Annotated in this window: 41 protein-coding genes, 1 pseudogene and 1 riboswitch (1 of these 43 running past the window's edge); of the genes and pseudogenes, 25 read left to right on the plus strand and 17 right to left on the minus strand. The window is 74.3% G+C overall.

The annotated features are described in order from the left end of the window. The 3 genes and pseudogenes from ACIO92_RS30445 to ACIO92_RS30455 all read right to left on the minus strand — a co-directional run. Positions 1-212, minus strand: a pseudogene (locus ACIO92_RS30445) (urease subunit alpha); the annotation flags it as partial. Next, entirely contained in the window at positions 209-991 is a 783-nt protein-coding gene (gene ureA / locus ACIO92_RS30450) for an urease subunit gamma (RefSeq protein ID WP_402280775.1), read from the minus strand. The gene ureA and the pseudogene ACIO92_RS30445, both read right to left, overlap by 4 nt. A gap of 563 nt (positions 992-1554) precedes the next feature. After that, a complete protein-coding gene (locus tag ACIO92_RS30455; protein ID WP_401242080.1) occupies positions 1555-2136 on the minus strand; it encodes a TetR/AcrR family transcriptional regulator in 582 nt (193 codons plus the stop codon). Positions 2137-2325: 189 nt separating this feature from the next. Between ACIO92_RS30455 and ACIO92_RS30460 the strand changes: the two genes are divergently transcribed. The 8 genes from ACIO92_RS30460 to ACIO92_RS30495 all read left to right on the plus strand — a co-directional run bounded on the left by ACIO92_RS30460 (position 2326) and on the right by ACIO92_RS30495 (position 10854). Continuing rightward, positions 2326-2967, plus strand: a complete 642-nt coding sequence (locus ACIO92_RS30460; protein ID WP_366444556.1) for a TetR/AcrR family transcriptional regulator — start codon at positions 2326-2328, stop codon at positions 2965-2967. A 299-nt stretch (positions 2968-3266) separates the two neighbouring features. Beyond that, positions 3267-4463: an agmatine deiminase family protein gene (locus ACIO92_RS30465; protein WP_402280773.1), complete on the plus strand. Its 1197-nt coding sequence runs from the start codon at positions 3267-3269 to the stop codon at positions 4461-4463. Positions 4464-4518: 55 nt separating this feature from the next. Further along, positions 4519-5424: a DUF4436 domain-containing protein gene (locus ACIO92_RS30470; protein WP_402280771.1), complete on the plus strand. Its 906-nt coding sequence runs from the start codon at positions 4519-4521 to the stop codon at positions 5422-5424. A gap of 215 nt (positions 5425-5639) precedes the next feature. After that, positions 5640-6524, plus strand: a complete 885-nt coding sequence (locus ACIO92_RS30475; protein WP_402280769.1) for a hypothetical protein — start codon at positions 5640-5642, stop codon at positions 6522-6524. A 211-nt stretch (positions 6525-6735) separates the two neighbouring features. Next, positions 6736-7827, plus strand: a complete 1092-nt coding sequence (locus ACIO92_RS30480; protein WP_366444560.1) for a substrate-binding domain-containing protein — start codon at positions 6736-6738, stop codon at positions 7825-7827. Positions 7828-7937: 110 nt separating this feature from the next. Then, on the plus strand, positions 7938-8714 hold the full coding sequence (locus ACIO92_RS30485; protein WP_366444561.1) for an ATP-binding cassette domain-containing protein: 777 nt from the start codon (positions 7938-7940) through the stop codon (positions 8712-8714). Continuing rightward, complete coding sequence (locus tag ACIO92_RS30490) at positions 8711-10000, plus strand: ABC transporter permease subunit (RefSeq protein WP_366444562.1); 1290 nt, start codon at positions 8711-8713, stop codon at positions 9998-10000. Before ACIO92_RS30485 ends, ACIO92_RS30490 begins: the two co-directional genes overlap by 4 nt. Before the next feature lie 263 nt (positions 10001-10263). After that, positions 10264-10854 (plus strand): GNAT family N-acetyltransferase, encoded by a 591-nt coding sequence (locus tag ACIO92_RS30495; protein ID WP_402060247.1) that lies wholly within the window; start codon positions 10264-10266, stop codon positions 10852-10854. Between the two features lie 67 nt (positions 10855-10921). Here the strand turns inward: ACIO92_RS30495 and ACIO92_RS30500 are convergent, their stop codons facing one another. Further along, positions 10922-11296 carry a VOC family protein gene (locus ACIO92_RS30500; protein WP_351784154.1) on the minus strand — a complete coding sequence of 125 codons (375 nt, stop codon included), beginning with the start codon at positions 11294-11296 and terminating at the stop codon, positions 10922-10924. 267 nt (positions 11297-11563) lie between these two features. Next, positions 11564-12241 (minus strand): hypothetical protein, encoded by a 678-nt coding sequence (locus tag ACIO92_RS30505; protein ID WP_366444564.1) that lies wholly within the window; start codon positions 12239-12241, stop codon positions 11564-11566. A 134-nt stretch (positions 12242-12375) separates the two neighbouring features. Here ACIO92_RS30505 and ACIO92_RS30510 point away from each other — a divergent pair, with 134 nt between their 5' ends. Both ACIO92_RS30510 and ACIO92_RS30515 read left to right on the plus strand, forming a co-directional pair. Next, a complete protein-coding gene (locus tag ACIO92_RS30510; RefSeq protein ID WP_366444565.1) occupies positions 12376-12738 on the plus strand; it encodes a hypothetical protein in 363 nt (120 codons plus the stop codon). A gap of 491 nt (positions 12739-13229) precedes the next feature. Next, the gene (locus ACIO92_RS30515) at positions 13230-13865 is read left to right on the plus strand and encodes a beta-glucanase (RefSeq protein ID WP_366444625.1); all 636 of its coding nucleotides are present in this window, start codon (positions 13230-13232) and stop codon (positions 13863-13865) included. Positions 13866-14239: 374 nt separating this feature from the next. Here the strand turns inward: ACIO92_RS30515 and ACIO92_RS30520 are convergent, their stop codons facing one another. Both ACIO92_RS30520 and ACIO92_RS30525 read right to left on the minus strand, forming a co-directional pair. Further along, positions 14240-15244 carry a MerR family transcriptional regulator gene (locus ACIO92_RS30520; RefSeq protein ID WP_402280765.1) on the minus strand — a complete coding sequence of 335 codons (1005 nt, stop codon included), beginning with the start codon at positions 15242-15244 and terminating at the stop codon, positions 14240-14242. A 3-nt stretch (positions 15245-15247) separates the two neighbouring features. After that, positions 15248-15928: a HEAT repeat domain-containing protein gene (locus ACIO92_RS30525; RefSeq protein ID WP_366444567.1), complete on the minus strand. Its 681-nt coding sequence runs from the start codon at positions 15926-15928 to the stop codon at positions 15248-15250. Positions 15929-16132: 204 nt separating this feature from the next. On the opposite strand from ACIO92_RS30525, the gene ACIO92_RS30530 reads away from it, so the two are divergent. The 5 genes from ACIO92_RS30530 (at position 16133) to ACIO92_RS30550 (ending at position 21388) form a co-directional block, all read left to right on the plus strand. Then, positions 16133-16864, plus strand: coding sequence for a hypothetical protein (locus ACIO92_RS30530; RefSeq protein WP_366444568.1), 732 nt, complete (start codon positions 16133-16135; stop codon positions 16862-16864). Between the two features lie 192 nt (positions 16865-17056). Further along, positions 17057-18097, plus strand: coding sequence for an N-acetyl-gamma-glutamyl-phosphate reductase (gene argC, locus ACIO92_RS30535; protein WP_402280762.1), 1041 nt, complete (start codon positions 17057-17059; stop codon positions 18095-18097). After that, positions 18094-19245 carry a bifunctional glutamate N-acetyltransferase/amino-acid acetyltransferase ArgJ gene (argJ, locus tag ACIO92_RS30540; protein ID WP_402060260.1) on the plus strand — a complete coding sequence of 384 codons (1152 nt, stop codon included), beginning with the start codon at positions 18094-18096 and terminating at the stop codon, positions 19243-19245. The genes argC and argJ overlap by 4 nt, the downstream gene beginning before the upstream one ends. 17 nt (positions 19246-19262) lie before the next feature. Further along, positions 19263-20213 carry an acetylglutamate kinase gene (argB, locus tag ACIO92_RS30545; protein WP_402280760.1) on the plus strand — a complete coding sequence of 317 codons (951 nt, stop codon included), beginning with the start codon at positions 19263-19265 and terminating at the stop codon, positions 20211-20213. A 41-nt stretch (positions 20214-20254) separates the two neighbouring features. After that, on the plus strand, positions 20255-21388 hold the full coding sequence (locus tag ACIO92_RS30550) for an acetylornithine transaminase (RefSeq protein WP_366444626.1): 1134 nt from the start codon (positions 20255-20257) through the stop codon (positions 21386-21388). On the opposite strand, the gene ACIO92_RS30555 is transcribed toward ACIO92_RS30550, so the two are convergent. The 4 genes from ACIO92_RS30555 to ACIO92_RS30570 are packed head-to-tail and all read right to left on the minus strand — an operon-like array spanning position 21337 to position 25256. Further along, positions 21337-22110, minus strand: a complete 774-nt coding sequence (locus ACIO92_RS30555; protein ID WP_366444572.1) for a 4'-phosphopantetheinyl transferase superfamily protein — start codon at positions 22108-22110, stop codon at positions 21337-21339. The two genes, ACIO92_RS30550 and ACIO92_RS30555, sit on opposite strands and share 52 nt — an antisense overlap. Positions 22111-22114: 4 nt before the next feature. Continuing rightward, positions 22115-23077, minus strand: a complete 963-nt coding sequence (locus ACIO92_RS30560) for an ABC transporter ATP-binding protein (protein WP_366444573.1) — start codon at positions 23075-23077, stop codon at positions 22115-22117. Next, positions 23074-24189 carry an iron chelate uptake ABC transporter family permease subunit gene (locus ACIO92_RS30565; RefSeq protein ID WP_366444574.1) on the minus strand — a complete coding sequence of 372 codons (1116 nt, stop codon included), beginning with the start codon at positions 24187-24189 and terminating at the stop codon, positions 23074-23076. Before ACIO92_RS30565 ends, ACIO92_RS30560 begins: the two co-directional genes overlap by 4 nt. Beyond that, positions 24186-25256, minus strand: coding sequence for a FecCD family ABC transporter permease (locus ACIO92_RS30570; protein ID WP_401242089.1), 1071 nt, complete (start codon positions 25254-25256; stop codon positions 24186-24188). The genes ACIO92_RS30565 and ACIO92_RS30570 overlap by 4 nt, the downstream gene beginning before the upstream one ends. Positions 25257-25524: 268 nt before the next feature. Here ACIO92_RS30570 and ACIO92_RS30575 point away from each other — a divergent pair, with 268 nt between their 5' ends. Together ACIO92_RS30575 and ACIO92_RS30580 are read left to right on the plus strand one after the other, a co-directional pair. Further along, positions 25525-27225, plus strand: coding sequence for an ABC transporter ATP-binding protein (locus ACIO92_RS30575; RefSeq protein WP_402280757.1), 1701 nt, complete (start codon positions 25525-25527; stop codon positions 27223-27225). Positions 27226-27482: 257 nt separating this feature from the next. Further along, positions 27483-29279, plus strand: a complete 1797-nt coding sequence (locus ACIO92_RS30580; protein WP_402280787.1) for an ABC transporter ATP-binding protein — start codon at positions 27483-27485, stop codon at positions 29277-29279. Between the two features lie 425 nt (positions 29280-29704). Here the strand turns inward: ACIO92_RS30580 and ACIO92_RS30585 are convergent, their stop codons facing one another. The 4 genes from ACIO92_RS30585 to ACIO92_RS30600 form a co-directional block, all read right to left on the minus strand. Beyond that, positions 29705-29914: an MbtH family protein gene (locus tag ACIO92_RS30585; protein WP_366444577.1), complete on the minus strand. Its 210-nt coding sequence runs from the start codon at positions 29912-29914 to the stop codon at positions 29705-29707. Then, positions 29911-44574 (minus strand): amino acid adenylation domain-containing protein, encoded by a 14664-nt coding sequence (locus ACIO92_RS30590; RefSeq protein ID WP_402596803.1) that lies wholly within the window; start codon positions 44572-44574, stop codon positions 29911-29913. Before ACIO92_RS30590 ends, ACIO92_RS30585 begins: the two co-directional genes overlap by 4 nt. Positions 44575-44699: 125 nt before the next feature. Next, on the minus strand, positions 44700-45761 hold the full coding sequence (locus tag ACIO92_RS30595; protein ID WP_402280753.1) for an iron-siderophore ABC transporter substrate-binding protein: 1062 nt from the start codon (positions 45759-45761) through the stop codon (positions 44700-44702). 117 nt (positions 45762-45878) lie between these two features. Next, positions 45879-47246 (minus strand): lysine N(6)-hydroxylase/L-ornithine N(5)-oxygenase family protein, encoded by a 1368-nt coding sequence (locus ACIO92_RS30600; RefSeq protein WP_402280751.1) that lies wholly within the window; start codon positions 47244-47246, stop codon positions 45879-45881. Between the two features lie 266 nt (positions 47247-47512). Between ACIO92_RS30600 and ACIO92_RS30605 the strand changes: the two genes are divergently transcribed. From ACIO92_RS30605 to ACIO92_RS30625, 5 genes are all read left to right on the plus strand, one after another. Next, complete coding sequence (locus ACIO92_RS30605) at positions 47513-48460, plus strand: methionyl-tRNA formyltransferase (protein WP_401242040.1); 948 nt, start codon at positions 47513-47515, stop codon at positions 48458-48460. Between the two features lie 26 nt (positions 48461-48486). After that, on the plus strand, positions 48487-49314 hold the full coding sequence (locus ACIO92_RS30610) for a winged helix DNA-binding protein (RefSeq protein ID WP_366444582.1): 828 nt from the start codon (positions 48487-48489) through the stop codon (positions 49312-49314). A gap of 184 nt (positions 49315-49498) precedes the next feature. Continuing rightward, on the plus strand, positions 49499-50551 hold the full coding sequence (locus tag ACIO92_RS30615; protein WP_366444583.1) for an iron-siderophore ABC transporter substrate-binding protein: 1053 nt from the start codon (positions 49499-49501) through the stop codon (positions 50549-50551). Positions 50552-50630: 79 nt separating this feature from the next. Next, the gene (locus tag ACIO92_RS30620; protein ID WP_366444628.1) at positions 50631-51599 is read left to right on the plus strand and encodes an iron ABC transporter permease; all 969 of its coding nucleotides are present in this window, start codon (positions 50631-50633) and stop codon (positions 51597-51599) included. Next, positions 51596-52696, plus strand: coding sequence for an iron chelate uptake ABC transporter family permease subunit (locus ACIO92_RS30625; RefSeq protein ID WP_366444584.1), 1101 nt, complete (start codon positions 51596-51598; stop codon positions 52694-52696). Before ACIO92_RS30620 ends, ACIO92_RS30625 begins: the two co-directional genes overlap by 4 nt. Before the next feature lie 61 nt (positions 52697-52757). Here the strand turns inward: ACIO92_RS30625 and ACIO92_RS30630 are convergent, their stop codons facing one another. After that, entirely contained in the window at positions 52758-53330 is a 573-nt protein-coding gene (locus ACIO92_RS30630) for a histidine phosphatase family protein (protein WP_366444585.1), read from the minus strand. A 295-nt stretch (positions 53331-53625) separates the two neighbouring features. After that, positions 53626-53711, plus strand: a riboswitch (cobalamin riboswitch). A gap of 59 nt (positions 53712-53770) precedes the next feature. Between ACIO92_RS30630 and ACIO92_RS30635 the strand changes: the two genes are divergently transcribed. From ACIO92_RS30635 to ACIO92_RS30645, 3 genes are all read left to right on the plus strand, one after another. Beyond that, positions 53771-53995, plus strand: a complete 225-nt coding sequence (locus tag ACIO92_RS30635) for a CbtB-domain containing protein (RefSeq protein ID WP_351784107.1) — start codon at positions 53771-53773, stop codon at positions 53993-53995. A gap of 14 nt (positions 53996-54009) precedes the next feature. Further along, complete coding sequence (locus ACIO92_RS30640; protein ID WP_366444586.1) at positions 54010-54813, plus strand: CbtA family protein; 804 nt, start codon at positions 54010-54012, stop codon at positions 54811-54813. Positions 54814-55260: 447 nt separating this feature from the next. After that, positions 55261-56598: a hypothetical protein gene (locus ACIO92_RS30645; protein WP_402280747.1), complete on the plus strand. Its 1338-nt coding sequence runs from the start codon at positions 55261-55263 to the stop codon at positions 56596-56598. A gap of 8 nt (positions 56599-56606) precedes the next feature. On the opposite strand, the gene ACIO92_RS30650 is transcribed toward ACIO92_RS30645, so the two are convergent. Then, positions 56607-57671, minus strand: partial view of a beta-ketoacyl-[acyl-carrier-protein] synthase family protein gene (locus ACIO92_RS30650; protein ID WP_366444588.1) — the 3' portion only. It continues 177 nt past the right edge of the window; 1065 of the gene's 1242 nt are visible here — the last part of the coding sequence; its start codon lies off the right edge, out of view; its stop codon occupies positions 56607-56609.

Below are 57671 nucleotides of genomic sequence, written 5' to 3' on the forward strand. Positions count from 1 at the left end.
TGCAGCCCGTCCCGGGCGGTCTTCCCGAACCCGGCCAGGAACTCGTCCCCCGGCTTCTGCGCGTCCGACTCCACCCGCACGACGAGCCCGGAGTCACCGAGCCTGACCCGGTCCCCCGCCCGTGGCCCGTGCACGGACGCGTACTCGTGGGGGTCGATGTGCCGGCTGACGCCCGGCGCGCAGTGGTCACCATGTCTCGTGGGCCTGCTCACGCGGGTGCCCCTTTCTGTTCCGTACCTGTCCCGGGGAGCGGTCGCGCGCCCCGGTATCCGCAGGCGACCGCCCGCCGCAGGGCCGCCTCCAGGGCTCCGGGCGCGTCCAGCGGTCCGTCGACCAGGCCCGCGAAGCCGATGACGACCCGGGCACCGCCGATCGGCACGAGGCCCACCTCGACGCTCTGTCCGGGGTCGAAGCGGGTCGACGATCCGGCGGGGGCCGCGAGCCGCATCCCGTAGGCGGCGGCACGGTCGAAGTCGAGGCGCGGGTTGACCTCGAAGAAGTGGAAGTGCGAGGTGACGCTCACCGGCACGGTCGCCGTGTTCCGCACGATGAGGGTCAGTACGGGCTCGGGCACGGCCACCGGTTCCGGACCGGGCAGTACGGCTCCGGGGGCCGCGTCGCCGCCGCCCTGGCCGCCGTCTTCCTGGCGTCGGCCCTGAACGCCGCCCTCCCGGCCGTCACCCTCCCGGCCGCCGAACGGCTCGGAGATGACGGCGAGCCGGGTGCCGTCGTCGAAGACGGCCTCCACCTGGATCTCGGTGACCACGTCGGCGACACCGGGCAGCACGTCGTCGGGGCCGAGGACCGACCGTCCGCGTGCCACGGCGTCGGCGAGGCGCTCACCGTCGCGGGCCGCCTCGCAGACCGTGTCCGCGATGAGCGCGGTGGCCTCGGGGACGTTGAGCCGCAGACCGCGCGCGTGCCGGGCACGGGCGAGTTCGGCGGCGGTGAACAGCAGCAGGCGGTCCCGCTCTGTGGGGGTCAACGGCATGTCGGCCTCGGGTGGGTCGCGTCCATGGAGGGGTTCCTTCCTCCCCTGCGCGGAGGCGGGGAGCGGAGGGGGCGGGCACCGCGCCCCGGCGCTCGGCTCCGTGGAGCGAGCGGGGCGGGCGTGGCCCGGCGTGAACTCACTGTGGCACTGACTGAAAACTCAGTCAAGAGTGGAGCGAGCGTGAACCACGGGGGAAGGAAGGGGTGTTCTCGGGGCGGGCGGGGAACCGTGCGTCGACGCCAGGACACAGTCCGGCCGGGCCGGATCCGGATCGTGACGAGAAGCCGGGCGGCTGCCCTTCACGGCGGAGGGCGACGATCCGGGACGGGCGGCCGATGCGGGCGGGCCGGAAGTCCGGGTGGCTGCGGTCGCACACGGGGACGACGGTCCGGGCCGGAGGGCCGAACAGGCCGGAGGTCCCCCGGGCCGCCATCGCCCCACTGGTCGGGATGCGTCCGCGCAGGGACGACAAAAGGGCGGCCCATGAGGGCACACCCACGCGAACCCGCGGAGGCGGGAACGACACGCCTCCCCCACCTCACCGGCCGGGAGAAGCGTCGGCGTCACACCCCGCGCAGGGCCGCCAACTCCACCTCGACGGCCTCCCTCAGGAGCGTGCGCGCGTGGTCGATCGCGAGGCCGCCGCTCAGCCAGCGCATACTCAGGCCCTCCAGAAGGGCGGTGAGCCGTTCGGCGGCGGAGGCGAGCGCGGCAGCCGGGGCCATCGGGTGCACCTGACCCAGGAGCGCCGCCACCTCCTGCACCCATACGAGGGTCGCCCGCGCCAGGTCCTCGCGCAGGACCGGATCGAAGACGGCGCTCGCCCGCAGTTCGCCCCAGGCCGAACTGTTCTCGCGTACCTCGGGGGCATCCTGGAGTTCCAGGAGGAGGACCTCGTCGAGTTCCTCGCGGGCGGTCAGCGGCTCCGCGTCGGGGTCGCGCGAGGTGGTGTACCGCTCAGCACGGTCGTTGATGAACTCCAGCGTGCTGCGCAGGATCCCGGTGCGGTCCTTGAAGTGGTAGTAGATCAGGCCGGTCGAGACCCCGGCCTCCGCCGCGAGTTCGTCCACACGAAGCCCGCGGACCCCGCGCCGGGCGATGACCCGGGCGGCCGCTTCCAGGATCTGAGTACTGCGAGACGCCATGTCGTGAACCCTATCCGGCCCGTCGGCCCGCGTGATCACGGCCGGGGCGCACCACCGGCACCGCGCGCGGTGCCGCATCCGGTACGGAGTGCGCGACTCGGGTCTCACCCGGCCATGCGATTGACTAAAGTTTCAGTCAACAGTACGGGGTCCGGTGGAAGACCGGGCCCGGAGAAGAAGGAGCAGCCGGTGGCGGGGACGAAGGACCGGAGACGGGCGATCCTGGACGCGGCCGCCCGGCTGATCGCCCGCCGGGGAGTACGGGGGCTCCGGGTCGAGGAGCTGGCCGCCGAGGCGGGGGTCTCCAAGGCCCTCGTCTACTACCACTTCGAGGACCGCGCGGGACTCCTGCGCGGCACGCTCGCGTTCGTCGGAGCCCGCGCCGAGCGGTGCGCGCGGAGCGACCCGCCGGACCGCGAGGGCCCCGGCGCGCCGCTCGCGGAACTGGAGCGGCGACTGCTCAGGGAGATCGAGGACGTGCCGGAGGCGCGGGAGAACAGCGCGGCCCGGGGCGAGCTGCGGGCCGGGGCCGTCTTCGACCCCGAACTGCGCGAGGAGCTGGAGCGGGCGAGCGGGGCGTGGGTCCGCGAGGTGGCGGACCTGCTCGCGGGGGTGGCCCCCGGGCTCCCGGACCGGGAGCTCGTCGCGGCGGCGGAGCGGCTCACCGCCCTCGTCGAGGGGCTGGGCACCCGCTGGCTGATCGGCATCCTGCCGGTGGCCCACGCGCGGACACTGCTGCGGGAGGCGGTCGCGGCGGAGGCCCACCACCTGGGACTGCCGGACCGGCGAAAGACGGCGCACGACGATGTACGCGCGGGACTGACGGGCTGACGACCCGAGGACCGGACGGACGGCGAACGCCCGCAGGCCGCAGGCCGCAGGCCGCAGGCCGCAGGCCGCAGGCCGCAGAACCTACCCACTCTCGACCCAGGCCACCGACCCGCCGGGCCCCCGTCAGCCGCGCCACCCCCTCTGACCTCGCCCAACACCCACCCGTCCCGGTTTGACTGAAAATCCAGTCAGTGCCACAGTGAAGCTCACGGCCACCCGAGACCCAGGCCTTCGAATCCCGCCGCACCGTGCGCGCCATCATGAATCGCCCCGGTTTGGGCGGATAGTCTCGCCAGCCCATGAACGGAGCAGCCTTGTCCCCCTTCTCCCCCTCCCGCCGTACGGCCCTGCGCGCCTTCGCCGGGATCGGCGGCGTCCTCGCCCTGGGTGCCTCCGCCTGCGGACCCGGCGGGTCGGCTCCCGCCGGGTCCGCCGCCTCGTCCCGGCCCGCCACCGGCTCGGCGAGCCCCGCCGCCGCACGCGGCGAGCGCCGCTTCGGTGCCGAGTGGGAGAGCCACACCCGTACCTTCATGTCGTGGCCCGCCCTCACCGAGGTGTGGGAGGAGGACCTGCGGTACGTGCGCCAGGACATCGCCGCCATCGCGCGGGCCGTCGGCGAGTACGAGGCGGTCGTGATGATGGCGCGGCCGGACCAGGTCGCGGCGGCCCAGCGGGCCTGTGGCTCGCAGGTCGAGGTGATCCCGCTGCCGGTGGACGACCTGTGGGCCCGCGACACCGTGCCCGTTTTCGTGGAGGACGGGAAGCAGCTCGTCGGCATCGACTTCAACTTCAACGGCTGGGGCGGCAAGCAGGCCCACGCCGACGACACCCAGGTGGCGAGGCGGCTGCTCCAGAAGTACGGCATCCCCCGCAAGCGGGCGCCACTGGTCTCGGAGGGCGGCTCGTTCGAGACGGACGGCGAGGGCACCCTCCTCATCACGGAGAGCTCGATCGTCAACGACAACCGCAACAAGGGGAAGACCCGCGACGAGATCGAGGACGAGCTGATCGAGACCCTCGGCGTGGAGAAGGTGGTCTGGCTGGCGGGTGTGCGCGGCGAGGACATCACCGACGCGCACGTGGACAGTCTCGTCCGGTTCACCGCCCCGGGCGTGGTCCTTCTGGACCAGGCATTCCCCGGCTCTCCCCCGGACTCGTGGTCGCGGTCGGCGGACCAGGCGCGGTCGGTCCTGGAGAAGGCCACGGACGCGCGGGGCCGCCGGTTCGAGATCGTGGACCTGCCGCAGCCCGATCTCGACCGGATCACCGGGGAGGGCGACGACTTCGTGTCGACGTACGCGAACTTCTACGTGGCGAACGACTCCGTCTTCATGCCCCAGTTCGGCGACCGCAAGGCCGACGACCGGGCGCGGAGCATCCTGCGGGAGCACTTCCCCGGCCGTGATGTCGTGCGGGTGCGGATCGACACCATCGCCTCGGGCGGCGGCGGCATCCACTGCGCGACCCACGACCAGCCCGGCAAGCCCGCCGCCTGACATCCATAAGAGCATCCCCTCCTCCCGTCCCTCCCCCATCCCCGGAGCCGCGGCCGTGCCACCGAGACGACGTCACCTCCCGGCCCCCGGCAGGGCGCTCGGCACGGCCGTCGTGCTGCTGGGCGTCGTGGCGGCCGTGCTCTGCGGGCTGTGGCTGCAGTTCGGCGAGCGCCAGGACCAGGAGACCCGGCACACCGCCGGGACGCGGGCCCCCGACCGGATCGACATCGACGCCTCCGTACAGCGCGTCGACGCGGCCGGGCGAGAACTGGTGCTCCGGCTCCTCGTCACCCCGCGCGGCGCGCTCGCGGAGGCGGGCGGGGTCGCGCCCGCCGAGGAGCTGACGCTCCAGACCTCGTCGTCCGTGCGCGGTGACATCGTCTTCCCCGCGCACCGCCGCATCGGGACGGTCGACGTCCCGGTGACGCTGACGGGCGGCTCGATCACGGACTATCCGTTCGACGCGTACGACGCCCAGATGGAGTTCGGCGCGGTCCAGGGCGGCGCGGGCGTCCCGGTCCGCATGACGCTCGTCAACCGGGACGCCCTGTTCGCCCTCGGGGTGGACGCCTCGGAGGACCGAGGCACCGCGGTCTTCGCGGCGGAGGTGGTCCGGTCGCGGAGCGTCCTCGTCTTCGCCGTCTTCATGATGCTGGCGATGTGGGCGCTCACCGTCGCCGTGCTCCTGGGCGGCAGGCACCTCGTGGTGCGGCGCGCGGGCCTCACCTGGCCCGCGCTCGGCTGGATGGCGGCGACGCTGTTCGCCCTGGCCGCGTTCCGCAACGCCGCGCCGGGCGCGCCGCCGATCGGCAGTCTCCTCGACTACCTGGCCTTCTTCTGGGCGGAGACGCTCATCGCGTTCTGTGTGATCGTGGTGGTGGTCGCCGCCGTACGGGCGGAGGGTCCGCCGCCGCGCGAGCCGGTCGGCCCCGGCGGTGCGGGGGCCCCTTCACACCCATGACCGGGGAGCACGGCGATCCGGTCGCCGTGCTGAACGGAGCCGTTCCGCGATGCCGTCCCGGGCCGCTGGCCACGCGGGCGGGTGCAGCGGGCCTCCCGGCCCGGCGGCGGCCGTCGTGTGACCCGATCTGAGTAGGCGTACTCATGCCGCCCGTCCGGCCCCGGCAGGATCATGGGCGCCACGGTGTGCGCGGGCGCGAGGGGACGGGGAACGGCATGAACAAGATCGTGGCCGGATGTGTGGTCGCGGGGCTCGCGGTCGGCGCGCTGATCCTGGCGTACGCGGTGGGGGCACCGCCCGGGACGGTGCTCGCCGTCGGGGCGGGAGTCCTCGGACTGCTGTGGCTGCTGGTGCTCCTGACGGCCCCCTGGAGCCTGTACTTCCGGGCGCACACGGTGCTCACCGAGATCGGGACCAGCCGGGAGAAGGGCCTCGCCGTCGCCCCGGAGCGGGAGGCCGAGGCCCGGCGGATCGCCCGGGTGATGCTGCGGGTCGCGGTCGCCGGGCACGTGGGGACGGCCGCGGCGGCCCTCGCCGTGGCGGTGGCGACCGGGCGCGCGGCGGGCTACTGGTGCGCCGGGTTCTTCCTCCTCAGCACCTTCTTCCGGCCCGCCGGCGCGTACTTCGGGCAACTGCGGCGCAGGCTCGGCGGGCTGCTCGTGGACGTGACGTTCCCCCGGGACGACGTGGTGGCGCTGACCGGCCGGGTGGCGTCGCTGGAGAGCGGCGGGGCGGTCCTGGAGGCCAAGGCGGAGGAGCAGTACCGGGCCCTGGCCGAGCTGCGCCGTACCGTGGACGCGGTCGGGCTGTCCGCGCAGGCGCGGTCGGACGGGACGGACCGGAAGATCGCCGCACTGGCGCGCGAGTTCGAGTCGACCATCGACCGGCTGACCGACAACGAGGAGATCATCACCGGTCTGAAGGCCTTCCTCCGGGTACTGCGCGCCACCGACGTCACCGGGGGCCCCGGGCCCACCGCTCACGGCAATCCCACCGATCACGGCAGCCTCACCACTCACGGCAGTCCCACCGCTCACGGCAGTCCCACCGCTCATGACGTCCACGACGTCCACGGACCGGTGGGTCCCCCGCGGTCCTGATGCGGGACCGCTCCACGCGCGCGTGGAGCCCGATCCGCCGCCTCCGGCCGTGCCCCCGGCCACGAACCGGCCCGCGCGGGCGGCTGCCGGTGACGTCACCCGCTTGCCGGTCCCGGGCTTGCCGCTAGGGTCGATATGTAGGCCACAGAGGCACGTCCTGGTTCCCGCGCTCACGAGGGGTCGGGGAAGGGGCGTCCGGAAGGAGCCTCCCATGACCCGTACATTGCGGGGCGCGATAGCCCTCGCCGGAGCCACCGCCCTCTGTCTGGGTGCGGTGGCGACCGGCGGAGCGGCCCAGCCCGCCGTGTCGTCGGCCGCGCAGGGCGATGTGAAGATCGGTCTGCTGCTGCCGGAGAGCAAGACCACCCGGTACGAGAAGTTCGACCGGCCCTACATCGAGGCGAAGATCAAGGAACTGGTGCCCGGGGCGCACATCGACTACTACAACGCGGCGGAGAGCGCCACCACGCAGCAACAGCAGGTGAACACCGCGCTGGCGAAGGGCGACAAGGTCCTCATCCTGGACGCGGTGGACGCGAAGTCGATCCAGTCGTCCGTGCAGAAGGCGCACGACGCGGGCGTGAAGGTCGTCGCGTACGACCGTCTCGCGCAGGGACCGGTCGACGCGTATGTCTCGTACGACAACTACAAGGTGGGCCAGCTCCAGGGCAAGGCGCTCCTCTCCGCTCTGGGTGACAAGGCGAAGACCGGCGAGATCGTGATGCAGAACGGTTCGCCGACCGACCCGAACGCGGCCCAGTTCAAGGCGGGCGCGCATTCCGTCCTGGACGGCAAGGTGAAGATCGGCAAGGAGTACGACACGCCGAACTGGGACCCCAACAACGCCAACCAGCAGATGTCCGGCGCCATCAGCGCACTCGGCAAGGACAACATCGTCGGTGTCTACTCGGCCAACGACGGTCTCGCGGCGGGCATCTCCACCGCGCTCCAGGCGGCGGGCATACGCGTGCCGCTGACCGGTCAGGACGCCCAGCTCGACGCGGTCCAGCGGATCCTGGCCGGCACCCAGACGATCACCATCGAGAAGCCGTACAAGGCGGAGGCGGACATCGCGGCGACGATGGCGGTCGACCTCGCCCAGGGCAAGCCGATGCCCTCGGACCTGACGCCCACCACCGCCACCAGCGGCAGCGGCCAGAAGGTCCCGGCCACCCTGCTCACCCCGGTCGTGGTCGACAAGGGCAACATCAAGGACACCGTCGTGAAGGACGGCATGTACACGGTCAACGAGATCTGCACCCCGGCCTACGCCGCGGCCTGCAAGGCGGCCGGTCTCCAGTAGCCGCGAGGCGTTCCGGCGGCCCGAAGGCGGGTCCCGTCCCGGCGCCCGGCCCACCCCTCCGGGGAACGGGCCGGGGCCGTACGGGCGGGCGAGCGGAGGAGGCGGTTCCCTTGCCGGAGTCACCCGTGCTCAGTCTCCGGGGGGTCTCCAAACGGTTCGGCGCGGTCCAGGCGCTGCGGGACGTCGACCTGGACGTGAGCGCCGGTGAGGTGGTCGCGCTCGTCGGCGACAACGGCGCCGGGAAGTCCACGGTGGTGAAGGCGGTCGCCGGGGTCGGTCCGCCCGACGAGGGTGTCATCGCGTGGGAGGGGCGGCCGGTCTCGATCGGCCGCCCGCACGACGCGCAGGGCCTGGGCATCGCCACCGTCTACCAGGACCTGGCGCTCTGCGACAACCTCGACGTGGTCGCCAATCTGTTCCTGGGGCGGGAGCTGCGCCGTTTCGGCGTGCTCGACGAGGTCCGGATGGACCAGCGGGCGCGGGAACTGCTCGACACGCTGTCGATCCGCATCCCGAGCGTCCGCATCCCCGTCGCCTCGCTGTCGGGCGGCCAGCGCCAGACGGTGGCGATCGCGCGTTCGCTGCTCGGCTCGCCGAAGGTGGTGATCCTGGACGAGCCCACCGCCGCCCTCGGCGTGGAGCAGACCGCGGAGGTCCTCGACCTGGTGGAACGCCTCCGTGAGCGGGGCCTGGGGACGATCCTGATCAGTCACAGCATGGTGGACGTGATGGCGGTCGCCGACCGGATCGCGGTGCTGCGCCTGGGCCGGAACAACGGTTTCTTCGACCGGCGGTCCACCACCTCGGAGGAGATCGTCTCGGCCATCACCGGGGCCACCGAGAGCGCCGTCACCCGCCGTGAGGCCCGCAGGCGGGAGGAGCGATGAGAGGGGACCGGGGCCGTGGGGCAGACGGCCCCGGCGGGGCGGGCCAGGAACCGGCGCCCGGCGCGGTGCCCGCCGTCGACACCCGGCTCCTCGTCCGCGAGGAGGGGATCAGGGGGTACGCGCGGGAGTTCCGGCGCAAGCTGCGGAGCGGGGAACTGGGCTCGCTGCCGGTGATCCTGGCCGTCGTCGTCATCTGGACGGTGTTCGGCAGTCTCGACGACGCCTTCCTGTCGGCGCAGAACCTGTCCGACCTCAGCCAGCAGATCGTCGGCACCGGCATGATCGCGGTCGGCGTCGTCTTCGTCCTGCTGCTCGGCGAGATCGACCTGTCCGTCGGTTCGGTCAGCGGCCTGTGCGCGGCGATCTTCGCCGTGCTCAACGTCCTGAACGGGATGAACCAGTGGCTGGCGCTGCTCGTCGCCGTCGCGGGCGGTGCCGTCGTCGGCCTGATCCACGGCTTCTTCTTCGCCGAGGTCGGCGTCCCGGCCTTCGTCGTCACCCTGGCCGGGAACCTGGCCTGGAACGGTCTGATGCTCCAGGTGCTCGGCAGCAGCGGCACCGTGAACATCCCCGAGGACAGCATCGTCTCCCGGCTGTACTCGACGATGTACGGCAGTCCGGTCGCCGCCTACACGACGGCCGCCGTGGGGGTGGGGCTCTTCCTGGCCTCCTCGCTGCTGGACGCGGGGCGGCGCGCGGCGGCCGGGGTGCCGTCCCGGCCGGTCACCGAGATCGTGCTGCGCACCCTGGCGCTCGCCGTGCCCGCCTTCGCCGCCGCGTACGTCCTGAACCGCTACCAGGGGCTTCCGCTGGCCCTGCTGATCTTCCTGGTCGTGCTGGTGCTTCTGGACTTCGTGCTGCGGCGGACCGTGTACGGGCGCCGGATCTTCGCGGTCGGCGGCAGCATCGAGGGCGCGCGCCGGGCGGGCATCAGCGTGCCGTTCATCCGGATGAGCGTCTTCTCGATCGCGGGGACGATGGCTGCGGTCGGCGGCGTCTTCCTCGCGGGGCAGATCCAGTCGGCGAGCCAGACGTCCGGCGGCGGCAATCTGCTGATGAACGTGATCGCCGCCGCCGTCATCGGTGGTACGAGCCTGTTCGGCGGCCGTGGTTCCGTGTGGTCCGCGCTGCTCGGCGCGCTGGTGATCGGGTCGATCCAGTCGGGCATGAACATCATGGGTGTGAGCAATGCCGTGCAGTTCATGATCACGGGTTCGGTGCTGCTGGCCGCCGTGGTCGTCGACTCCGTCTCCCGCCGGAGCCAGAAGGCCGCCGGACGCGCCTGAGCGGCCCGGCGGGCCGCGCCCGGCGGGCCGCGCCCGGCGCCGGGAGCCCGTCCCCCGGCGCCGTTCCGCTCAGCACGCGCGCGTGGGGGCCTCCAACGGTCGTGGACCGTCGGTGTGCGAAGAATCCCGGCTTGTCGGCGTGCCGCAGCGGGACCTGGTGGTGCACGGGGTGTCGTGGTGGCCCGGGACGGCGAGTTCCCCCGCTGAAGGTTCCCCCGGGCGGCAGGACTCCGCCCCGGCGCCAGCCGGTTAGGCTGCTGGTCATGAACACGGCCATGATCGGCGGCGGAGCCGACGAGCCCGTCCTCCTCGGGCCGGAGGAGCTGGCGTCCGACCCGGACCGCTGGGCCCGGTTCACCGAATCGGCCCACCGCGTCCTGGCGGACCTGGTCCGTGGAGGCGCCGCGCTCGGCTGGGTCGAACCGCCCTCCCCCGACGAGGTGGCGGACCTCCTCGGTCGTGCCCTCCGCGCGGCGCGGGCCGGTGACGGGGCCCTGCGCGCCGCGTACGTCGGCGGGCGGCCGGTCGGGCTCGGGTACTGGCTCCGCCACACCCGGCCGACCCATCGTCCGCACGCCGATCTGCAGAAGATCGCGGTGGACTCCGCCGCCCAGGGTCTCGGCGTGGGCCGGGCGCTCACCGCCGCCCTGATCGCCGACGCCAGAAGGGCGGGGATCGAGGTCCTCACCCTGGACGCCCGTGGTGACAACGTCCACGCCCTGCGTCTCTACCGGTCGTTGGGCTTCAGCGAGTACGGCCGGCTGCCCGCGTTCGTCGCCGTCGGGGAGCGCCGCTACGACAAGGTCTTCTGCATGGTGGACCTGCGCCCGGCGGGGCCCCGCCACCCGGGGTGACGGGGCCGCCACCGGCCGGTTCGCCGCCGTCCTCACTCCGGGGGCGGGACGGACCGGCGGAACCGCCCTACAGGTAGGGCCGGGTGATCAGCTCGAAGGCATGGCCCGCGGGGTCCTTGAAGTAGACGCCCCTGCCGCCGTGTTCGGTGTTGGTCTCACCGGGGCGCCGCATCTGCGGGTCGGCCCAGTGCTCGACGCCCTGTTCGCGGAGGCGCGCGTAGGCCCGCTCGAACAGTTCGTCGTCGACGAGGAACGCGTAGTGCTGCATCTGGATCTCGACCGGCGGCTCGGCGAACTGGATGAGCACGCCGTCGGAGAGCTGGACGTTGAGGAAGGGGCCCCAGGACGGCGCTTCCGGGAGTTCGAGCAACTCCCGGAAGAACCGGGCGGATTCCTCGCGGTCCACTGCCGCGATGATGGTGTGGTTGAAGGTTGCTGCCATGGGAACGACCTCGCTGTGGTCTCGGTGGGACGGAACTCGCGGTGCTCGTGCACCGGGGAGGTCCGCGCCCCGAACCACGGGGGTGCCGGAGAGGCACCCGCCGAGCGGTCAGTCGTCCACCGGATGGCCCGTCTGGGAGTGGCGTCGCTGCGCCGGTCCGGTGTTCACGGCGAGGACGCTACTTGATCGCCCTCGCCCGGGGCAAGGGCCTTCCGGGGCCGGTGGGTTCCGGCGCCGCCGTCCGGACCTTCGTCCGCCGCGTCCGGGTCAGCCCACGAACTCCCGGTCGCCGTAACGGATTTCCGCCTGCTTCCAGTCTGCGCCCAGGGACACCGTGAAATCCCGTGCCAGCGGCAGGTCGGCGAGCCGTGCGACGAGCACGAGGTGTCCGTCGAGGGTGACCGAGCCGCCTCCGAGCCTCTCGCGGGCCTTCGGGTCCGCGAGCAGGCCCGCGCGCAGGTCGGCGGCCCGGACGCCGGGCACCTCGATCTCGACGGCGTCGGTCTCCGGGGACGTACGGGGCAGGCAGCGGAAGGTGAGCACGGCCTCCTGGTGGTACCGCTTGGCGATGATGGCCGCGATGTGGCGCAGGGAGTCGGGACCTGCCCGGTTCACGTCGAACTCGCGCGAGCGCTCGTAGGTCGTGCGCTTCAGCTCCTCGGACCAGAACACGCCGTCGAGGAGGGTCGACCCGCCGGGCCGCGCGCCGTGGGCGCGGATGATCCCGCGCACCTCGTGCTCGAAGTGGCGCAGCCGGGTCGTGAGCCGGGGGTCGTCCGGGTCGGTGATGATCGCGGTGTTGTCGGTGGCGAAGATCTCTCCGGCGGGGCAGCCGGGCAGGACGGGGCTCGCGTAGGTGCTCTGCGCGCCGGTGATGCCGAGGAGGAGGGCCGCCAGGGAGGTCGCCAGGAGGCGGAAGCGGCGGCGGGGGGCGAGGTTCTTCATGGCGGGGTCAACGAGCCGGGGCGGGGATCGTCGCGCCCGGCGTCCGGGATGAGTACCCGTGCTCATTCCCCGGCGACCGCGCCCGCTCCTACCGTGGTGCCACGGCACGACGACGCGGAACGGGGAGAGGAACCATGAGTCATCACGGACGGGGGGCTCCGGGGCGGGTCCGGAGCAGGTGGCCGACGGCCTATCTGGTGACGGTCGCGGGGCTGACCGGGTGCGGGGTGCTGCTCGGCACGATGGTCACCTACGTCTCGATCTTCGCGACGGACAGCTGCGGGACGGGTACCGGCCCTTCGGCCGTCTGTACCACGGCCGGTCTCCTCACCCTGTGGGCGCTGCCGTGGCTGGGGCTCGGGGTCGCGGCGGCGGCCTCGGCGGTGCTCGGGGTGGTGGCGTGGCGGCGGGAGCGGGCGCCGTGGCCGTGGCTGGGGGCCGGTGTCGTGCTGTACCTGGGGTCGCTCGCCGGGGCCTGGGCGGTCATGGTCGCGTGACGGGGCGGGGTCGGGATGGACGGGGGCACGCACTCGCCAAGGCGCGTCCGTGGTCACGGTCACGGTCACGGTCACGGTCACGCGGAAAGGTCACCGCCCGTCCGCCCGGCACACCTCTCGTACGAGCGCTCGCGGGCTTTCGGGGGGTACGTCCACGGCGCGGCACCCGAGGTCGAGCGCCTCGGTCGGTTCGGCCCTTCCGGGCCGGGGCCACGGGGCCGGAGGGCTCCTCCCGTGCCCCTCGGCACAGCGCACGTCCCGTGCCCCCGAGCAGGGAATGTGACGACTTGTCGCCAACCGGACACGCTCCGCGCATACACGGGACACGCTGGGGCAGATCGCCCATGGGCCTGTGACTGCCCGCGCGAAAGGAGTGTGCCGTGCTGTCCGACCTCCTCGACCGGTTGTTGAGACGCGGTGCCGTTCCCCCCGGCGGCGGGCGCGAAGGCACCGGCGGCCCCGGACGTCCCTCGCCACCGGGGCAGCTCGTCCTGGACGCCGACTTCTCCTCCACCGAGCAGTGGACGGCCGGCCGGTCGTGGGCGTATCCAGGCGGAGGCCCGACCAATCCGGGGGACAACAAGCTGGACCACCTCGTGGAGGACCCCGCGTACAGCCGGACGGGGCTCTTCCGCGCCACCCGGCGGTCCGACGGCTACTGGGACACCGGGCTGCTCACCACCGAGGGCAGCACGGAGGGCTTCCAGGTGCGGACGGGCGACACCCTGGAGGCGCGGGTGCGGCTGCCGGAGGAGACCGGGGCCTGGCCCGCGATCTGGACCTGGCTCGACGGCGGGCAGGAGGTCGACGTCTTCGAGTACCACCCGGACAACCCGGACCTGCTCGAACTGTCGAACCGGATCAAGGGCCGCTACCAGTACTTCCGCACCCCCGAGGTCCGCCCCGGGGCGTGGATCGACCTGCGGATCGACTTCGGCTCGCGGAACGTCGTGTGGTGGGTGAACGGTGTGCGGGCCTTCGACGACCGGCGCGGAGTGGGCCGCTCGTGGCGGGCCTACCTCATCGTGAACCTCTCGGTCTGCGCGGGCCGCTACCACCCGGCCCCCGACGCCGGGACGACGGAGATGTCGTACGAGGTGGCGATGTTACGCGTGTACCGGGACTGAGCACGGCGGAGCGGTCCTCCCCGGCGGTCCCCCACGGGCGTCCCCGTCACGGGCCCAGGCCGGTGACGGGCCGGTGACGGGCCGGTCTCCCGGCCGCTTCGTACGGGACCGGTGGCCCTCCGCGTTCCCCGGCGCCCGGAGAAGACCCGCCTCTCCCGTATGCCCGGCCGTCCGTGGAGATGTCCGGCCGCTGTCGTCCTCCGGGCCGTACGCGTGCCGCCCCCACCGGTGCCGTACGAGCCCACCCCCTCCCCCTGGCCAGGCGGCCCCGTGATCCGGGTCGCCTCCCCGCCGGAACCGGTCTCCCCCAGCCGGTTCCGGCCCCCCCGGTCGCGTCCGGTCCTCCCCCGGTCCGGGCGCGGTCCGGGGGTCCCTCAGCCCTCCTGCCGCAGCGTCAGGACGTACCGCGCGGTGAGCGCGACACCGGGGTCCTCGTCGGCGGACAGGTCCCGGAGCGCCCGGTCGGCCGGGTCCCCCGGGATGCCCGCGAGCGCCTGGGCCAGCCGCCGTCGCACGGCCGCCGCGGCCGGGCCGGGGGCGAGCCGTTCCACGAGCAGTCCCGTGATGCGCTCCGCGAGGGCCGGGCGGGACGCGAGCGCGCTCAGCGCGTCGGCGGCCTCCACGTCGTTGACCGCCTCCGCGACCATGTCGACCAGGGTCGGGACCGCCCCGGTGACCCCGCGCGCCGCGAGTGCCGGTGCCGCGCGTCGGCGGACCACCGGGTCGGAGTGGGAGAGGGCGTCCCGCAGGCGGACCGTCGCCTCCTCCGTGGGCAGTTCGGCGAGGGCGAGGACGGCCCGCTCGCGCACCTCCGCCTCGGGGGCGTCGCACGCCTCGGCCAGCAGGGCGGTGGCGTCCTGGCCCGCGCGGGCCAGGGCCCAGCGCAGGGCCCCGGCCACATTCGCGTCCGCTTCGCCCAGGACCGCCTCGACCAGCGCCTTCACCGGCACCGGGGCCTCCTCCGCGACGGAGAGGGCGGCGCGCTGACGTCTGCCCGCGCTCTCCGCGCCGAGCTCCTGGAGGAGGGCGACGATCTGGAGGACGTCCTCCCAGTCGGCCGGTTCCGCCGCGCCGATCCGGCCGAGCCGGGTGAGCAGCGCGGTCTCCGCCGCGATGCGTTCCCTGGTCCGGCGGACCAGGTCGTCGACGAGTCCGGCGGGGGTGAAGCCGGGGTCGTCCAGGGCCGAGCCGACCTCCCGCAGCGAGAGCCCGAGCGAGCGCAGGCTCTCGATGTGGAAGACGCGCCGGATGTCCTCGGTGGAGTACTCCCGGTAGCCCGCGCCGGTGCGGCCGGTGGGCCGGACCAGGCCGAGGGACTCGTAGTGCCGGAGCATTCGGGCGCTGACCCCGGACCGCCTGGCGACCTCGCCGATGAGCACCCGCTACCCCTCCCCCGGGCCCTCGCCGCCGAGTGCGACGACGCGTCTGGCCTGTTCCACGGCGAACTCGAAGCCCTCGTCGGGGTCGCGCAGCAGCCGTCCCGTGGCGACGGCGTGGGCGCGCACCGCGGGGTCGGGGCGGGCGGCGGCCCCGTCGAGGACGGGCACGATCACCTCGCCGAGGGCGATCAGCGCCCGGCTGAGACTGAGCCGGGTCTCCCGCCCGCCGCGTCCGAGCTGGGCGGCGAGGGTCTCGGCGAGCCGCCGTTCCTCCCCCTCGGGGACGAGTACGACGGCGGCGCGCCAGGCGCTCCGGGCGACCTCGTCGTCGGGGTCGGCGAGGAGTTCCGGGGTGATCGCGGGCCAGGCGCGGGGGTCCCCGACCTTGGACAGGGTGTGCAGGGCCTGGCTCCGTGCCTGGGGGAGCTCCGAGCGGACCTCGTCGATCAGCGGCGGGACGGTCGTACCGGCCGGAAGGCGGGTGAGTGCCCAGGTGAGCATCTCGCGGACGGAGAACTCGGGCTCGACGGCGCACCGTTCGACGAGGGTGCCGACGTGTCCCGGGTCGGGGTGGGTGCCGATCTCCAGGGCCGCCCTCAGCCGTACGGACGGCCGGTCGTCCGTCAGCGCGCGCAGGGCCCGGAGGGCCCGCTCCGTCCCCGTGTCCTGATTCTGCGTGGTCATGTCCGAACCACCTCCTCGGCCTCAGTGAAGACCTTGTCATCGTGTCAAGGTCAAGCGGCGGCGTGCCACCGGGGGACGGGCGGGTGGTGTCCTGCGGTCGACTCGCTGAACGGCGGGGGATGGGGGTCCCCCGGCCGGGGGCGTTGCGTAGGCTCGAACGGAGCGTTCCGCGCCCGCGCCGCCCGTACGACGAGGAGGACCCCCATGAACACCGCCGACGAGGGACGGCCGCAGCTCGACGAGGCCAGTGTCCTCAACGCGAAGCGGACGCTGCTCCAACTGCTGGCCCGTGCGGGGGTCTACACCGGGGACGCGGAGGAGCTCATCGGGCTCGTCGAGGCGGGGGCCCTGGCGCTCGCGCACGCGGAGACCGAGGCGGCCGGGCGGCGGGTGCCCGGCGATCGGGGCGAGGAGTACGCGGCCGGGTGGTCGGGGGGTGCCCGGAGCGTGTCGGAGGTGCTCGGCGGGATCGCCGAGAAGGCGCTCCTGAGGGCCGTCACCGCCGGTCCCGAGGAGGACCCGGCCGGGGCGCGCTCTCCGGTGCGGCGGGCGGAGATGGAGCGGGCGAAGGTGGCGGTGACGCCGTTGTACCTCTCGTTCAGCGAGGTCTCCGAGCTGGATCCGGAGGTCACGGAGCAGGTGCTGGGCGCGGTCCTGCGGACGATGGACCCCCGGCGGCGGGCCGGATATCCGGGGGTGGTCGGGGAGTTCGCGTCGGCCCACCGGGCGCGGCTGGAGCGGCTGTACGCGCGGTACGGGCCCGGGGCTCCGATCGCGGTCCACGGGCGTTACTCCCTGGTCCACTCCCCCACCGGTGTCGCCGTGCTCGAACGGCTGGCGGCGGCTCCGTCGGCGCTGCGGGAGGAGTGGGACGCCGCCGAGCTGCCGCCCGTGTGGCTGGACGGGCTGAGGTCGGCGTGGGAGTCCCTCGGCTGACCGCAAGCCCTTTCCCCGGTGTGCTCCTCCGGCCACCGGACGAGGTCCGTTCGTCCCCCGCGGCGAACGGTCTCGGGCCGACCCCTCGTCATGGTCACTTAGGTTAGGCTAAGTTAAGTTCTCGTGCGCCGGTCCGGGACATCCTCGCCCGGCGTTCGTCACGTCCCCACGTACCAGGAGAGACGGAAGAACATGACCTTACGGGTCGCGGTGGCCGGAGCCAGTGGATACGCCGGCGGGGAGATCATCCGCCTGCTCGCCTCCCACCCCGAAGTCGACATCGGCACGCTCACCGGGCACAGCAGCGCCGGGCTCCCCCTCGGCCGGGTCCAGCCCCAGTTGTCCGCACTCTCCGACCGGACACTCGTGGAGACCTCCGCAGACACCCTCCACGGCCACGACGTCGTCCTCCTCGCCCTGCCGCACGGCCAGTCGGCCGCGCTCGCCGGGCAGTTGGGGGACGACACGCTCGTCGTGGACTGCGGGGCGGACTTCCGGCTCCGCGACCCGGCGGCCTGGACCCGCTTCTACGGCACCGCGCACGCCGGGACCTGGCCGTACGGCCTGCCCGAATTCCCCGGCGCCCGCGACGAGTTGAAGGGAGCGACGCGCATCGCCGTACCGGGGTGCTACCCCACCGCCGTCACCCTGGCGCTCCTGCCCGCCCACACCGCCCGTCTCGTCGAACCGGAGGTCGTCGTGGTGGCGGCCAGCGGGACCTCGGGGGCCGGGCGGGCGGCCAAGCCGCAGCTGCTCGGCGCCGAGGTGATGGGGTCCATGACCCCGTACGGCGTCGGCGGCGGCCACCGGCACACCCCCGAACTCGTCCAGAACCTGTCCCTGGCGGCGGGCGAGCACGTCACGGTGTCCTTCACCCCGACGCTCGCCCCCATGCCCCGGGGCATCCTCGCCACCTGTTCCGCCCGCCTCAGGCCGCACGTGGCCCTGGACGGCGGACTCGACGAGGTGCGCGAGGCGTTCGAGGCCGCCTATGCGGACGAACCGTTCGTCCGGCTGCTGCCCCGGGGACAGTGGCCGTCCACGGCTGCGGTGCTCGGGTCCAACACCGTGCACGTGCAGGTCGCCGTCGATCCGGCCGCCCGCCGCCTCATCTGTGTGAGCGCGCTCGACAACCTGACGAAGGGCACCGCCGGTGGAGCGGTGCAGAGCATGAACATCGCCCTCGGCCTGCCCGAAGGGCTCGGCCTGCCCGTGAATGGAGTGGCTCCGTGACCGTGACCGCCGCCCGAGGATTCCTCGCCAGCGGAACCGCCGCAGGCATCAAGGCCTCCGGCGCGCCCGACCTCGCCCTGGTGGTCAACCAGGGCCCGGGGACGGCCGCCGCCGGGGTCTTCACCTCCAACCGGGTGCAGGCGGCGCCCGTCCGCTGGTCCCGCCTGGCCCTCGCCGACGGAAGACTCACCGCCGTCGTCCTCAACTCCGGTGGCGCCAACGCCTGTACGGGCCCCGCCGGGGCCGAGGACGCGCGGACCATGGCCGAGCGCACGGCGGCCGCCGTCGGCGCGGACCCGGGGGACGTGGCCGTCTGCTCGACCGGGCTCATCGGCGTCCCCCTCCCCATGGACCGGGTCACGCCCGGGATCGACCTCGCGGCGCAGCGCCTCCACGCCGACGGGGGCCCGGACGCCGCACGGGCGATCATGACGACCGACTCGGTGCCCAAGACCGCCGTGGCCACCGGGGACGGCTGGACCGTCGGCGGCATGGCGAAGGGCGCGGGGATGCTCGCCCCCGGTCTGGCCACCATGCTCGTCGTCCTCACCACCGACGCCGACGTCGACGCGGCGCTGCTCGACGCGGCCCTCCGCGCGGGCGTCCGCACCACCTTCGACCGGGTCGACTCCGACGGCTGCATGTCCACCAACGACACCGTCCTCCTGCTCGCCTCCGGCGCGTCCGGAACGACCCCGGCGGAAGGGGAGTTCACCGACGCGGTGCACGCCGTCTGCCGGGACCTGGCACGCCAGTTGATCGCCGACGCCGAAGGGGCGTCGAAGGAGATCGAGGTGACCGTCGTCGGCGCCGCGTCCGAGGAGGACGCCGTCACCGTGGGCCGGTCGATCGCCCGCAACAACCTCCTCAAGTGCGCCCTGCACGGCGAGGACCCCAACTGGGGCCGGGTGCTCTCCGCCATCGGCACCACCGACGCCGTCTTCGACCCCGACCGCATCGACGTGTCCGTCAACGACGTCCGGGTCTGCCGGAACGGCGCCGCCGGAGAACCGCGCGAGAAGGTCGATCTGACGGGCCGGCACATCGGCATCACGGTCGATCTGCGCGCGGGCGACGCGTCGGCGCAGATCTGGACCAACGACCTGACGGCCGCGTACGTGCACGAGAACAGCGCCTACAGCTCATGAACGGGAGGACGGCAACGATGGCAAGCACGACGGGCACCCCGGAGAGCCTGACGGCGGCCGGGTCACGACCCCCCGGCGCACGGAGCTCCACGACGCTCCCCGCCGGGGACGTGCCCTGGTCCGAGGAGCTGAAGGGCCGCACGGTCGTCGTCAAGTGCGGCGGCGCGACCCTGGTCGACCCGGCCCTGACGCGCTCGTTCGCCCAGGACGTCGTCGAGCTGTGGCACGCCGGACTCCACCCGGTCGTGGTGCACGGCGGCGGCCCGCAGATCAGCGCGATGCTCGACCGGCTCGACCTGGAGGTCCGCTTCGAGGCGGGTATGCGGGTGACCACCCCCGAGGCCATGGACGTGGTCCGCATGGTGCTGACCGGACAGGTCCAGCGCGACCTGGTCGGCGCCATCAACGCCCACGGCCCCTTCGCCGTCGGCATGTCGGGCGAGGACGCGCACACCCTGACCGCCGTCCGGCGCCCGGCCCTGGTGGACGGCAGGCCCGTGGACATCGGGCTCGTCGGCGACATCGTGGCCGTGGCCCCCGACACCGTGCGCGACCTGCTGTCCGGCGGGCGGATACCCGTGGTCTCCCCGGTGGCGCGCGGCGCCGACGGGCACGTCTACAACGTGAACGCGGACCTGGCGGCCTCCGCCCTCGCCGTCGCCCTCGGCGCCGACCGGCTCGTGATGCTGACGGACGTCCCCGGGCTCTGCGCGGACTGGCCGCACAGCACCGAGGTGGTCCCCCGGCTCACCGCCCGGGAGCTCGACGCGCTGCTCCCGCGCCTCGCCGGGGGGATGCTGCCCAAGATGGAGGGCTGCCTGCGGGCCGTCCGCTCCGGGGTGGGCCGGGTCCACGTCCTCGACGGACGGACCCCGCACGCCGTCCTGCGGGGCGTCCTCACCGAGGAGAACGAGGGCACCACCGTGCTGCCGGACACCGCGCCCGACGCCGAGGAGGCCCCCGCGTGAGCACCGCCACGACCCCGCTGACCGCTCGCTGGCGGTCCGTCATGACCGACACCTACGGCACGCCCCCGCTGGCCCTCGCGCACGGGGAGGGCTGCACGGTCCACGACGAGTCCGGGCGGCCGTACACCGACTTCACCGGTGGCATCGCCGTCAACACCCTCGGCCACGCCCACCCCGCCGTCGTCGCGGCCGTCTCCGCCCAGATCGGGCGGCTCGGCCATGTCTCCAACCTGTTCGCGGCGGAACCGCCGGTCGCCCTGGCGGAACGGCTGCTGCGGCTGTTCGGGCGGCCGGGCCGGGTGTTCTTCTGCAACTCCGGCGCGGAGGCGGCCGAAGCCGCCTTCAAGACGGCCCGCCTCACCGGGCGCACCCACGTCGTGGCGATGGAGGGCGGTTTCCACGGGCGCACCATGGGCGCCCTGGCGCTGACCGGGCAGCCCGCGAAGCGCGAGCCGTTCCTGCCGCTGCCCGGGGAGGTGACCCACGTGCCCTTCGGGGACGTGGCCGCGCTGCGCGCCGCCGTGACGCGGGAGACGGCGGCGGTCTTCGTGGAGCCCGTGCAGGGCGAGGCGGGCGTGGTGCCCGCGCCCGCGGGGTATCTGCGGGCCGCCCGCGAACTGACCCGGGCCACCGGCAGCCTCCTCGTCCTGGACGAGGTGCAGACCGGGATCGGCCGGACGGGCCACTGGTTCGCGCACCAGGCCGAACCGGGGGTGGACCCGGACGTGGTCACCCTCGCCAAGGGCCTCGGCGGCGGGCTGCCGATCGGCGCGGCCGTGGCGTTCGGCGAGGCCGCCGAACTGCTCGGGCCGGGGCAGCACGGCTCGACCTTCGGCGGCAATCCGGTGGCCTGCGCGGCGGGCCTCGCCGTCCTGGACACCATCGCATCGGAGGGGCTGCTCGCCCACACCGTCCGGGTGGGCGAGCTGCTGCGGCGCGGTGTGGAGAAGTGCGGGCACCCGCTGGTCGCCGAGGTGCGGGGCGCGGGGCTGCTGCTCGGTGTCGTCCTCACCGAGCCGGTCGCCGAGCGGGTCCGGGAGGTGGCGCAGGAGGCCGGGTTCCTGGTGAACGCGGTCGGCCCCGCGACCGTACGACTGGCCCCGCCACTGACAGTGACGGAACGTCAGGTCGACGCGCTGGTCGAGGCGTTGCCGGGAATCCTCGACGGCGTCTGAGGGTGGGCGGCCGGCGGTCCGGGGGTCCGGACCGCGCAGGCCGCCGCGTACCCCGGGAGGACGGGGACGTCGGTGAGGGTCCAGCCGGGGACGGCGCCCGGTGCGGGGCCCGTGCCCACGTAGGTGCGGGCCGGGTCCTCGCCGAGGCCGATGCCGACGCCCTTGAGGTACGACTCCTTGCGGGTCCAGCAGCGGGCGACCGCGCCCGGCCGGTCCCCCGGGGGCAGGGCGGCGAGTTCGGCGCGCTCGGCCGGGTGCAGCACGGCCGTGATGTCCTCGGTGGCGTCGGTGTCGGGTTCGGTCTCGACGTCCACGCCGACCGGGACGTCCGCGAAGCCGAGGAGGACGGCGCCGCCGGAGTGCGAGAGCGAGAAGTGGAGCGGGCCGTCCGCCACGGCGGGACGTCCGTGCGGGCCGCCGCAGCCGGGGCACGGTTCACGGACCAGCCGGACGGCGGCCGGGTCGCTGTCCAGGTACGCGCCGAGCAGTTCGCGCAGGACGACATGGCCGACCCGGTAGCGGTCGCGGTCGACGGGCCGCACGAAGCCGTGGCAGCGGGCCCGTTCGGCCGGATCGAGGAGGTCCTCCCGCAGACGGGCCCGCTCGGTGTGCTCGGCCACCCGCAGGGTCCACAGGCGTGGCCCGCCGCCGTACCGCCAGGGCGCGGGGAGCGGGCCGGTGGCGGCCCCCGGGACCCGGGGCCCGGACGTCGGGGCGGTCACGGGATCAGGGGGCGTTCGTGGCCGGGACCGGGGCCCGGTCGGCGGGGGCGTACCAGCGGGGGGCCGCGGGCACCATCAGGGGTGTCCCGGTCTCGGGGTCGGGGATGATCCGGCAGGGCAGTCCGAAGACGTCCTCGACGAGTTCCGCCGTCATGACCGTCCGCGGGTCGCCCTCGGCCGCGATGGTGCCGCCCGGCCGCATCACGATGAGGTGGGTGGCGTACCGGCAGGCCTGGTTGAGGTCGTGGAGGACGGCGACGACCGTGTGCCCCTCGCGGGAGTTCAGTCCCGCGCACAGGTCGAGGACCTCGACCTGGTGGGCGATGTCGAGGTACGTGGTGGGTTCGTCGAGGAGCAGGATCGGGGTCTGCTGGGCGAGGACCATGGCCAGCCAGACGCGCTGGCGCTGTCCGCCGGAGAGGTCGTCGACGGGCCGGTCGGCGAGTTCGAGGACGCCGGTACGGCGCATGGCGGCGACGACGGCCTCCTCGTCCTCGGCCGACCACTGCCTCAGGATGCCCTGGTGGGGGAAGCGGCCCCGGGCCACGAGGTCGCCGACGGTGATGCCGCCGGGGGCGTTCGAGGTCTGCGGGAGGAGTCCGAGCCTGCGCGCGACCTCGCGGGAGCGGTACGAGGAGATGGCCGCGCCGTCCAGATGGACCTGGCCGGTGCGGGGCTTCAGCATCCGGGCGAGCGCGGTGAGCAGGGTGGACTTGCCGCAGGCGTTGGGGCCGATGATGACGGTGAAGGAGCGGTCGGGGATCTCGACGTCGAGGCCGGACACCACCGTCCGCCGGTCGTAGGAGAGGGTGAGGCCCTCGCCGCGCAGCCGGGCCGCCGGGCGGGCGGGCTCCGCCTGAGCGGCGGGCGCGGCGGGCGCGTCCGGAGCCGGGGTGGTGTCCGGGGTGCCGGGCGCCACCGGGGCGTCGGGGGCGGGGCGGTGGACGGGAGGGTTCGTGGTCGTCATGCGCGGCTCTTTCGTGACTCGGAGACCAGCAGCCAGATGAGGTAGAGCCCGCCGATGGTGCCGGTCGCGGTTCCCACCGGGAGGAGTGCGGGGGCGAAGAGCCGCTGGGCCAGCACATCGCTGACGGTCAGCAGCAGCGCCCCCATGAGGGCGGTCGGCAGCAGCGCGGGCCCCGGGGAGCGGGTCGCCTTCCTGGCGAGCTGGGGTGCGGCGAGGGCGATGAACCAGATGGGGCCGGTGACCGCGGTGGCGAAGGCGGCCAGGGCGACGCTGACGACGAGCAGGGCGGTGCGGGTGCGGGCCACCCCGACGCCGAGGGCGTTCGCGGTGACGTCGCCCATCTCCACCATGGCCAGGCGGCGGGAGAGGCCGAAGGCCAGGGGCAGCAGGACGAGGACGGCGATCCCGATGGCGTTCGCGTGCTGCCAGCCCCGGTTGCCGAGGCTGCCGATCAGCCAGGTCTGCGCTTCGAGGGCTTCCTGCCAGGTCGCCCGGGTGATCAGGTACGAGTTGACGGAGAGGAGCAGGGCGCTGACGCCGATGCCGGTGACGACGAGACGGAAGCCGTGCAGTCCCCGGCCGACCATGAGCAGATGGACCGCGAGCGCGGTGAGGAGTCCGCCGATCAGCGCGCCGACCGCGATCTCCGTCATGCTGCCGTGCCACAGGATGATGACGAGGAGCGCGCCGACGGCCGAGCCGTTGGTGAAGCCGACGACGTCGGGGCTGCCGAGGGAGTTGCCGGTGAGGCTCTGGAGGAGGGCGCCGCTCACGGCGAGCGCGGCGCCCACGCAGAGGGCGGTGACCAGGCGGGGCAGCCGCAGGGTGGTCACGATGAAGTCGGCGGCGCCCGAGCCGTTGCCCAGGAGCGCCCGGACGACCTCTCCTACGGTGAGCTCGAAGTCGCCGGTGGTGAGGGTGATTCCGGCGACGACCACGAGGGCGGCGAAGAGTACGGCGGTGACGGCCAGGGTGCGGCGCCGCAGCCGGACCGAGTGGCCGCGCCGGGTGCGCAGGACGATGCCGGTGACGACGCGCGGCGGGGGCTCGGGGGCGTCGCGCGGCCCGGCGTCGCGCTCCGCGGCGGTGGGTGACTTCCGTACGGGGCTCACAGCATGACCAGCTTCCGGCGGCGGCAGAGCGCGAGGAACAGCGGGGCGCCGAGGAACGCGGTGACGATCCCGACCTGGATCTCGCCGGGGGCGCCGATCACCCGGCCGAGGACGTCCGAGCCGACGAGCAGGACCGGGGCGATGAGCGTCGAGTAGGCGAGGACCCAGCGCTGGTCGGGTCCGACCAGGAAGCGGGCGACGTGCGGGACGGCGAGTCCGACGAAGCCGATGGGGCCCGCGGCTGCGGTGGCGGCGCCGCAGAGCAGGACGACCGCGGCGGCGCCGAGCGCCCGGGTGCGGCCGACGTCGACGCCCAGGGCGCGGCCCGTGCGGTCCCCGAGCGCCAGGGCGTTGAGGGAGGGCGTGAGGGCGAGGGCGACGACCAGGCCGACGGCGACGAAGGGCAGGACGATCTGCAGGACGTCGTAGTAGCGCCCGGCGAGGGAGCCCACGGTCCAGAAGCGGAACTCGTCGAAGGCCCTCGGGTCCAGCAGCAGGACGGCGGAGTTGAAGGCGTAGAGGACGGCGGTGACGGCCGCTCCGGCGACGACCAGCCGGTCGGGCGTGGCGACCTTCCGGCCGGAGGCGCCGAGGAGGTACACGACGACGGAGGCGACGGCCGCTCCGGCGAAGGCGAACCACAGCTGGCCGAGCAGGGAGCCGATGCCGAGGAAGGAGATGGCGGCGACGACTCCGGCGGACGAGCCGAGGCCGATGCCGAGGAGTCCGGGGTCGGCGAGCGGATTGCGGGTGAGGGCCTGCATCAGGGCGCCGGACAGACCGAGGGCGGCGCCGATGACGGCGCCGAGGAGGGTCCGGGGGACGCGGTAGTCGTGGATGATCACCGAGGTCTCGGAACCGTCGGGATTCCACAGGGCGTTCCAGGTGGCGGTGAAGGGGATGCCCCTGGTGCCGACCCAGACGCTGAGGAGTCCGACCAGGACGAGGAGCAGCAGGATCAGGAGCAGCCCGGCTCCCCGCCCGGCGGCGCCCGCTCGGGTCGCTCGGGGTAAGGCGGCGGGGCCGACGGGCGGGCCGTCGGGGTGCTTCCCCCGCTGTACCGGCACCGCCCGGGATTCGACGGACAAGGACAACTCCCCCTGGCGGCAGTTCAGATGTGCGGTGGCACCCGTCGGCGCGCTCCGGGCGGAGACGTCGACGGGAACCAGACTTAGGTGAGGCTAACCGAACTGTCACGGAGGGTCAACGCATCGACGGGGGCCACCCTCCGTCGATGCCGGGACCGTCCCCCTTCGACGCCGGGACCATCCTCACCCGACCCAGACTCAGAGTAGGCTTACCTAACTTGTCATTCCGCCTCCGTGAAGGAGTCCCATGCCAACCGGCGGACCTGCGGGGGGACTTGTCCTCCGCCAGACGATCAGGGAACAGCGCCGCCGGGTGATCGCGGCCTCCCTGCTCGGCATGACCCACCAGGGCTGCGAGGCCCTCGTCCCCGTGGTCATCGGCGCCATCATCGACAGCGCCGTGGCGACCGGCTCCTCCTCGGCGCTGCTGCGCCTCCTGATGGTCCTCGCCGTTCTCTTCCTGGTCCTGTCGACCTGCTACCGGACCAGCGCCCGCATCACCGAGGGCACCGGCGAGATCGCCGCGCACCGGCTCAGGCTGCGGCTGGGCGCGCGCGTGCTCGACCCCCGGGGCGGAGCCGACGCCGACCGGCTCCCCGGCGCCCTCACCAGCATCGCCACCAACGACGCGCGGCGCGTGGGCTCGGTGGTCACGGTGATCCCGTACGGCGTCGCCGCGCTCGCCGCGCTCGTCATCAGCGCCGTCGCCCTGCTCCGGATCTCCGTACCGCTCGGCCTGCTCGTCCTCCTCGGCATCCCGCCGCTGCTCTGGCTCGGCCACCGCATCAGCCGCCCGCTCGAACGGCGCAGCGAGACCGAGCAGGAACGGGCCGCGCACGCCTCGGGCGTCGCCGCCGACCTCGTCTCGGGACTGCGCGTCCTCAAGGGCATGGGCGCCGAGTCGGCGGCCGTCGCCCGCTACCGCACCACCAGCAGGGACTCCCTCTCCGCCGCGCTGCGGGCCGCCCGCAGCCGGGCCGGACACGAGGGGGCCGTCCTCGCGCTGACCGGTGTCTTCATCGCCCTCATCGCGATCGTCGGCGCCTACCTCGCCGTCGACGGCAGCATCAGCGTCGGCGACCTGGTGGCCGCCGTGGGCCTCGCCCAGTTCCTCCTCGGCCCGTTCCAGCTGCTGACCTACGTCAACGCCGAACTCGCCCAGGGCCGCGCCTCCGCCCGGCGGATCGCCGAGGTCCTCGACTCCCCCGCCGCCGTCGCCGAGGGCCACGACGTGCCCGCCGACGACACCCCCGGACATCTGGCCCTGCGCGGGGTGTCGTTCGGCACCCTGCGGGGCGTGGACCTCGACCTGCCGCCCGGCAGCCTCACCGGGGTCGTCACCCGCGACCCGGCCCTCGCCGACGACCTCCTCGTCTGTCTGGCCCGCGAGGCCGACCCGGAGGCGGGGTCCGTCGTGCTCGACGGCACGCCCCTGACCTCCCTCGACCCCGACGGACTGCGGCGGGCCGTGCTCGTCGCCCGCCACGACGCCGACCTCTTCGAGAGCACCCTCCTCGACAACGTCCGCGCCGGGGCCCACCAGGACGACCCTGCCGCCGTCGAACGCGCCCTCGGCGCCTCCGCCGCCGACGAGGTCGCCCGCCTCCTGCCCGAGGGCACCGGCACCCTGCTCGCCGAACGCGGCCGGTCCCTCTCCGGCGGGCAGCGCCAGCGCGTGGCACTCGCCCGCGCGCTCGCCGCCGACCGGCCCGTGCTGGTGCTCCACGACCCGACGACGGCCGTGGACACCGTCACCGAGTCCAGGATCGCCGCCCGGCTCCGGGAGGTCCGCGGGGACCGCACCACGCTCCTCGTCACCACCAGCCCCGCGCTGCTCGCCGTGACGGACCGGGTGGTGGTCCTGGAGGACGGTGTCGTACGGGCCTGTGGCCCCCACACCGAACTCCTCACCACCGACGCCTCCTACCGGGCGGCGGTGCTGGCATGACGGCCGTCGGGGAACACCGCCCGGACGGCACGGCCGGACCGGACACCGAGGACCGCCGGGCCGGAGCCGGACCGGGGACCGGTCCCGGCACCGCTGCCGGACCCGCGGGCCTCGCCCCCACCGGGACCGGCGGGACGCCGGACACCGGCCCGGCCGACGGCTCCCGCCCGGACGGCCACGACCGGACCGGCCGCCGGACCGACGACCGCCCCGGCCCCGGCACACCGCCGGAGCCCACCGAGAAGACGGAAGCGACCATGAGCGGAACCGGACCGGACCGCGCCCTCCTGCCGACCGCCGGCGCCGCCGAGTCCCGCGCCGCCCTGCGCGAACTGCTGCGCGGCCACCGGCTCCTGACCGCCACGGCGTTCGGCGTCCTGGTCGCCGGGACCGCCGTCGGCCTGCTCACCGCCCCCCTCCTCGGCCACGTCGTGGACCTGGTGGTGGACCGGAAGGGGGCCGCCGCCCTCACCCTCCCGCTCGTCCTCCTGGTGGTCGTCGCACTCGCCCGGGGCGGGGCCGCCGCCGTCGGCGGCGCCCTCGTCGCACGGCTCGGCGAGACCGTCCTGGCCGCCCTGCGCGAACAGTTCGTCGAGCGGGCGCTGCGGCTGCCCCTGGACCGTGTGGAGGCGGCCGGCTCCGGCGACCTGGTCTCCCGCGTCACCAGCGACGTGTCCGTGATCGGGAAGTCGGTGCGCCAGGCACTGCCCGAGTTCAGCCGCTCGGCCCTGACCATCGTGCTCACCTTCGGCGGACTGGCCCTGCTCGACTGGCGCTTCCTGATCGCCGCGCTCCTCGCCGCGCCGATCCAGGTGGTCTCCGTGCGCTGGTACCTGCGCCGCTCGGCTCCCGTGTACGCCGAACACCGGATCGCCACCGGCGCGTTGCAGCACCAGCTGCTCGACAGCGTCGGCGGGGTCAGGACCGTCCGCGCCTTCCGGCTGGGCCGGACCCACGCGGACCTCCTGGAGCGCCGTTCCGAGGCGGCCCGCGATCTGGGCCTGCGGGGCGTGCACATCGTCACCGGGTTCTTCTCGCGGCTCAACCTGGCCGAGTTCATCGGTCTCTCCGCGATGCTCGGCACCGGATTCCTCCTGGTCGACCGGGACGCGGTCAGCATCGGTACGGCCACCGCCGCCGCGCTGTACTTCCACAGCCTCTTCAACCCGATCAACGCGACCCTCTTCCTCCTGGACGACGCCCAGTCGGCGGGGGCCAGCTTCGCGCGTCTGGTCGGCGTGTCGGACCTTCCGGCGGAGCGCGACCCGAGCGACAGCCCCGCCGCGGCGGACGGCTCGGTCACGGTGTCCGGGCTCAGCCACGCCTACGGTGCCGGGCAGCCCGTGCTCCACGAGGTGGACCTGCGGGTGCGCACCGGGGAACGCGTGGCGCTCGTCGGCGCCAGTGGCGCGGGGAAGACGACCCTGGCGAAGCTCGTCGCGGGCGTGCACGCCCCCCTCAAGGGCTCGATCGCGCTCGGCGGGGTCGACGTCCGTGAACTCGGACCCGCCGGGGTCCGCCGGACGGTGGCGCTCATCAGCCAGGAGGTGCACGTCTTCGCCGGGACCCTCGCCGACGACCTGCGTCTGGCCCGGCCCGACGCCGACGAGGAGCAGGTGCGGGCGGCGCTCGACCGGGTCGGCGCCCTGGAGTGGGCGAAGGCCCTCCCCGAGGGGCTGGACACGGTCGTCGGCGAGGGCGGGCACCGGCTGACGGTCACCCAGGCCCAGCACCTGGCCCTGGCCCGGCTCGTCCTGGCCGATCCGCCGATCGCGATCCTCGACGAGGCCACCGCCGACGCGGGCAGCGCCGGTGCGCGCGTCCTGGAGGAGGCGGCGGCCCGCGCGCTCGAAGGGCGCACCGGGCTGCTCGTCGCCCACCGGCTGCCGCAGGCCGCCGCCGCCGACCGGGTGGTCGTCCTGGACGCGGGGCGGATCGTGGAGACCGGCACCCACGAGGAACTGGTGGCGGCCGGCGGCCGGTACGCGAGCCTCTGGGAAGCCTGGTCCGCGAGCCGCCGGGAGCCCGGGGAGAAGACACCGAGCGCGGTGTGACGGTCCGGGCCCGCTGAGGGCCCGGCCAGGTCGCGGACCTCGCGAAGGGGGGCCGGTACGACGGTGACACGTCGTACCGGCCCCCCTTTCCCGTACGGGCCCGCTCGTCCGGGCCCGTACGGGCCGGACCTCTCCTCACGGGGCCGGTCTCACGCGCGGGCCTAGTCACTTCCCGTACGGGGCCGAGGCCGGGCCCGTACGGGATACCCGGCCTCGATCCCGTACGGCACCGTGTCGATCCCTTACGGGCCGGTCCGGACCCGTGAGGGGCGCGGCACTCCCCCGTACGGGACGGCCCTCGTCCCCCACGGGGCGGACCGGCTCCCCGTACGGGGGCGGCTTCTTCCCTCACGGGTGCCCCTCCCCGTACGTACGACGGCCGCCCGCGGGGGAATCCCCCGCGGGCGGCCGTCGGTCGTGGTGGGTCAGCTCTGGCGGGCGGCCAGGCTCGCCGGGCGGAGGTCGGTCCAGTGGGTCTCGACGTGCGCCAGGCAGGCCTCGCGGGTGTCCTCGCCGAAGACGGTCCGCCATCCGGCGGGGACCTCGGCGAAGGACGGCCACAGCGAGTGCTGGTTCTCGTCGTTCACCAGGACCAGGAAACGGCCCTGCGGGTCCTCGAACGGGTTGGTGCTCATGCGTTCTCACTCCTCTTGTGGTGCACACCGGACAGCTGGGACAGGGGCTGCCCGGCGTTCCGGGTGGCCTTGCGCAGCAGGGTCTGGAACTCCTCGGCGAGGCGCTGGGCCTTCGCCGTGCCGATCCGTCGCGTCGCGTGGATCAGGGCGCAGTGCACGGGGCCCTCGCCCCGTGGTTCGTGGAAGCTGAGGGTCAGCTCGGCGCGGACCGCGCCCGTCGGGACGGCGACGAGGTCGCCGACCCCGCCCTCCAGGTCCGCGAGGTCGGCCTGCTCGTGGTGCATCACCCGCACCTGGGGGCCCTCCGGGCGCAGTCCGGCGGCCCGCACGACTTCGTCGTACGGCACCTCCTGGTGGTCCAGGGCGCTCAGGGTGGTCTCCCGGACACGGGCCAGGAGCTCGGTGAAGGTGGGGTCGCCCGCCGTGTCGGTGCGCAGCAGGACCGTGTTGAAGAAGCAGCCGACGAGGTCGGCGAGGCGGTCGTCGTCGCGTCCGGCGACCATCGTGCCGATGGGCAGGTCGGTGCCCGCGCCGTGATCCGTGAGCAGGGCGGCGAGGGCGGCGTGCAGCACCATGAACATGCTGGTGCCGGTGGTCCTGGCGAGCCGGTCGACGTCGGCGTGCAGCCGCTCGTCGAGGACGAACTCGACCTGTCCGGCCGCCGGTCGTCCGGTCGGCGCGGGCGCGTCGGCCGGGCCGTCCGAGGGCAGGGCCAGTTCCCGGGGGGCGCCCTGGAGGGTCCGGCGCCAGTGGTCCAGCTGCCGGTTGCCCCTGCTGTCCGGGTCGGCGGGGTCGCCGAGGACCTCGCGGGCCCAGCGGGCGTAGTCGGTGTAGCTCACCGGGAGCGGGGGCAGCTCGGGGGCGCGGCCCCCGGCGCGGGCCCCGTAGGCGGTGGTGAGGTCGCGGAAGAGCGGGACCACCGACCATTCGTCGACGGCGAGGTAGTGCAGGGTGAACACGACCGCCTGGGTGCCGTCGGGCGCGGTGAGCAGCCGGGCCCGCACCGGGGGTGCCTGCTCGGCCTCGGCGTCGGACGCGGCGAGTTCGGCGATGCGGGCGTCCAGGTCGGGGCAGTCCTCGACGGCGAGGACCGGGGCCGGGACGGGCCTGCGGACCAGGGTGGCGTCGTGTTCGGCGAAGGCGGTGCGGAGGGGTTCGTGGCGGGCGGTGACATCGGCCAGGGCCGCCGCGAGGGCCTCGGGGTCGAGGCCGCCGGGCGAGCGCAGGACGAGCGCGTGGTCGTGGGCCGGGCCGCGCCGGAGGGCGTCCCAGTGCCACCGCTGGACGGGGGCCGTGGGCAGGTCGGCGCCCTCGGTCCCGGGCGCGTCGGCGGGGCGCAGTTCGGGCCGGGCCGCTCGCGCTCCGTCGAGCTTGCCCGCGATCCCCGCGACGGTCGGGGAGTCGAAGACGTCCCGGATGCTCAGTTCGGCGCCGAACTCGGCGCGGACGCGGCCGAGGAGGCGCATCGCGGCCATGGAGTGGCCGCCGAGCGCGAAGAAGCTGTCGTGGGCGCCGATGTCGTCGAGGCGGAGGATCTCGCGGAAGAGCAGCGCGATCCTCTCCTCGGTGGCGGTGGCGGGGCGGGCGTCGCCGGTCATCGCCGACCAGTCGGGCGCGGGCAGCGCCTTGTGGTCGAGCTTGCCGTTCGGGGTGAGCGGCAGGGGCCCGTCGAGCGGGACGACGAGGGCGGGGACCATGTACTCGGGCAGCCGGGCGGCGAGGTGGGAGCGCAGTTCCCCGGGGTCGAGGTCCCGTCCGGTGCCCGGTTCGGGGACGGCGTAGCCGACGAGGCGGACGATGTCCCCGGCGTGGTCGGGCCGGACGGCGGCCTGGGCGACGGAGGGGTGACCTGCGAGGGCCGCCTCGATCTCGCCGAGTTCGATGCGGAAGCCGCGGATCTTCACCTGGGTGTCGACCCGGCCGAGGAAGTCGAGGTTGCCGTCGGCGCGCCAGCGGGCCCGGTCGCCGGTGCGGTACATACGGCTGCCGGGGGTCCCGTAGGGGTCGGCGACGAAGCGGTGCGAGCTGAGTCCGGGCTGTCCGAGGTAGCCCCGGGCGAGGCCGCGCCCGGCGACGTACAGCTCTCCGGTGACGCCGGGCGGCACGGGCCGCAGGTGCTCGTCGAGGACGTAGCAGCGGGTGTTGGGGTCGGGGCGGCCGATGGGTACGCGGCCGGGGGCGCGGCCGCCGTTCTCGCGGGCGGGCCAGAGGGTGGAGTTGACGGTCGCCTCGGTGAGTCCGTAGGCGCAGATCAGGTCGGCGGTGGCGCCGAAGCGTTCGAAGAGGTCCGGGGGGACGGTCTCGGTGCCGACGAGGACGGTCACGCCGTCGGGGAGGCGGCATTCGGACGGCAGGGCGGACATCAGGGACGGCGGCAGGATCATGTGGGTGATCCGCTGGGCGGCGAGGAAGTCGGTCAGGGCGGGGCCGGCGACCCGGGCCTCGTCCGTGACGAGGACGAGTCGGCCGCCGTGGCAGAGGGCCATGGCGAGTTCGAAGACGAAGACGTCGAAGCCGATGGAGGCGAACTGCAGGACGTGACTGTCGCGGCCGAGGCCCATCCGGTCGACGGCGGTGGCGACGAGGCTGGCGATGCCCTCGTGCGGGACGACGACGCCCTTGGGGCGGCCGGTGGAGCCGGAGGTGTAGATGACGTAGGCGGCCTGGTCGAGCCCGGCGGGACCGGCGGGCGGCGGGACGTCGGTGCCGTCCGGGATGTCGCTGGTGTCGGGGGCGTCGGTGGTGTCGGGGGCGTCGAGGAGCAGCACGGGGACGCCGGGGACGCCGGGGATCTTCCCGGCGACGGGTTCGGTGCCGACGACGACGGCGGCGCCGGAGTCCTCGATCATGTACTGGAGGCGGTCGCCGGGGTGGGCGAGGTCCAGCGGCAGGAACGCGGCGCCGAGCCGCAGGGCGGCGAGGACCGTGGCGACCATGTCGACGGAGCGGGGCACGGCCACGCCGACGACGCTCTCGGTGCCGACGCCGTGGCGGGCGAGGAGCCGGGCGAGGACGTCGGCGCGGGCGTCGAGTTCGGCGTAGGTCACCGCGCGGGAGCGTTCGACGACGGCGACGGCTCCGGGGTGTTCGGCGACCCGGCGGGCGAAGAGCGCGGGCAGGGTCTCCTCCTCGACCTCGCGGGGCGCCCCGTTGAAGTCGTCGAGGACGAGCCGGTGCTCCTCCCCGGTGAGGACGACGGCTTCGGACAGCGGGCGTCCGGGGGCCGTGACGAGGGCCGTGAGGAGCCGGGCCAGCCGGTCGGCGACGGCTTCGGCGGTCTCCCGGTCGAAGAGTTCGGTGGCGTACTCCAGACGGCAGGCGAGGGAGTCGTCCGCGCCGTCGGGCGTGGTGTGCTCCGTGAAGCTGAAGACGAGGTCGAACTTGGCGGTGCCGGTGCGGTGCGGCAGGTAGGAGGCGTCGAGTCCGGGCAGGCGGGGGGCCGTGTCCGTACGGACGTGGTGGCCGACCATCACCTGGAACAGCGGGTTGCGGGAGAGGGAACGGGTCGGGTTGAGGGCTTCCACGACCGACTCGAACGGCACGTCGGCGTGGGAGAAGGCGGCCAGGTCGGTCGCCCTGACCCGGGCGAGGAGCTCGGTGAAGGTGGGGTCGCCGGTGAGGTCGGTGCGCAGGACCAGGGTGTTGACGAAGAAGCCCACGAGGTCGTCCAGGGCCTCGTCCCCCCGTCCCGCGATGGGCGCGCCGAGGGGGATGTCGGTGCCCGCGCCGAGCCGGTGGAGCAGGGCGGCGACGGCCGCGTGGACCGCCATGAACATGCTGGCGCCGGTCTCTCGGGCGAGGCGCCGCAGGCCCTCGTGGGCCGTCCGGTCGAAGGTGACGTCGACGACGTCGCCGGTGAACGTGGGGCGGGCGGGGCGGGGCCGGTCGGTGGGGAGTTCCAGTTCCTCGGGGGCGCCGGCCAGGGCGGTGCGCCAGTGGGCGAGCTGCCGGGCGGCGACGCTGTCCTGGTCGGCGGGGTCGCCGAGGAGCCGCTGCTGCCAGAGGGCGTGGTCGGCGTACTGGACGGGCAGCGGCGCCCAGTCGGGGGCGGTGCCCGCGAGGCGGGCGGTGTAGGCGGTGGTCAGGTCCCGCAGGAAGGGGCGGTCGGACCACTCGTCGGTGGTGATGTGGTGGAGCAGGAGGACGACGACGTGGTCGTCGGGGGCGAGCTCCACGACGGTGGCGCGGACGGGGAGTTCGGCGGCGAGGTCGAAGGGGCGCCGGACGGCGGCGTCGACGATGCCGGGTATCTCGTCCTCGGTGGCGCGCAGGTGCTCGACGGTGGGTGCGGCCGTTCCGGTGGGCAGGATGCGCTGGAACGCCCGGCCGTCGTGTTCGGCCACGAGGGTGCGCAGCGATTCGTGCCGGTCGGTGACGTCGGCGAGGGCCGTGCGCCAGGCGGCGTGGTCGAGGGTGCCGCGCAGCCGCAGGACCAGCGGGAAGTTGTACGCGGCCGAGGCGCATTCGATCTGCTGGACGATCCACAGGCGCTGCTGGGCGTGGGAGAGCGGCAGTTCGGCGGGGCGGTCGGCGGCGACCAGGGCGGGGCGGGCGGGGCCGCGCGGGGCGGTGGCGCGCTCGGCCAGTTCGGCGACGGTGGGCGCCTCGAACAGGTCGCGGATGGCGAGTTCGGTGTGGAGCGCGGTGCGGGCGCGGCTGACCAGCCGGGTGGCGAGCAGCGAGTGGCCGCCGAGGTCGAAGAAGTCGGCGTCGATGTCGACGCTGCCCGCGGTCAGGCCGAGGACTTCGGCGAAGAGCCCGCAGAGGGTCTCCTCCTCGGGGGTGCGGGGGGCGCGGCCGGTGCGGGGGCCGGTGAGGTCGGGGGCGGGCAGGGCCTTGACGTCGAGCTTGCCGTTGACGGTGAGCGGCAGGGCGGCGACGGTGACGAGCGCGGCGGGGACCATGTAGTCGGGCAGGAGGACCTTGAGGTGCTCGCGGAGCCGCTGGGCCAGACCGTCGTCGGGCCGTCCTTCGCCGGACGGGCCGGACGCACGGGACGCGCCGGGCGTGTCCTCGGGCCGGTGCGGGGCGTCCTCGGGTACGACGTAGCCGACGAGGCGCTTGGTGCCCGCGGTCTCGTGGACGACGACGGCCGCGTGGGCGACCTCGGGGTGCGCGGACAGGGCCGTGGAGATCTCGCCGAGTTCGACGCGGTAGCCGCGGATCTTCACCTGGTCGTCGGTGCGGCCGAGGAAGTCGAGGAGGCCGTCGGGCCGCTGCCGTACGAGGTCGCCGGTGCGGTACATGCGTTCGCCCGGTGCGCCGAAGGGGTCGGCGACGAACCGTTCGGCGGTGAGCGCGGCCCGGTCGTGGTAGCCGCGGGCGAGTCCGGTGCCCGCGATGTACAGCTCGCCGGGGCAGCCCGGCGGGACGGGTCGCAGCATCGCGTCCAGGACGTGGGCGCGGGTGTTGCGGATGGGGCGGCCGACGGTGGGGGTGGCGCTCTCCTCGGTGGAGCCGCCGAGGGTGTTGATGGTGTATTCGGTGGGGCCGTACAGGTTGTACCCGTAGGTGCCCTCCGTGCGGCGCAGCCGGGTCCAGACGGTGTCGGAGACGGCTTCGCCGCCGAGCAGGACCAGGGCGGGGCGGTGCTTGCCGGTGTCCTCGTCGTGGTCGAGCAGGCCTTCCTCGACGAGGAGCTGGGCGTAGGTGGGCGTCACGTTGACCACGTCGACGCGGTGCGCGTCGCAGTAGGCGACGAGCGCCTCGGCGTCACGGCGGAGTTCCTCGTCGCAGACGTGCACCTCGTGGCCCTCGACGAGCCACAGCAGTTCCTCCCACGACATGTCGAAGGCGAAGGACACGGTGTGCGCGATGCGCAGTCGGCGTCCGCCGGTGGCGGCGATCGCCGGGTCGAAGACCTCCTTCTGGTGGTTGAGCTGCATGTTCGTCAGTCCCCTGTAGGGGGTGACGACGCCCTTGGGGCGGCCGGTGGAGCCGGAGGTGTAGATGACGTACGCGGGGTGGTCGAGGCGGTCCGGGAGGCCGCGCGCGAACGCGGGCCGTTCGGTGTCGTCGACGGCGTCGCCGGAGAGCCCGGCGAGTTCGGCGGTGACCGCCGGGTCGTCGAGGAGGAGTTCGGGGGCGACGGGGCCGTCTTCGCGCCGCAGTGTCGGGGCGACGGCGGCGGTGGAGACCAGGCAGAGGGGGCCGGTGTCCTCGGCCATCAGGCGCAGCCGGTCGGCCGGGTGGTCGAGGTCGAGCGGCAGATAGGCGGCGCCGGTGCGCAGGACGGCGAAGAGGGCGACGACCATCTCGATGGAGCGGGGCAGGGCGAGCGCGACGACCTTCTCGGGCCCGGCGCCCCGGGCGAGCAGCAGCCGGGCGTACCGGTTGACCTGCGCGTCGAGTTCCGCGTACGTGAGGGAGCGGGCCCCGAAGACCAGGGCGACGGCGTCGGGGGTACGGGTGGCCTGGGCGGCCAGCAGGTCGGCGACGGTGTCGTCGGGCAGCGGTTCGCGGGTGGACTCCCGGGCGGCGGCGAGCGCGGTCCGCTCGGCGGGGAGCAGCAGGTCCGTGCCCGCGGTCGTGGCGGTCTCGGCGTCCGCTCCGGCGAGGGCGGAGGCGAGCCGGTCGAGGACGGTGGTGAAGCGGCTCAGGATCGTGGTGGCCGCCCCGGCGTCGAACAGGTCGGGCCGGGCGGCGAGGGTCACCCGCAGGCGGGCGCCGGGGGTGACGATCAGGGTGAGCGGGAAGTGGGTGCCGTCCACGTTGGACACCCCGGTGATGCCGTGGCGTTCGCGGAGGGCGGCGGCCCGGTCCTCGCCGTCCGCCGAGCGGAGCACGAAGAGGGTGTCGAAGAGGCGGCGGTGCCCGGTCTCCTGCTGGAGGGTGCCGAGGCCCACGTACTCGTACGGCATGACGGCGGCGCGCTCGGACTGCATCCGGCGCAGCAGGGCGAGCAGCGGCTCGCCGGGGGCGAGGGCGACGCGGGCGGGGACGGTGTTGAGGAACATGCCGATGATGCCGGCGACGTTCGGGACGTCCGCCGGGCGGCCCGAGACGGCGGTGCCGAAGGCGATGTCGGAGCGGCCGGTGGTCGCGGAGAGGACCAGGGCCCAGGCGGCGTTGAGGACGGTGTTCAGGGTGAGGCCGTGGCGGCGGGCGGCGGCCCGCAGCCGGTCCCCGGTCTCCTGGTCGAGCCGGGCGTCGAAGTCCACCGGGATGACCGGGCCGGTGTCGCGGCCCGAGGGGGCGAGCAGGGTGGGCTCGTCGAAGCCCGCGAGGGCCCGGCGCCAGGCGTCCTTGGCGAGGGTCGTGTCCTGGGCGTCGAGCCAGGCGAGGTGGTCGCGGTAGTCGCCGGGCCGCGGGAGCCCGGCGGGGTCGCCGGCCCGCTCGTACAGGGTGAACAGCTCTTCGAGGAACAGCCAGGCGGACCAGCCGTCCCAGAGGATCAGGTGGTGGGTGACGACGAGCCGGTCCCGGCCGTCGCCGAGGCGGACGAGGAGGAGGCGGCAGAGCGGTGCGGCGGCGAGGTCGAAGCGCTGCCTGCGGTCGGCGGCGAGGAGTTCCTCGGTACGGGCCCGCTGCTCGTCGGCGGGCAGACCGGACAGGTCGGCCTCGACGAGCGGGATCTCGGCGCCCTCCACGATGAACTGCACCGGCTGGGGCAGTCCGTCGCTGGTGAATCCGGCGCGCAGTCCGGTGTTGCGGTCGAGGAGGGTCCGGCAGGCGGCCCGCAGCCGTGCGGTGTCGATCCGCCGGTCGAGGTCCAGGGTCTCCTGGGACTGGTAGACGTCGAGCGCGTCACCGGCGTCGTAGGTGGCGTGGAAGTACATGCCCTCCTGGAGCGGGGAGAGCGGCCAGATGTCGGAGACGGGCCGTCCGGCGGCGGTGTGGACGCGGGCGGTCTCCTCGGGGGTGAGGTCGGGTCCCCCGAAGGCGGCTTCGGGCTCCGGTTCCGGTTCCGGTTCCGCCGGGGGCGCGGCGGCGGTGAGCTGGTCGAGGAGGGCCTTGAGCGCCGGGTCGACGGCGGCGCCGGACCGCTGCTGGAGGGCGAGGACGGCCTGGAGGGCGGCGGCGGCCTGCCCGGCGTCGGTTGCGGAGACGGTCACGCCGTCGGGCTGCACGGGTACCTCGGGGGTGTCGGCGGATACGGGTGGGGCGGGGGTGTCCGGGACGGCGGCGGCGAGGGCGGCCGGGGTGCGGTGCTCGAAGACGTCGCGGGGGCTGAGGTCCAGTCCCCTCTCACGCGCGCGCGTGGCGACGGAGATCGAGCTGAGGCTGTCGCCGCCGAGCACGAAGAAGTCGTCCTCGGCGCCCACGCCCGGGATGCCCAGGACCTCGGCGAAGACCGCGCACAGGGCGTGCTCGCGCGGGCTCCGGGGCGCGCGTCCGGCGGCCCGGGGGGCCGTCTCGGGCGCGGGCAGGGCGTTCTGGTCGAGCTTGCCGCTGGGGGTCAGCGGCAGTTCGGCGACGACCACGACGGCGCCCGGCACCATCGGGGCGGGCAGCGCGCCCTCCAGGGCGGTCCGCAGGGCCTCTCCGGCGAGGGTGGCGCCGGGGGCGGCGACGGCGTAGCCGACGAGGGTTCCGGCGCGGACGACGACGGCGGCGCGGGCCACGCCGGGCAGCGCGGCGAGGGCGGTCTCGATCTCGCCGGGCTCGACGCGGTTGCCCCGGATCTTGACCTGCCGGTCGGTGCGGCCGAGGTACTCCACGGCGCCGTCGGCGCGGCGGCGCACCAGGTCGCCGGTGCGGTACATCCGCTCCCCCGCCGTCCCGTACGGGTCGGCGACGAAGCGTTCGGCGGTGAGGCCGGGGCGGTCGTGGTAGGCGCGGGCCAGCTGGACCCCGGCGAGGTACAGCTCGCCGGGGACGCCGTCGGGCACCGGTCGCAGGAACGGGTCGAGGACGTGCAGCCGGGTGTTCCACACGGGCCTGCCGATCGGCACGGCCGGGGCGTCACCGCCCTCGTAGGGGAAGTACGTGACGTCGACGGCCGCCTCGGTGGGGCCGTACAGGTTGTGCAGCGGGACGGGCGGGCGGCCGTGCCGGGAGGTCAGTTCCGACCAGCGCCGGGCGTCGGCGCCGGTGAGCGCCTCGCCGCTGCAGAACACCCGGCGCAGGCTCGCCGCCCAGTCGGGGGTGCCGGGCCCGGGGGCCGGGGCGGTCTCCATGACCCGGGTGAACGCGGCCAGCATCGAGGGCACGAAGTGCAGGGTGGTGACGGCCCGGCGGGCGACGAGACCGGCGAGGTACTCCGGGTCCCGGTGCCCGTCGGGGCGGGCGAGGACGACGGTGGCGCCCTCGACGAGCGGCCAGAAGAACTCCCACACGGACACGTCGAAGCTGGACGGCGTCTTCTGGAGGACCCGGTCGTCGGCGGTCAGCCCGTACGCGCCCTGCATCCAGGCCAGCCGGTTGACGACGGCCCGGTGGGTGACGGCGACGCCCTTGGGGCGTCCGGTGGAGCCCGAGGTGTAGATCAGGTAGGCGGGGTGGTCGGGTCCGGCGGAGCGGGCGGGGGCGGTGGTGTCCGTGGCGGCGGCTTCGTCCCCGGCGGCGGTGCCGTTCTCGTGTTCCGCGCCGATGAGGAGGTGCGCGAGGCCGGGGACGGCCGGGAGCCGTCCGGCGGACCCCTCGGTCGTCACGGCCAGCCGGGCGCCGGAGTCGGCCAGCATGAACGCCACCCGGTCGGCCGGGTAGTCGAGGTCGACCGGGAGGTAGGCGGCGCCCGCCTTGAGGACGCCGAGGAGGGCGACCATCAGTTCCGCCGAGCGCGGGACGGCGACGGCGACGTACGTCTCGGGTCCCGCGCCGCGCGCCCGCAGCCGCCGGGCCAGCGCCTCGGCCCGCCGGTCGAGCTCGGCGTAGCTGAGGACGGTGTCCTCGAAGGCGACGGCCGGGGCGTGCGGGGTGCGGGCCGTCCGGTCCGCGATCAGGGAGGCGAGGGTGGTCTCCGGGACGGGGTGCGCGGTGGCGTTCAGTTCCGTCAGGTGCTCCCGCTCGCGGGCGGAGAGCAGATCGGTGCGGGCGACGGTGCGGGCGGAGTCGGAGACCACGGTCCGCAGCAGGCCCGTGAACCGGTTGGCGAGGACGGCGACCGCGACCTGGTCGAGTCGCGCCGCGTCGTGCTTGAACCGCAGCAGCAGCCCGTCGGCGGAGGGCTCGACCACGAGGGCGAGCGGGTAGTGGACGGCGTCGAGGACCTCGGCGCCGGTGACGAGGGGACCGTCGTCGGCGGGGAGCCCTCCGGGGCGGGCACCGGGGCCGGACGCGTCCCGGTCGCGGACGGGGTCGTTCCCGGTGGGGTAGTTCTCGAAGACCACGAGCGTGTCGAAGAGTTCGCCGCCGCCCGCGATCCGCTGGATCTCGGCGAGACCGAGGTGCTGGTGGTCCAGGAGGGCGCTGTGCTCGTCCTGGACGCGCCGGAGCAGACCGGTCAGGGTCTCGTCGGGGCGCAGGGTGACCCGGGCGGGGACCGTGTTGACGAACAGGCCCACGGCGGAGTCCAGGCCGGGGACCTCGGTGGTCCGGCCCGACACCGTGGTGCCGAAGACGATGTCGTCGGCACCGGTCAGCGCACCGAGCAGCAGTCCCCACACGCCGTGGACGACGCTGCTCAGGGTGAGCCCGTGGGTCCTGGCGTAGGCGGTGAGCGCGTCGCCGAGGTCCCGGGGCAGGCGGGTGTCGACCTGTTCGGGCCTGGCGGGTGCGGACGGGCCCGGCTCCGTGGGCGCGGCGCCCTCCGGGGCGGGCAGCCGGGTGGGGCCTTCGAGCCCGGCCAGGGCCTCGCGCCAGGCCGTGCGGGCGGCCTCGCGGTCCCGGCCCGCGAGCCAGGAGAGGTACGGTTCCGGCGCCACCGCGGGAGCGAGGCCGGCGCCCCGGTAGGCGGCGGTCAGCTCGCGCAGCAGGACGGCGACCGACCAGCCGTCGGCGACGATGTGATGGAGGGTCAGGAGCAGCCGGTGGCGCGGTCCTTCGGTGAGGAGGGTGGCGCGCAGCAGCGGCGCCCGGCCGAGGCCGAACGGCAGCTCCCGGTCCTCGCGGAGGATCTCGTCCAGGGCCGTCACGGCGGTGTCGGCCTCCCGCCAGGGGAGGGTCACCCGGTCCGCGAGCCGCTGCACGACCCGGCCGTCCGGCAGCTGGCGGAACGAGGCGCGCAGCAGCGGGTGGCGGTCGAGGAGCAGTTGGAGCGAGGTGCGGAGCCGTTCCGGGTCCACCCGTTCCGAGAGGTCGAGGAGTTCCTGCACGACGTACAGGTCGGCGGCCGTGCCGTCGAACTCGGCGTGGAAGAAGAAACCTTCCTGGAGCGGCGAGACGGGCAGCGCGTCCGTGTCGAGGTCCACCCGGGGCGCGGGGGCGGCGGGCGCCCCCGCGCTACCGGCGGCCGTGGCGAGCGCGGCGACGGTCCGGTGCCGGAAGACCTCGCGCGGGGTGACGGCGAGACCGGCCTCGCGGGCCCGGTTCACCAGCCGGACGGCGACGATGCTGTCACCGCCGAGCTCGAAGAAGCTGTCGTGGACGCCGACCGAGGGCAGCCCGAGGACCTCGGCGAAGAGCGCCGCGAGGGTGGTCTCGGCGGGGGTGGTCGGGGCGTCGGCGCCGGACAGGGACGTCCAGCGGGGGTCGGGCAGGGCCTTGGTGTCGAGCTTGCCGTTGGGGGTCAGCGGGAGCGGGCCGTCGAGCACGACGACCGCCGAGGGCACCATGTGCTCGGGCAGCGCCCCGGCCACGCGCGCGCGTGCGGCGGCGACGGCTGCGGCGGTGAGGTCGGCGCGGTCGGCGTCGTCGGCCGGGGGCCGTGTCCCGTCCTCGGTCACGGGTCCGGTCCCGGTCCCGGTCTCGGATCCGGTCTCGGATCCGGTCTCGGATCCGGGACCCGCTTCGAGCCCTGCCGGGGTCACCGGGACGACGTACGCGACCAGGCGCTTGACGCCCCGGTGGTCCTCGCGGGCCAGGACGGCGGTCTGGGCGATGCCCTCGCAGGCCATGAAGGTGCTCTCGACCTCGCCCGGTTCCACCCGGTGGCCCCGGATCTTGATCTGGCCGTCGGCGCGGCCCAGGAACTCCAGGTTGCCGTCGGCTCCCCAGCGGACCCGGTCGCCCGTGCGGTACATCCGGGTGCCGGGGGCTCCGTAGGGGTCGGCGACGAACCGCTCCGAGGAGAGGCCCGCGCGGCCCAGGTAGCCGCGTGCGAGGCCGCGCCCGGCGACGTACAGCTCTCCCTCCGTGCCGACGGGCACCGGCCGCAGCGCCGTGTCGAGGACGTAGGCGCGGGTGTTGGGGTCGGGCCGGCCGATGGGCGCGGGGCCCGGCCGGTCGGGGTCGGCGGTCCAGAGCGTGGAGTTGACGCTCGCCTCGGTCAGCCCGTACGCGACGACGACGCGGAGCCGTCCCTCCCAGCGGGCGATCAGCTCGCCGGGTACCGCCTCGGTGCCGACGACGAGCACCGCGCCGTCGGGGAGTTCGCACTCCTGCGGCAGCGCGGACACCAGGGAGGGCGGCAGGATCATGTGGGTGGCGCGGTGGCGCGCGATGTACTCGGTGAGCGCGGGGCCCGCGACCCGGCGTTCGGCCGGGACGAGGATGATCCGGCCGCCGACGCACAGGGACATGATCAGGTCCCACACGGTGACGTCGAAGCCGACGGAGGCGAACTGCACGACCCGGCTGTCGGCGGTGACGCCGATCCGGTCGGTGGCGGTGGCGATGAGGCTGCCGACGCCGTCGTGCGGGACGACGACCCCCTTGGGGCGGCCGGTGGAGCCGGAGGTGTAGATGACGTACGCGGCCTGGTCCAGCGGCACGGGCGGCGCCGGGGGCAGGGCGGTCGCGGCGGCGAGGGCCTCGGTGACGGCCGGGTCGTCCAGGAGCAGCGGGGCGGTGTCCGGGGCCTCGGGCAGCTCGGCGGCCAGCTCCCGTACGGTGACGACCGTACGGGCCCCGGCGTCGGCCAGCATGTAGGCGATCCGGTCCCGGGGGTGGTCCGCGTCGAGCGGCAGATAGGCCCCGCCCGCCTTCATGACGGCGAGGAGCGCGACGACCAGTTCGGGCGAGCGGGGCAGGGCCACGCCCACCACGTCCTCGGTGCCGACGCCCCGGGCGCGGAGCACGCGGGCCAGCCGGTCGGCGGCGTCGTCGAGGGCGGCGTAGGTCAGCTCCCGGTCCTCGCAGACCAGGGCGACGGCCTCGGGGGTCCTGCGGACCTGCTGTTCGAAGGCGGCGGGCCAGGAGAGTTCGGTGACCTCGCGCGGGGCGGTGCCGAACTCGTCCAGGAGGAGGGCGCGTTCGGCGCCGGTGGTCAGCTCGGCGCGGCCGAGGGGCCGGTCGGGGTGCCGGGTGAGGGCGTCGAGCACGGCGAGGAAGCGGTGCTCGTGGGCGGCGAGGGTCTCGGGGTCGCAGACGTCGGCGTCCACGTCGAGGTGGAGGGTGTGTCCGCTCCCTCCGGGGCCCTCGGCGAAGGAGAAGGCGAGGTCGCTGACCGGGCCGAGCCAGACGGGGCGCAGTTCGGCCTGGAGTCCGGCGAAGGCGGGGCGGGCGAGGCGGGGCAGCACGTTGACGGTCGGGCCGACCAGTTCCGGTACGCCGTCGACCAGGCCCAGTTCCCTGGCCAGGTCCTCGGCGCGGTGGCGGCCGTGCGCGACGGCGTCCGCGACCGTGTCGTGGACCTGTGCCAGGAGGGCCCTGCCGGTGGTGGCGGGGCGGACGGCGAGGCGCAGCGGGACGATGTTGGAGACCATGCCGGGGACGCGGGCGGAGACCTCGTCGTGCCGGGCGGTGACGGGGAGTCCGACGACGAGGTCCTGCTCGCCGGTGGCCCGGTGCAGATAGGCGGCGACGGCGGCGACGAGGACCCGGGAGGGCCGGACGTCGGCGGCGTGCGCGACGGCGTTCAGCCGCTCGACGGTCGCGGGGTCCAGTTCCGTGGTGCGCCGCAGTCGTCGGGTCATGGGGGAGGCGCCGCGTGCCACGAGCCGGACGGGTTCGGGGCGGTCGGCCATCCGCTCCAGCCACCAGGCGCGGTCGGCGGTGTGCCGCTCGGAGGTGCGGTAGGCGTGGTCGGCCTCGACGAGCCGGGCGAGGGAGCCGGGGTGCGGGCCGGTTCCGGCCGGGGCGTCCGTGGGGTTCCGACGGGCCGGGGCCCCGGTCGCGGTCCCGGCGTCGGGGGTCTCGGCGCCCGGGGTCCGGGGCTCGGCCGCCGGGGGTCCGTCCGGTGCCCCGGCCGCGTACAGTTCGCCCGCGCGCCGGGTGATGAGGGCCGCGGCGGCGCCGTCGGCGACGATGTGGTGGTAGCGCTGGCACCACAGGACCCGGTCGTCCGCGAGGCGCAGCAGGGTGTGGCCGGTGAGCGGGCCCTCGGCGAGGTCGGCGGGCCGTTCGCGGTCGGCGGCGATCCAGTGGGCGGCCGCTTCGTCGGGGTCGTCCGTGTGGCGCAGGTCGGCCAGGCCGACGGCGACGGGGTGGGCGCCGGGTTCCTGGCGCGGTCCTCCGTCACCGGCGGTGAACCGTACGTGCAGGCTCTCGGCCTCAAGGACGGCGCGGCGGACGGCGCCGGTGAGGCGGTCGAGGTCGACGGCTCCTCGGAGGTGGAGCGCGAACACGATGTTGTAGGCGGTGCTGTCCGGTTCGATCTGCTGGGCCAGCCAGATGCCGGACTGCCCTCCGGTGACGGGGAGGCCGGAGGCGGGCTTCCGGTCGGACTCGACGTCGAACATCGTACGAAGTGGCCTTTCCCTGGGGGTGCGGGGTGGTGGCGGCACAAACCGGCGACGGCGTGGCGCAGGTCGCCACGCCGTCGGTCGGTCCGGCTCCTCGCCGGTGGGGCATCAGCTGCCGGGCGTCACTTGACGGCCGTGAGCAGGGGCTCGATCTCGTCGATGGCGTACGGGATCGACAGGACGGTGTTGAAGGAGAAGGCGGCGCCGATGTCGGGGTCCTGGTAGGGCACGAAGAGGTCGCGCTTCTCCTGGTTGACCTTGAGCTTCTCGTAGAGCGGCTCGGCCTTGATGCGGTCGTTGGCGTCGGTGCTGGAGGTGACCCAGACGAGCCGGTCGACGTCGAGGACGTCGAGCTTCTCCGCGCTCAGCTCGGCGACGTTCCAGCCGGGCTTGGCCAGGGTGTCGATCTCCGGCGCGAGCTTGAAGCCCAGCGCGTTGAAGAAGATCGACTTGGGGTCGGTCTTCGTGAACGCGGAGTACTTGCCCGCCTCGAAGCTGTCGGCGACGGCGAGGGTCTTCGTCGCCCACTCGGGGTGCTTGTCGCGGACGGCCTTGAACCGGGTGTCGATGTCCGCGATCAGCTTGTCGGCCTCGGTGCCCTTGCCGAGCGCCTTGCCGATCTGCTGGGTCATCAGCTGCCAGGGGGCGCCGTAGTCCGGGTGGTCCTTGGGCTGGGCGACGACCTTGGTGAACTTGGAGAGCGTGTCGTACTGCTCCTTCTTCATCCCCGAGTACTGGGCGATGACGAGGTCCGGCTTGAGCGCGGCGATCTTCTCGATGTTGTACTCGTCGCGCTCGCCGACGATCTGGGGCTGGGTCGAGCCCCACTTCTCCTTGGCCCAGGGCCACTTGCCGTAGGGCTTCTCCTTGAACCAGTCGACCGCGCCGGCCGGCTTGACGCCGAGGGCGAGCACCGCGTCCTGGTCGGAGAGGCCCAGGGTGACGATCGTCTTCGGTTCCGCGTCGATGGTCGTGGAGCCGTACTTGTGCTCGACGGTGACGGGGAACGCGGCGGACGTGCCGGATCCGCCGGCCGGGGCCTTGGAGGTGGGCGCGGCGGGCGAGTCGCCGTTGCCGGATCCGCCGCCGCAGGCGGCGAGGGCGAGGGCCGCCGCCGTGGCGACGGCGATCCTGGGGGCGGATCTGGCGAACCGCGCGAGGGCGGTGCGAGGACCAGCGGACACGGACGTTCCTTTCGGGGATACCTGGTGCGTGCCCCGCCCGCCGGGTGCGGGTGACTCCGTCCGGCGGGCGGGGCGTTGGTGCGGTTGGTGCGTGGGGGGTGGCGCTGAGGGGGCGCGCTAGCGCGCGGTGCCGACGCCGTCGGCCAGTGGCCGGATCTCGTCGGTGGTGCGGGTTCCGCCGGTGTCGGCCAGACCGCGGTCGAGGACCGAGTCGAGGATCTCGCCGACCCTGATCGCCGTGTTGGAGAGCAGCGACGAGGTGATGCCGTGGGTGTGCTCGGTGCCGCCCTGGAGGTAGATCCCGCAGCGGAGTTCGGCGTCGGTGGCGAGCCGGTAGTCGCGCTCGACGCGGACCCGTCCCTGGTCGTCGCGGTGGCAGCGGTCGGCGACCGGGCCGAGCAGACCGAGGGGTTCGGCGGGGCTGTAGCCGGTGGCGTAGACGACGATGTCGGCGTCGAGCGTGGTCTCCTCGCCCGTGACCAGGGAGGTGACGAAGGCGCGGACCTTGTCGGGGCCGTCCTCGACGCCGGTGAGCCGGGAGACGTTGATGAAGCGGAGCCGTTCGGTCCCGAGGACCTTCTCCTGGTACGCCTGGCGGTAGAGGTCGTCGATGAGGTCGATGTCCACCACGGAGTAGTTGGTGTTCCCGTGGTAGTCCATCAGCTTGCGCTTCACGTCGTCGGGGGCGGTGAAGTACTCGTCGACGGCGTCGGGGTCGAAGATGCGGTTGGCGAAGGCGCTGTCGTCGGCGGGGCTGTAGCCGTAGCGCGAGAAGACGGCGCAGATCTCGGCCTCGGGGAAGCGCCGGTGGAGGTAGGCCACGTTCTCGGCGGCGCTCTGTCCGGCGCCGACGACCACGAACCGCTCCGGGGAGGTGCCTTCGAGCCCTTCGACCTTGGCGAGCAGGTCGGAGTTGTGCCAGACGCGGTCGCTGCGGTCGACGCCTTCGGGCATCCGGGGCCGGAGCCCGGTGCCGAGGACGAGGTTGCGGGCGCGGTGGACGACGAGTTCGGTGCCGGACCGGGCGGTCACGTCGAGGTACTCGATGACGCCGTCGCGTTCGACCGGTTCCACGGAGACGATCTCGTGGCCGTACGAGACCATGTCGTCGACCTTGGACGCGGCCCACTCGAAGTAGTCGTGGAACTCGACGCGCAGCGGGAAGAGGTTCTTGTGGTTGACGAAGTCGATCAGCCGGCCCCTGCTCTGCAGGTAGCAGAGGAAGCTGTACTCGCTGGTCGGATTGCGCAGGGTCACCAGGTCCTTGAGGAAGGACACCTGCATGGTCGCGTCGTCGATCAACATGCCGCGGTGCCAGCCGAAGCGGGGCTGGCGCTCGAAGAAGTGGGCGGTGACCGCCTCTTGCCTTCCGACGCGTGCGTTGTGCTCGCTGAGCGCTATCGCCATGGCCACATTGGACGGCCCGAAGCCGATGCCTATGAGGTCGTGGACCAGAGGTGCGTCATCAGGAGGAACCTGCGACATGTCGCTCCCATCGTGCGGGAAAGTGCGGGAAGGGGGGCTGAAATGAGGCGGAAGGTGGGCAGGAGCACCGGGCACACGGGCGCCACCGATCGACCGCCGAGCCGAACTTAGGTAAAGCTAACCTGATCTGACGACGCTGTCGACGGGGTAAAACGGACATCACCGGGACGTTCTCGCTCAAGCGGGGTCGAAATCAAGCCAGTTGCGGTGTTAGGTAAGCCTTGCTTTACTGACGCCGGTCAATCGCTCTACCGAGGAGGAAGCCCATGCGGGTCGTCATGTTCGGCTATCAGACCTGGGGCCACCGCACCCTCCAAGCGCTCCTGGACTCCGAACACGAGGTCGTCCTCGTCGTGACGCACCCCAGGAGCGAGAACGCCTACGAGAAGATCTGGAGCGACTCGGTCGCCGATCTCGCCGCCGAGCACGGCGTGCCCGTCGTCATCCGCAACAGGCCGGACGACGAGGAGCTGTTCACGCGCCTCAAGGAGGCCGAGCCGGACATCATCGTCGCCAACAACTGGCGCACCTGGATCCCGCCGCACGTCTACGGGCTGCCCCGGCACGGCACCCTGAACATCCATGACTCGCTGCTGCCCAAGTACGCGGGCTTCTCCCCGCTGATCTGGGCCCTGATCAACGGCGAGACCGAAGTCGGCGTCACCGCCCACATGATGGACGAGGTGCTCGACGCGGGCGACATCGTCCAGCAGCGGTCCGTGGCCGTCGGTCCGACGGACACGACCACCGACCTCTTCCACAAGACGGTCGACCTGATCGCGCCCGTCACCGTCGAGGCGCTCGACCTGATCGCCTCCGGGCGGGCCGAGTTCAGGAAGCAGGACCGCACGCAGGCCAGCTTCTTCCACAAGCGGGCCGAGGAGGACATCAGGATCGACTGGAGCTGGCCCGCCGAGACCCTGGAGCGGCTGGTCCGCGCCCAGTCCGCGCCCTACCCGAGCGCCTTCACCTTCCACCGGGGCAAGCGCCTCGAAGTGCTCTCCGCCGTGGTGTCCGAGGGACTATACGGGGGCACTCCCGGCCGGATCTTCTACCGCGAGGGCGACGGCGTCGTGATCGTCGCCGGTGCCGACGCCCGGACCGGCCGCAACCACGGCCTCGCCGTCACCCGGGTCCGGACGGAGGACGGGCGCGAACTGCCGGCCGCCGAGTACTTCACCTCCATGGGCGGCTACCTCACCGGCCGTCCCTGACGCGCCGGGAGAGCGAGGAGCAGCCGATGGACCAGCCGGTCGTCACCGGTTTCCCGCACCATCTCCCGGGGGCGACGTTCGCCGTCGTCGGCGTCGCGAGCGCGCCGACGGACTGGGCGAAGGTCTTCCGCTCGCTCGCCGAGGCCGGTCCGGCCCTCGAACCGGCCACGGGCGCGGGGACGGCCACCGTCCCCGACTCCCCCGGCGTTCCCGCATCGCCGCTGGAGTCGGCGCACGGGTCGGCGCGGGAGCCGACGCCAGCGGCGGCGCAGGACCCGTCACGGGACCCCTCGCCGGAACCGTCACCGACGTCGGCACAGGGCCCGCCCCCGGCCGCGTCCCGGGCGCGAGCGCCCAGGACGTCGCCCGCGCGGGCCATGACCCCGCCCAGCGTGCTCGGTCTGAACGCGTACCTCATGCACGCCGTCGGCCGGTCCGCGCGGCGGCGCCTCGCGGAGACACTGGAGGCCCGGGGGTTACGCCTCTGGCACCTCACCGTGATGACGCTGCTCGCCGACCTCGGCCCGCAGATGAAGACCGCCCTGGCCACCCGGCTCGCCATCAACGCCAGCGACCTGGTGAAGGTCGTCGACGATCTGGCGCGCGCCGGGCAGGTGGACTGCGTCCGGGACCACGTCGACCGGCGCCGGGTCGTCGTACGCCTGACTCCCGAGGGCACGGCCGCGCTGCGGGAGCTGAGCGCCGAGATCGCGGCGGTGGACGACGAGGTGCTCACCCCGCTGGACGCCGGGGAGCGTGAGCAGCTGGCCGCTCTGCTGCGCCGGGTGCACGCGCATCTGGAACCGCCTCCGGCCGGTGGCCGCCCGGCCGCGCGCGGAGCGCTTCCGGGGTGAAGTCCCAGGTGGGCCGCGTGTCGATCAGATGCGCGGCCCTCCTCCCCGGGTTCGAGCAGGGTCAATAAATAGGTTAGGCTCACCTAACAAGCGCCTCGCGATGGCCGCTGCTCCCGTACACATCCGTCTGCGGGGGCGTCAGGCGGGGCGACAGCACATCCCTGCCCGGAGACAAGGATCCACCATGCCTTCTGTGTTCACCCCCGTCCGCCGTCGCGTCCTCGTGGCGAGCGCCGCCGCGGTCTCGCTCGGCCTCATGGCGACCGGGTGCGGCTCGGACGACAAAAAGGACAGTGCCCCGGACTCCGCGGCCAAGGCTCCCGCCGGCGCCTTCCCCGTCACCCTCAAGAGCGCGCTCGGCGAGGCCGTCATCAAGGAGAAGCCGAAGCGCGTGGTGACCCTCGGTCAGGGTTCGGCCGAGACCGCCATCGCCCTCGGCAACGTCCCGGTCGGTGTCGAGGAGTACACCTGGGGCAGCGACAAGACCGGCTACCTCCCCTGGATCCACGCGGCCGTGACCAAGTCCGGCGGCACGCTGCCCAAGCAGTTCAAGGGCGGCGAGGAGCTCGACATCGAGGCCATCACCGAGCTGGAGCCCGACGTCATCCTGGCCCCCTGGTCGGGCATCACGCAGAAGCAGTACGACATCCTGAAGGACATCGCGCCCACCGTCGCCTACCCCGAGAAGGCGTGGAGCACGAACTGGGACCAGCAGATCGAGATCGTCGCCAAGGCGCTCGGCCAGCCGGAGAAGGCCAAGGAGCTGGAGTCGAAGATCGACAAGCAGCTCTCGGACGCGGCCGCCTCCCGCCCCCAGTACAAGAACGTCACGTTCTCGTACATCTACAACACCGGCCCCGGCAGCCTCGGCATCTTCAAGCCCGAGGAGCAGCGCGTGGCGATGGTGTCCAAGCTCGGCCTGAAGGTGGACCCGGTCGTCGACTCCTTCAAGGAGACCGAGGGCACCGACTCCGCCCTCATCGGCCTGGAGAACGCCAACAAGCTGTCCGCCAGCGACATCGCCTTCACCTTCTACATGGACGACAAGTCCCGCAAGGAGATCGAGGCCCAGCCCCTCTACGCGGCCATCCCCGCCGTGAAGAAGCAGGCCCTCGTCTACAGCCACGACCAGCCGTTCGTCACCGCCTCGTCGATGATCAACCCGCTGACCGTGCCGTACAGCATCGAGCGCTACCTGCCGATGATCGACAAGGCCGTCGCCAAGGCCGGGAAGTAACCGCGGTCCCGGCGTGACCACTCCTTCCCGGACCCTTCGAGGCCCCGCCGTCGCACGGCGGGGCCTCGGACGGCATGTCATCGGCGCTGTCCTGTGCCTGGTCCTGCTCGCCCTGGCGCTGTTCGCCAGCGTCATGTTCGGCAGCAGGCCGACCTCCTTCGGCGACGTCCTGCGGGTCCTCACCGGCGAGGGCGACGCGTACACCCGCACCGTCGTCGAGAGCCGCTACCCGCGCACCGCCCTCGGAGTCCTCGCGGGCCTCTGTCTGGCCGTCGCGGGCACCCTGATGCAGGGCATCACCCGCAATCCGCTCGCCGAGCCGGGGCTCCTCGGCATCAACGCGGGCGCGTCCGCGAGCATCGTCGCCGCCACCGCGTTCCTCGGTGCCTCCGGGCAGCGGGAGACCATCTGGTGGGCCCTCCTCGGAGCGCTGGCCATCGGTGTCGTCGTCCATCTCATCGGCACTGCGGGCGGCGGGGGCGGGCCGGTCCGGCTGGTCCTCGCCGGAGCGGTGCTCTCCGCCGTCCTCGCCGCCTTCATCCAGGCCGTCGCCCTGTCCGACCCCCGGGTGTTCGACACCTACCGCTACTGGGTCGTGGGCGCGCTCGGCGGACGCGGCTTCGACGCCTTCTGGGCCGTGCTGCCGTTCGCGGCGGCCGGTCTGCTGCTCGCCCTGCTGCTCGCGCCGGGCCTCAACGCCATGGCGATGGGCGACGACAAGGCCGCCTCGCTCGGCATCAGTCCGGCCCGGATCAAGGGCGCCGGGCTGCTCGCGGCGACCCTGCTGGCCGCCGCCGCCACCGCCGCCGTCGGCCCCATCGCCTTCGTCGGCCTGGCCGTCCCGCACGTGGTGCGGGCGCTGGTGGGTGCCGACTTCCGGGCCCAGATCGCCTTCAGTGCCCTCGCGGGGCCCGCGCTGCTGCTCTTCGCCGATGTCATCGGCCGGGTGCTGCTGCGTCCGCAGGAGCTGATGGTCGGCGTCGTCACCGCCTTCGTCGGCGCCCCCGCGCTGCTCTTCGCCGTTCGCCGTATGAGGGGGGCCTCATGAGGACCGCCGACCGGACGGGCACCGCGCCCGTCCCCACCGGGACCGTCGCGCCCCGGCCGACGCGTCCCGCCGGACGCACGGTGCTGCGGATCGGCCCCTGGGTCGCCCTCCCCGTGCGCCGCTCCTCCCTGGTCGCGGGCGCGGCGACGCTGCTGCTGCTCGTGGCCGCGGCGGTGGCCACCCTGTCGATGGGGCGGCTCGGCATCCAGCTCGCCGACCTGCCGTCCGCCCTCGCGGGCGAGGCGACCGGCAAGAACGCCTTCGTCCTCAACCGGCTGCGCGGCCCGAGGCTGGTGGTGGCCATCGCGACCGGCGCCGCCTTCGGCCTGTCCGGGGCCCTGTTCCAGTCCGTCACCCGCAACCCGCTGGGCAGCCCCGACGTGATCGGGCTGGGCGCCGGGGCCGGTGCGGGGGCCGCGGCCGCCGCCCTGTTCCTGCCCGGTGTCCTGCCGGTGCCGGTCGGCGCGCTGCTCGGCGCGGTCCTCGCGATGGCGGTGGTGTTCTTCGCCACCGGCACCGGGTTCCGCAATCCGGGACGGCTCGTGGTGGCGGGCATCGGCGTGGCGGCCATGGCGACGGCACTGACCCAGTACGTGGTCTACGCCGTCGAGCGCGACAAGGCCACCGCCCTCACCTCGTACATCAACGGCAGTCTCTCGGCCCGTTCCTGGGACGACGCGACGACCATCTGGACCGTGCTGCTGCTCTCGCTGCCGTTCGCGGCGCTCCTGGCGCGGCCCCTGTCCGTCGGTGAGATGGGCGACGACCTGTCGAGCGGGCTCGGCGCCCGGCCGGGCCGGACGGCGACCGGCGCGGTCGCCCTGTCGATCGTGCTCTCGGCGGGCGCGGTGAGCGTCGCGGGGCCGATCGCCTTCGTGTCCCTGACGGCGCCGCAGATCGCCAAGCGCGTCACCCGGGGCGGTGGCCCGCACCTGGTGATGTCCACCCTGATGGGGGCGCTGCTGCTGGTCCTCGCGGACCTCACGGCGCAGCAGCTGCCGCTCTTCGACAACCTGCCGGTCGGCCTCTACACGATGGCCCTCGGCGGTACGTACCTGGGCTATCTGCTCCTGCGGGAGTGGCGTCGCCCCGCCTGACGGTACGAAGGGAACGGCGGCGGGCCGCACCCGGGGCGCTTCCCGTGCGGGCGGCGGGCCGCTACCGGGGCGTCAGCGGTTCGCCCGCGAGCACGTTCCAGCGTCCGGCGCGCCCGCTGAGGCGGACGGCGGTCAGCGGGCGTACGTCGAGCCGCCGGGCCGTCGCGTCGGCGGCGCCGAGCGCGTGGACCGTCGCGGCGCGCACCACGTCCGGTTCGGCGACCACGACGACCGGCCCGGAGCCGGAGCCCAGGGCGTCGAGCCAGTCGCCGACCCGGACCCGCAGCGCGCTCAGGGACTCCCCGCCGTGCGGCGCGGCCGTCGGGTCGGACAGCCAGACGGCGAGCGCCGCCTCCTCGGTGGCGGCGACCTCCGCGAGGGTCCGTCCGCGCCACCGTCCCGTGGCGCAGCCCGCGAGGGCGTCGACCGGGGCGGCGGTGAGCCCCAGGGCGCGGGCGGTGTCCCGGCAGCGCACGGAGGGCGAGCGGTACGCCCGCGCGGCGGCGGGAACGGCCGGGGCGGCGGCCTCGGCGAGGGCCGCTCCCCCCGGGTCGAGGGGGCTGTCGTCGTCGAACCGCACCTCGCGCAGGGCCCCGCTCGTCGCGGGGGAGATCAGCGTGAGCCGGACGGTCATCGCGGTCCTTCGGGAGTGGGCGGGGCGGGGCGAGTGCGCCGGTGGGGGCGGCGCCCAGGGTACTGCGGGGCCCGGCCGCGCGGGCGGGCCCCGCTTCGGGGGGCCCGCGGGACGGGCCGTGTCCCGCCGGGGCGGCTCCTTTCGCGGGCGGGTCCTCGGCGGGCGGCTCCGTCGGCGCGCGGGTCCCGTCCCAACAGGCGGACAGGCGGAGGTGATCCCCGCCTCACGCCCTTGGCGGCGGGCATCACGCGCGGTACCGTCGGGCGACATCTCAACAACGTGACGACGGCGAGACGGAAGTCCGGTGGAAAACCGGCACGGTCGCGCCACTGTGTGCCGGGGCGCGCCCTCCTGCGGGAGCGCTGTCGCGGCGAGTCAGACCCGTGGACCGTCGTCCTGCACCACCGATCGGGACGCGAGTTCCCGCAGGAGGTTCCATCATGGCCGAGGCCGTCGTGTCAGCCGCTTCCAGCCCTTCCGTGGCCGTTCCGGCCCCGTTGCCCGTCCGGGCCGTTCTTCCCTGGGCCTTCTTCGTCGGCCTTCTCGCGCTGATCGCCCTGTACTTCGTGGGCGCCGAGCAGGGTGCCACCTCGCTGTTCGCGGGCTCCGACGTACACGAGTGGGTGCACGACGGACGTCATCTGCTCGGCTTCCCCTGCCACTGAGAGGCGTTCCGCACATGCACGCCTCAACTGTCAGATCCCTGCTGGTCCGTGGGATGCTCGCCGGCCTGATCGCCGGACTCCTCGCCTTCGCCGTGGCCTACGTGGCCGGTGAGCCGTCCGTGAACGGCGCCATCGCGGTGGAGGAGGCCCAGGCCGCCCAGGAGCAGCACGCCGGACACGGCGACGCCGCCGCCGGTGCGGAGGAAGAGGAGGAGGTGGTCAGCCGTCCCGTGCAGTCCACCTTCGGCCTCGCCACCGGGGTCCTCGTCTACGGAGTGGCGCTCGGTGGCATCAGCGCGCTCGTGTTCTCCTTCGCGCTCGGCCGCGTGGGCCGGTTCAGCCCCCGGGCGACCGCCGCGCTGACCGCAGCCGCCGCGTTCACGACCGTGTACCTGGTGCCGTTCCTGAAGTATCCGGCGACCCCGCCCGCCGTCGGCAATCCCGACACCATCGGGAAGCGCACCACCCTGTTCTTCCTGATGATCCTGCTCAGTGTGCTGCTCGCCGTCGCCGCCGTGATCGTCGGACGGCGGCTCGCACCGCGCCTGGGCAACTGGAACGCGGCCCTGGCCGCCGGTGCCGGATACCTCGTGGTGACCGGCCTCGCCTTCGCCGTACTGCCCGCCAACGACGACGCGGTGAAGGCGAGCTTCCCCGCCGCGTTGCTGTGGGAGTTCCGGCTGGCCTCGCTCGGCGTCCAGCTCGTGCTGTGGGCGGTCTTCGGGATCGTCTTCGGCGTCCTCGCCCAGAAGGCCCTGGCCGCCCGGACGGCCGTGGGCGGCGCGACCGCCCCGGTGGCCGCACGGGTCGCCGACTGACCGCACCCGGTCCCGCGCACAGCCCCGTACGCCCCTGGTGTACGGGGCTGTCGGCTGCCCCGGGCCCGGCGTTCGCGCCGTTCGGTCCCGGACGGCCGGTCGCGCTCCGGGGCCCGGAGCGGTCGGCGCGCCACTCACCGGGACCGGCCGGACGCGCTGCCGGTCCCGTCGTCGGGACGGTCCTCTTCCGGCGCCGCCGCCGGAGTGGTGCCGCGCTGAACGGCGCACTCCGCTGAATCCGGACCCCTCCCCTCCCCTCCCCCGCCGTCGACCGCCCCGGCGCCCGCGCCGCGCGTCCGGACCTGCCCGTCCGCTCCCCGCTTCCCCCGCGTCCCCCGGCGCGGCCCCCGGGGCGCGGGGCCCCGCCGCGAACGCGCCGTTGCGGGGCTCCGCCCGCACGGGCTCAATCGGAGGATGCCGGAGGAATCCCGGCGGGGAGGGGACACGATGGAGAGGCGTCCACGTCCGAACCAGGCCCTGCGCGATCTGCTCGCGGAGGCGGGCATGACGGCGGCCGAGCTGGCGGCCGAGGTGAACAGAGCGGGGGCGGAGACCGGGCGGACGCTCGGCTACGACCGGTCGGCCGTCGCCCACTGGCTCGCCGGGACGAGACCGCGTACGGCGGTGCTCGGTCTCGTCACCGAGGCGCTCTCGCGCCGCCTCGGCCGCGAAGTGACCCTACGTGACACGGGGTTGGAGGCCACGGCGGACGCCACGGTCGTACCGGACCAGCGGCCCGGTCCGGTTTCCGCCGTACGCGACCCGGGGCGGACCTCCGGCGAACCCGTCTACGCCCGGGACCTGCCGGTGCCGGGGCACTCCGCGCCGGTGGTCCTCTGCGGGCCGCTCGGCGGGCGGGGCGACCGGATCGAACGCTTCGAGGTGGAGGCGGCCGAGGCCATGGCCCTCGTCTTCCACGACGCGGACGCCTCGTTCGGCGGCGGACGCGGGAGGCGGGCCCTGGCCTCCTACCTCACGGCGGACCTCGGGCCGAAGCTGCACCGTCCGGCGGCCCCGGCACTGCGCCGGCGGCTGATGCGCGTGGCCGCCCAACTCGCCTATCTCTGCGCGTTCATGCACTTCGACGACCACGCGCACGGACGGGCGCAGCGCTATTACCACGGGGCGCTCCGGCTCGCCGCCGCGAACAACTCGCTGCTCGACCGGGCCATCACCCTGCGGGGCATGTCCGTCCAGGCCTGCCAGCTCGGGCATGTGCGCCAGGCGGTGGACCTGGCGACGGCCGCCGCCGACACCGTCACCGGACCCGCCGTCCACCGGGCCTTCGTCCAGGGCCAGTTGGCCGTCGCGCACGCGCTCGACGGGCGGGTCGGCGACGCCGCACGGGCACTGGGCACGGCGGAGCGGCTGCTCGACCGCTCCCCCGACCCGGTCTCCGCCGTCTCCGTCACCGGCCGCTATCACCAGGGTTCCCTGCTGCGTCACGAGTCCGCCGTACGGGAGATCCTCGGCGATCCCGAGGGCGCGCTGCGGACCCTGCGGGCTGCCGAGCACCACCGTCCTTCGGGGGAGCGCAGGTCCCGGGCGGTGGTGCTGGCCGATCTGGCCGTGCTCCAACTGCGGGCCGGGCGCCTCAACGAGGCCGTCGAGACCGGCTACCGCTTCCTCGACGACTATCCGCACCTGATGAGCGGGCGGGCCGACAAGACGCTGGGTGATCTCCGCGCCCTGCTGCGTCCGCACGCCCGGCACCCGGCGGCCCGCGCGCTCCTCCTGCACAGCGCCCGGGTGGTCCCGGGCGGTGGACCGCGCCGGGGCCGGTGAGGGAGGGGTCAGGACCGCGCGGGCCGGAACGCCAGCACCGTGTTGTGGCCGCCGAAGCCCGCCGAATGGCTCAGCGCCAGCCGTACGCGCTGGCGCAGGGCACAGCCCGTGACCAGTCGCAGTGCCGAGGTGTCCGCGTCCCCGGTGTGGAATCCGGCGGTGGGCGGCACCTGGCCGTGCTGCACGGTCAGGACGGTGAGGGCCGCCTCGACGGCCCCCGCCGCGCCCATGGTGTGCCCGAGCGCGCCCTTGGCGGAGGTCACGGTCGGCGGGGCGGCGCCGGGGTGGAGGCGGGTGACGAGCAGGGCCTCGGCGCGGTCGTTGAGCGGGGTCCCGGTGCCGTGGGCGTTGATGTGGTCGACGTCGCCCGGCTCCGCGCCCGCCTCGGTGAGCGCGAGCCGGACGGCGGCCTCCAGACCTCGGGCCCCGGGATGGGGCGCGACGGCGTGGTGGGCGTCGGCCGCGCTCCCGGCGCCCACCAGATGGGCGCGGACCGGGGCGCCCCGCGCGGTGGCGTCGGCGGCCCGTTCGAGGACGAGGAGGGCGGCGCCCTCGCCGAGCACGAAGCCGTCACGGTCCCGGTCGAAGGGCCGGGAGGCGGTGGCGGGATCGGGCCGCGACGACAGGGCGTTCATCCGGGCGAAGGCGGCGACGCACAGCGGGGTGATCATCGCGTCGGTGCCGCCCGCGACCGCGATGTCACAGGCCCCGGAGCGGAGCAGCAGGGCCGCCAGGGCGAGGGCGCCCGCGCCGGAGGCGCACGCGGAGGCCGTGTGGTGGACCGGTCCCCGGGCACCGAGAGCCAGGGCGACCTGGCCCGCCGCCATGTTGGGGAGGAAGCCGGGCAGGGTCAGCGGGGAGACTCCGGAGGGACCCGCCAGACGGAGCCGTTCCAGGCCGAGTTCGTAGCGGGCGACCCCTCCGGCGGCGGAGCCGAGGACGACGGCGACCCGGGTGCCGTCCCAGGTCCCGGGGGCGAGCCGGGCGTCGTCGACGGCCTCCCGGGCGGCGGCGAGGGCGAACTGGGTGCCCCGGTCGTACTGCCAGGGGCGGCGGCCCCCGGTGTGCCGGTG

The organism is Streptomyces sp. NPDC087215, assembly GCF_044744885.1.
In the GTDB taxonomy this organism is placed as follows: domain Bacteria; phylum Actinomycetota; class Actinomycetes; order Streptomycetales; family Streptomycetaceae; genus Streptomyces.

Bases quoted from the DNA above. Each gene is read 5' to 3' on its own strand.
- ureA (WP_402280775.1), bottom strand. From the start codon at position 991: ATGCCGTTGACCCCCACAGAGCGGGACCGCCTGCTGCTGTTCACCGCC.
- ACIO92_RS30455 (WP_401242080.1), bottom strand. From the start codon at position 2,136: ATGGCGTCTCGCAGTACTCAGATCCTGGAAGCGGCCGCCCGGGTCATC.
- ACIO92_RS30465 (WP_402280773.1), top strand. From the start codon at position 3,267: ATGAACGGAGCAGCCTTGTCCCCCTTCTCCCCCTCCCGCCGTACGGCC.
- ACIO92_RS30475 (WP_402280769.1), top strand. From the start codon at position 5,640: ATGAACAAGATCGTGGCCGGATGTGTGGTCGCGGGGCTCGCGGTCGGC.
- ACIO92_RS30480 (WP_366444560.1), top strand. From the start codon at position 6,736: ATGACCCGTACATTGCGGGGCGCGATAGCCCTCGCCGGAGCCACCGCC.
- ACIO92_RS30490 (WP_366444562.1), top strand. From the start codon at position 8,711: ATGAGAGGGGACCGGGGCCGTGGGGCAGACGGCCCCGGCGGGGCGGGC.
- ACIO92_RS30495 (WP_402060247.1), top strand. From the start codon at position 10,264: ATGAACACGGCCATGATCGGCGGCGGAGCCGACGAGCCCGTCCTCCTC.
- ACIO92_RS30500 (WP_351784154.1), bottom strand. From the start codon at position 11,296: ATGGCAGCAACCTTCAACCACACCATCATCGCGGCAGTGGACCGCGAG.
- ACIO92_RS30505 (WP_366444564.1), bottom strand. From the start codon at position 12,241: ATGAAGAACCTCGCCCCCCGCCGCCGCTTCCGCCTCCTGGCGACCTCC.
- ACIO92_RS30510 (WP_366444565.1), top strand. From the start codon at position 12,376: ATGAGTCATCACGGACGGGGGGCTCCGGGGCGGGTCCGGAGCAGGTGG.
- ACIO92_RS30525 (WP_366444567.1), bottom strand. From the start codon at position 15,928: ATGACCACGCAGAATCAGGACACGGGGACGGAGCGGGCCCTCCGGGCC.
- ACIO92_RS30530 (WP_366444568.1), top strand. From the start codon at position 16,133: ATGAACACCGCCGACGAGGGACGGCCGCAGCTCGACGAGGCCAGTGTC.
- argC (WP_402280762.1), top strand. From the start codon at position 17,057: ATGACCTTACGGGTCGCGGTGGCCGGAGCCAGTGGATACGCCGGCGGG.
- argB (WP_402280760.1), top strand. From the start codon at position 19,263: ATGGCAAGCACGACGGGCACCCCGGAGAGCCTGACGGCGGCCGGGTCA.
- ACIO92_RS30550 (WP_366444626.1), top strand. From the start codon at position 20,255: ATGACCGACACCTACGGCACGCCCCCGCTGGCCCTCGCGCACGGGGAG.
- ACIO92_RS30560 (WP_366444573.1), bottom strand. From the start codon at position 23,077: ATGACGACCACGAACCCTCCCGTCCACCGCCCCGCCCCCGACGCCCCG.
- ACIO92_RS30575 (WP_402280757.1), top strand. From the start codon at position 25,525: ATGCCAACCGGCGGACCTGCGGGGGGACTTGTCCTCCGCCAGACGATC.
- ACIO92_RS30580 (WP_402280787.1), top strand. From the start codon at position 27,483: ATGAGCGGAACCGGACCGGACCGCGCCCTCCTGCCGACCGCCGGCGCC.
- ACIO92_RS30585 (WP_366444577.1), bottom strand. From the start codon at position 29,914: ATGAGCACCAACCCGTTCGAGGACCCGCAGGGCCGTTTCCTGGTCCTG.
- ACIO92_RS30590 (WP_402596803.1), bottom strand. From the start codon at position 44,574: ATGTTCGACGTCGAGTCCGACCGGAAGCCCGCCTCCGGCCTCCCCGTC.
- ACIO92_RS30600 (WP_402280751.1), bottom strand. From the start codon at position 47,246: ATGTCGCAGGTTCCTCCTGATGACGCACCTCTGGTCCACGACCTCATA.
- ACIO92_RS30605 (WP_401242040.1), top strand. From the start codon at position 47,513: ATGCGGGTCGTCATGTTCGGCTATCAGACCTGGGGCCACCGCACCCTC.
- ACIO92_RS30610 (WP_366444582.1), top strand. From the start codon at position 48,487: ATGGACCAGCCGGTCGTCACCGGTTTCCCGCACCATCTCCCGGGGGCG.
- ACIO92_RS30615 (WP_366444583.1), top strand. From the start codon at position 49,499: ATGCCTTCTGTGTTCACCCCCGTCCGCCGTCGCGTCCTCGTGGCGAGC.
- ACIO92_RS30625 (WP_366444584.1), top strand. From the start codon at position 51,596: ATGAGGACCGCCGACCGGACGGGCACCGCGCCCGTCCCCACCGGGACC.
- ACIO92_RS30630 (WP_366444585.1), bottom strand. From the start codon at position 53,330: ATGACCGTCCGGCTCACGCTGATCTCCCCCGCGACGAGCGGGGCCCTG.
- ACIO92_RS30635 (WP_351784107.1), top strand. From the start codon at position 53,771: ATGGCCGAGGCCGTCGTGTCAGCCGCTTCCAGCCCTTCCGTGGCCGTT.
- ACIO92_RS30640 (WP_366444586.1), top strand. From the start codon at position 54,010: ATGCACGCCTCAACTGTCAGATCCCTGCTGGTCCGTGGGATGCTCGCC.
- ACIO92_RS30645 (WP_402280747.1), top strand. From the start codon at position 55,261: ATGGAGAGGCGTCCACGTCCGAACCAGGCCCTGCGCGATCTGCTCGCG.